Origin of the sequence: Mucilaginibacter limnophilus (genome assembly GCF_004005815.1) — a bacterium.
GTDB lineage: Bacteria > Bacteroidota > Bacteroidia > Sphingobacteriales > Sphingobacteriaceae > Mucilaginibacter > Mucilaginibacter limnophilus.
Map to the genome: position 1 here is coordinate 230,685 of NZ_SACK01000006.1, position 56,510 is coordinate 287,194.

The 56,510-nt window shown below is 42.0% G+C and carries 58 protein-coding genes (1 of these 58 only partly in view); 39 read left to right on the forward strand and 19 right to left on the reverse strand.

What is annotated here, in order from left to right; translation table 11 throughout:
• Positions 1-259, forward strand: partial view of a hypothetical protein gene (locus EOD41_RS14485; protein ID WP_127706155.1) — the 3' portion only. It extends 26 nt beyond the left edge of the window; only the last 259 of its 285 coding nucleotides appear in the window; its start codon lies beyond the left edge, outside the window; it ends in the stop codon at positions 257-259.
• A gap of 2 nt (positions 260-261) precedes the next feature.
• Here the strand turns inward: EOD41_RS14485 and purN are convergent, their stop codons facing one another.
• A complete protein-coding gene (gene purN, locus EOD41_RS14490) occupies positions 262-840 on the reverse strand; it encodes a phosphoribosylglycinamide formyltransferase (RefSeq protein WP_127706157.1) in 579 nt (192 codons plus the stop codon).
• A gap of 57 nt (positions 841-897) precedes the next feature.
• Complete coding sequence (locus EOD41_RS14495) at positions 898-1,389, reverse strand: DUF5004 domain-containing protein (protein ID WP_127706159.1); 492 nt, start codon at positions 1,387-1,389, stop codon at positions 898-900.
• A 132-nt stretch (positions 1,390-1,521) separates the two neighbouring features.
• Here EOD41_RS14495 and EOD41_RS14500 point away from each other — a divergent pair, with 132 nt between their 5' ends.
• Entirely contained in the window at positions 1,522-2,565 is a 1,044-nt protein-coding gene (locus EOD41_RS14500) for an NAD(P)-dependent alcohol dehydrogenase (RefSeq protein WP_127706161.1), read from the forward strand.
• A 65-nt stretch (positions 2,566-2,630) separates the two neighbouring features.
• Here EOD41_RS14500 and EOD41_RS14505 read toward each other — a convergent pair whose 3' ends face one another.
• Together EOD41_RS14505 and panB are read right to left on the reverse strand one after the other, a co-directional pair.
• Positions 2,631-3,329: an RluA family pseudouridine synthase gene (locus EOD41_RS14505; RefSeq protein ID WP_127706163.1), complete on the reverse strand. Its 699-nt coding sequence runs from the start codon at positions 3,327-3,329 to the stop codon at positions 2,631-2,633.
• A gap of 122 nt (positions 3,330-3,451) precedes the next feature.
• Positions 3,452-4,267 (reverse strand): 3-methyl-2-oxobutanoate hydroxymethyltransferase, encoded by an 816-nt coding sequence (panB, locus tag EOD41_RS14510; RefSeq protein WP_127706165.1) that lies wholly within the window; start codon positions 4,265-4,267, stop codon positions 3,452-3,454.
• A gap of 199 nt (positions 4,268-4,466) precedes the next feature.
• Here panB and carA point away from each other — a divergent pair, with 199 nt between their 5' ends.
• The 11 genes from carA (at position 4,467) to EOD41_RS14565 (ending at position 13,761) form a co-directional block, all read left to right on the forward strand.
• Complete coding sequence (carA, locus tag EOD41_RS14515) at positions 4,467-5,567, forward strand: glutamine-hydrolyzing carbamoyl-phosphate synthase small subunit (protein WP_127706167.1); 1,101 nt, start codon at positions 4,467-4,469, stop codon at positions 5,565-5,567.
• A gap of 195 nt (positions 5,568-5,762) precedes the next feature.
• Positions 5,763-6,038, forward strand: a complete 276-nt coding sequence (locus tag EOD41_RS14520; protein WP_164849941.1) for a hypothetical protein — start codon at positions 5,763-5,765, stop codon at positions 6,036-6,038.
• Positions 6,039-6,174: 136 nt separating this feature from the next.
• The gene (locus tag EOD41_RS14525; protein ID WP_127706171.1) at positions 6,175-6,387 is read left to right on the forward strand and encodes a hypervirulence associated TUDOR domain-containing protein; all 213 of its coding nucleotides are present in this window, start codon (positions 6,175-6,177) and stop codon (positions 6,385-6,387) included.
• Between the two features lie 107 nt (positions 6,388-6,494).
• On the forward strand, positions 6,495-7,259 hold the full coding sequence (locus EOD41_RS14530; protein WP_127706173.1) for an ABC transporter ATP-binding protein: 765 nt from the start codon (positions 6,495-6,497) through the stop codon (positions 7,257-7,259).
• 115 nt (positions 7,260-7,374) lie between these two features.
• Positions 7,375-8,469: an ABC transporter permease gene (locus tag EOD41_RS14535; RefSeq protein WP_127706175.1), complete on the forward strand. Its 1,095-nt coding sequence runs from the start codon at positions 7,375-7,377 to the stop codon at positions 8,467-8,469.
• An 87-nt stretch (positions 8,470-8,556) separates the two neighbouring features.
• The gene (locus EOD41_RS14540) at positions 8,557-9,300 is read left to right on the forward strand and encodes a DUF2490 domain-containing protein (RefSeq protein ID WP_127706177.1); all 744 of its coding nucleotides are present in this window, start codon (positions 8,557-8,559) and stop codon (positions 9,298-9,300) included.
• Positions 9,301-9,404: 104 nt separating this feature from the next.
• A complete protein-coding gene (gene eno, locus EOD41_RS14545) occupies positions 9,405-10,700 on the forward strand; it encodes a phosphopyruvate hydratase (protein ID WP_127706179.1) in 1,296 nt (431 codons plus the stop codon).
• Between the two features lie 83 nt (positions 10,701-10,783).
• Positions 10,784-11,191 (forward strand): hypothetical protein, encoded by a 408-nt coding sequence (locus tag EOD41_RS14550; RefSeq protein ID WP_127706181.1) that lies wholly within the window; start codon positions 10,784-10,786, stop codon positions 11,189-11,191.
• A gap of 22 nt (positions 11,192-11,213) precedes the next feature.
• The gene (locus EOD41_RS14555; RefSeq protein WP_127706183.1) at positions 11,214-11,657 is read left to right on the forward strand and encodes a WapI family immunity protein; all 444 of its coding nucleotides are present in this window, start codon (positions 11,214-11,216) and stop codon (positions 11,655-11,657) included.
• 271 nt (positions 11,658-11,928) lie between these two features.
• Positions 11,929-13,251 (forward strand): DEAD/DEAH box helicase, encoded by a 1,323-nt coding sequence (locus tag EOD41_RS14560; protein WP_127706185.1) that lies wholly within the window; start codon positions 11,929-11,931, stop codon positions 13,249-13,251.
• A 183-nt stretch (positions 13,252-13,434) separates the two neighbouring features.
• On the forward strand, positions 13,435-13,761 hold the full coding sequence (locus EOD41_RS14565) for an FtsB family cell division protein (protein ID WP_240663413.1): 327 nt from the start codon (positions 13,435-13,437) through the stop codon (positions 13,759-13,761).
• Between the two features lie 6 nt (positions 13,762-13,767).
• Here EOD41_RS14565 and EOD41_RS14570 read toward each other — a convergent pair whose 3' ends face one another.
• From EOD41_RS14570 to EOD41_RS14605, 8 genes are all read right to left on the reverse strand, one after another.
• Positions 13,768-14,433, reverse strand: a complete 666-nt coding sequence (locus EOD41_RS14570; RefSeq protein WP_127706187.1) for a DNA alkylation repair protein — start codon at positions 14,431-14,433, stop codon at positions 13,768-13,770.
• A 122-nt stretch (positions 14,434-14,555) separates the two neighbouring features.
• Positions 14,556-15,299, reverse strand: a complete 744-nt coding sequence (locus EOD41_RS14575; protein ID WP_127706189.1) for a LytR/AlgR family response regulator transcription factor — start codon at positions 15,297-15,299, stop codon at positions 14,556-14,558.
• A complete protein-coding gene (locus EOD41_RS14580; RefSeq protein ID WP_240663415.1) occupies positions 15,296-16,330 on the reverse strand; it encodes a sensor histidine kinase in 1,035 nt (344 codons plus the stop codon). Before EOD41_RS14580 ends, EOD41_RS14575 begins: the two co-directional genes overlap by 4 nt.
• Positions 16,331-16,334: 4 nt before the next feature.
• Positions 16,335-16,670 carry a DUF4288 domain-containing protein gene (locus tag EOD41_RS14585; RefSeq protein WP_127706191.1) on the reverse strand — a complete coding sequence of 112 codons (336 nt, stop codon included), beginning with the start codon at positions 16,668-16,670 and terminating at the stop codon, positions 16,335-16,337.
• A 40-nt stretch (positions 16,671-16,710) separates the two neighbouring features.
• The gene (locus EOD41_RS14590; RefSeq protein ID WP_164849942.1) at positions 16,711-17,547 is read right to left on the reverse strand and encodes a LiaF transmembrane domain-containing protein; all 837 of its coding nucleotides are present in this window, start codon (positions 17,545-17,547) and stop codon (positions 16,711-16,713) included.
• Between the two features lie 226 nt (positions 17,548-17,773).
• Positions 17,774-18,301 carry an outer membrane beta-barrel protein gene (locus tag EOD41_RS14595; protein ID WP_127706195.1) on the reverse strand — a complete coding sequence of 176 codons (528 nt, stop codon included), beginning with the start codon at positions 18,299-18,301 and terminating at the stop codon, positions 17,774-17,776.
• Positions 18,302-18,535: 234 nt separating this feature from the next.
• Positions 18,536-19,045, reverse strand: a complete 510-nt coding sequence (locus EOD41_RS14600; RefSeq protein WP_127706197.1) for a hypothetical protein — start codon at positions 19,043-19,045, stop codon at positions 18,536-18,538.
• Between the two features lies 1 nt (position 19,046).
• Positions 19,047-19,754 carry an ATP-binding cassette domain-containing protein gene (locus tag EOD41_RS14605; RefSeq protein WP_127706199.1) on the reverse strand — a complete coding sequence of 236 codons (708 nt, stop codon included), beginning with the start codon at positions 19,752-19,754 and terminating at the stop codon, positions 19,047-19,049.
• 401 nt (positions 19,755-20,155) lie between these two features.
• Between EOD41_RS14605 and EOD41_RS14610 the strand changes: the two genes are divergently transcribed.
• Complete coding sequence (locus EOD41_RS14610) at positions 20,156-21,634, forward strand: glycine--tRNA ligase (protein WP_127706201.1); 1,479 nt, start codon at positions 20,156-20,158, stop codon at positions 21,632-21,634.
• Between the two features lie 268 nt (positions 21,635-21,902).
• On the opposite strand, the gene EOD41_RS14615 is transcribed toward EOD41_RS14610, so the two are convergent.
• From EOD41_RS14615 to EOD41_RS14635, 5 genes are all read right to left on the reverse strand, one after another.
• Positions 21,903-22,484, reverse strand: coding sequence for a TetR/AcrR family transcriptional regulator (locus EOD41_RS14615; protein ID WP_127706203.1), 582 nt, complete (start codon positions 22,482-22,484; stop codon positions 21,903-21,905).
• Between the two features lie 94 nt (positions 22,485-22,578).
• On the reverse strand, positions 22,579-23,328 hold the full coding sequence (locus EOD41_RS14620; RefSeq protein WP_127706205.1) for an SDR family NAD(P)-dependent oxidoreductase: 750 nt from the start codon (positions 23,326-23,328) through the stop codon (positions 22,579-22,581).
• A gap of 194 nt (positions 23,329-23,522) precedes the next feature.
• Complete coding sequence (locus EOD41_RS14625; RefSeq protein WP_127706207.1) at positions 23,523-24,581, reverse strand: agmatine deiminase family protein; 1,059 nt, start codon at positions 24,579-24,581, stop codon at positions 23,523-23,525.
• Between the two features lie 5 nt (positions 24,582-24,586).
• Positions 24,587-24,940, reverse strand: a complete 354-nt coding sequence (locus tag EOD41_RS14630; protein ID WP_127706209.1) for a four helix bundle protein — start codon at positions 24,938-24,940, stop codon at positions 24,587-24,589.
• 39 nt (positions 24,941-24,979) lie between these two features.
• A complete protein-coding gene (locus tag EOD41_RS14635) occupies positions 24,980-25,849 on the reverse strand; it encodes a carbon-nitrogen hydrolase (RefSeq protein WP_127706211.1) in 870 nt (289 codons plus the stop codon).
• Positions 25,850-26,017: 168 nt separating this feature from the next.
• On the opposite strand from EOD41_RS14635, the gene EOD41_RS14640 reads away from it, so the two are divergent.
• The 3 genes from EOD41_RS14640 to EOD41_RS14650 all read left to right on the forward strand — a co-directional run bounded on the left by EOD41_RS14640 (position 26,018) and on the right by EOD41_RS14650 (position 28,284).
• Positions 26,018-26,965 (forward strand): lysylphosphatidylglycerol synthase transmembrane domain-containing protein, encoded by a 948-nt coding sequence (locus EOD41_RS14640; RefSeq protein ID WP_127706213.1) that lies wholly within the window; start codon positions 26,018-26,020, stop codon positions 26,963-26,965.
• Between the two features lie 9 nt (positions 26,966-26,974).
• Entirely contained in the window at positions 26,975-27,679 is a 705-nt protein-coding gene (locus EOD41_RS14645) for an SDR family NAD(P)-dependent oxidoreductase (protein WP_127706215.1), read from the forward strand.
• A 134-nt stretch (positions 27,680-27,813) separates the two neighbouring features.
• Positions 27,814-28,284, forward strand: a complete 471-nt coding sequence (locus EOD41_RS14650; RefSeq protein ID WP_205780567.1) for a hypothetical protein — start codon at positions 27,814-27,816, stop codon at positions 28,282-28,284.
• A gap of 7 nt (positions 28,285-28,291) precedes the next feature.
• On the opposite strand, the gene EOD41_RS14655 is transcribed toward EOD41_RS14650, so the two are convergent.
• Positions 28,292-29,494, reverse strand: a complete 1,203-nt coding sequence (locus tag EOD41_RS14655; protein ID WP_127706219.1) for a cation:proton antiporter domain-containing protein — start codon at positions 29,492-29,494, stop codon at positions 28,292-28,294.
• 161 nt (positions 29,495-29,655) lie between these two features.
• Here EOD41_RS14655 and namA point away from each other — a divergent pair, with 161 nt between their 5' ends.
• The 12 genes from namA to EOD41_RS14715 all read left to right on the forward strand — a co-directional run bounded on the left by namA (position 29,656) and on the right by EOD41_RS14715 (position 43,839).
• The gene (gene namA, locus EOD41_RS14660) at positions 29,656-30,726 is read left to right on the forward strand and encodes an NADPH dehydrogenase NamA (protein WP_127706221.1); all 1,071 of its coding nucleotides are present in this window, start codon (positions 29,656-29,658) and stop codon (positions 30,724-30,726) included.
• 89 nt (positions 30,727-30,815) lie between these two features.
• Positions 30,816-31,235 (forward strand): OsmC family peroxiredoxin, encoded by a 420-nt coding sequence (locus EOD41_RS14665; RefSeq protein ID WP_127706223.1) that lies wholly within the window; start codon positions 30,816-30,818, stop codon positions 31,233-31,235.
• A gap of 122 nt (positions 31,236-31,357) precedes the next feature.
• Positions 31,358-31,945: a DUF4230 domain-containing protein gene (locus tag EOD41_RS14670; RefSeq protein WP_240663417.1), complete on the forward strand. Its 588-nt coding sequence runs from the start codon at positions 31,358-31,360 to the stop codon at positions 31,943-31,945.
• A 39-nt stretch (positions 31,946-31,984) separates the two neighbouring features.
• Entirely contained in the window at positions 31,985-33,487 is a 1,503-nt protein-coding gene (locus EOD41_RS14675) for a YfcC family protein (protein ID WP_127706225.1), read from the forward strand.
• A gap of 172 nt (positions 33,488-33,659) precedes the next feature.
• Positions 33,660-35,003 carry a M16 family metallopeptidase gene (locus EOD41_RS14680; protein ID WP_127706227.1) on the forward strand — a complete coding sequence of 448 codons (1,344 nt, stop codon included), beginning with the start codon at positions 33,660-33,662 and terminating at the stop codon, positions 35,001-35,003.
• Between the two features lie 17 nt (positions 35,004-35,020).
• Positions 35,021-36,355, forward strand: coding sequence for a M16 family metallopeptidase (locus tag EOD41_RS14685; RefSeq protein ID WP_127706229.1), 1,335 nt, complete (start codon positions 35,021-35,023; stop codon positions 36,353-36,355).
• A gap of 105 nt (positions 36,356-36,460) precedes the next feature.
• Entirely contained in the window at positions 36,461-38,857 is a 2,397-nt protein-coding gene (gene gldG, locus EOD41_RS14690) for a gliding motility-associated ABC transporter substrate-binding protein GldG (protein WP_127706231.1), read from the forward strand.
• A 39-nt stretch (positions 38,858-38,896) separates the two neighbouring features.
• Positions 38,897-40,021: a DNA polymerase III subunit beta gene (dnaN, locus tag EOD41_RS14695; protein WP_127706233.1), complete on the forward strand. Its 1,125-nt coding sequence runs from the start codon at positions 38,897-38,899 to the stop codon at positions 40,019-40,021.
• A gap of 143 nt (positions 40,022-40,164) precedes the next feature.
• On the forward strand, positions 40,165-41,673 hold the full coding sequence (locus EOD41_RS14700; protein ID WP_127706235.1) for a family 43 glycosylhydrolase: 1,509 nt from the start codon (positions 40,165-40,167) through the stop codon (positions 41,671-41,673).
• A 67-nt stretch (positions 41,674-41,740) separates the two neighbouring features.
• Entirely contained in the window at positions 41,741-42,412 is a 672-nt protein-coding gene (locus EOD41_RS14705; RefSeq protein WP_127706237.1) for a DUF4397 domain-containing protein, read from the forward strand.
• Positions 42,413-42,417: 5 nt separating this feature from the next.
• Positions 42,418-43,140 carry a DUF4397 domain-containing protein gene (locus tag EOD41_RS14710; RefSeq protein WP_127706239.1) on the forward strand — a complete coding sequence of 241 codons (723 nt, stop codon included), beginning with the start codon at positions 42,418-42,420 and terminating at the stop codon, positions 43,138-43,140.
• Positions 43,141-43,176: 36 nt separating this feature from the next.
• Positions 43,177-43,839 (forward strand): DedA family protein, encoded by a 663-nt coding sequence (locus EOD41_RS14715; protein ID WP_127706241.1) that lies wholly within the window; start codon positions 43,177-43,179, stop codon positions 43,837-43,839.
• 1 nt (position 43,840) lies between these two features.
• On the opposite strand, the gene EOD41_RS14720 is transcribed toward EOD41_RS14715, so the two are convergent.
• Positions 43,841-44,743 (reverse strand): zinc dependent phospholipase C family protein, encoded by a 903-nt coding sequence (locus EOD41_RS14720; RefSeq protein WP_240663419.1) that lies wholly within the window; start codon positions 44,741-44,743, stop codon positions 43,841-43,843.
• A gap of 131 nt (positions 44,744-44,874) precedes the next feature.
• Here EOD41_RS14720 and rpsT point away from each other — a divergent pair, with 131 nt between their 5' ends.
• The 10 genes from rpsT (at position 44,875) to EOD41_RS14770 (ending at position 56,368) form a co-directional block, all read left to right on the forward strand.
• Positions 44,875-45,129 carry a 30S ribosomal protein S20 gene (gene rpsT, locus EOD41_RS14725; RefSeq protein ID WP_078346819.1) on the forward strand — a complete coding sequence of 85 codons (255 nt, stop codon included), beginning with the start codon at positions 44,875-44,877 and terminating at the stop codon, positions 45,127-45,129.
• Between the two features lie 176 nt (positions 45,130-45,305).
• A complete protein-coding gene (gene radC, locus EOD41_RS14730; protein ID WP_127706243.1) occupies positions 45,306-46,004 on the forward strand; it encodes a RadC family protein in 699 nt (232 codons plus the stop codon).
• 71 nt (positions 46,005-46,075) lie between these two features.
• Positions 46,076-46,309 (forward strand): hypothetical protein, encoded by a 234-nt coding sequence (locus EOD41_RS14735; protein WP_127706245.1) that lies wholly within the window; start codon positions 46,076-46,078, stop codon positions 46,307-46,309.
• A gap of 141 nt (positions 46,310-46,450) precedes the next feature.
• A complete protein-coding gene (gene pheT / locus EOD41_RS14740) occupies positions 46,451-48,850 on the forward strand; it encodes a phenylalanine--tRNA ligase subunit beta (RefSeq protein ID WP_127706248.1) in 2,400 nt (799 codons plus the stop codon).
• A gap of 77 nt (positions 48,851-48,927) precedes the next feature.
• On the forward strand, positions 48,928-49,218 hold the full coding sequence (locus EOD41_RS14745) for a hypothetical protein (protein ID WP_127706250.1): 291 nt from the start codon (positions 48,928-48,930) through the stop codon (positions 49,216-49,218).
• 22 nt (positions 49,219-49,240) lie between these two features.
• Positions 49,241-49,531 carry a cell division protein ZapA gene (locus EOD41_RS14750; protein WP_127706252.1) on the forward strand — a complete coding sequence of 97 codons (291 nt, stop codon included), beginning with the start codon at positions 49,241-49,243 and terminating at the stop codon, positions 49,529-49,531.
• A 224-nt stretch (positions 49,532-49,755) separates the two neighbouring features.
• Positions 49,756-51,318: a ribonuclease Y gene (rny, locus tag EOD41_RS14755; protein ID WP_127706254.1), complete on the forward strand. Its 1,563-nt coding sequence runs from the start codon at positions 49,756-49,758 to the stop codon at positions 51,316-51,318.
• Positions 51,319-51,369: 51 nt separating this feature from the next.
• A complete protein-coding gene (locus EOD41_RS14760; protein WP_127706256.1) occupies positions 51,370-51,903 on the forward strand; it encodes a DUF962 domain-containing protein in 534 nt (177 codons plus the stop codon).
• A 104-nt stretch (positions 51,904-52,007) separates the two neighbouring features.
• Entirely contained in the window at positions 52,008-54,791 is a 2,784-nt protein-coding gene (locus EOD41_RS14765; protein ID WP_127706258.1) for a TonB-dependent receptor, read from the forward strand.
• 113 nt (positions 54,792-54,904) lie between these two features.
• Positions 54,905-56,368, forward strand: coding sequence for a hypothetical protein (locus EOD41_RS14770; RefSeq protein WP_127706260.1), 1,464 nt, complete (start codon positions 54,905-54,907; stop codon positions 56,366-56,368).
• Positions 56,369-56,510: the final 142 nt, after the last annotated feature.

Consider the following 56,510-nt stretch of genomic DNA (forward strand, 5'->3'; position numbering starts at 1 on the left):
ACTTGCCGTTATTGATTTAGCCGCCGCGTTTGTCGAATCACAAAATACTCCGGGTAGTGGTAACAGATATGCTTTACGTTTTAAGAAAGCAATAAAAGACCTGGCGATAAGAGATGTGCAATATCCGATATGTAATCATCCTCATTTTGCAAAATTGCAATATTCATGCAGCCATTTCAACTCTTGGGTAATTGCTTTTAGAATTGAAAATGATAAGTTGATTGTGCATGAGATAGTGCTTGCATCATTATTGATATGATCTTAGCTCTTCATCTTCTTTAACAAATTCTCAACCACTCTTGGAAAGTGGTGATGCTCCAGTTGCTGGCCTTTGAACTTTATCATTTCGAGAGTATCACCGGGTTCAATTTTAAAGCGCGACTGGTGGATGATCTCACCTTCATCGAAATTTTCGTCTACAAAGTGTATGGTAATGCCCGATTCTTCTTCTTTATCGGCAAGTATCGCCTTGTGCACATTGTCGCCATACATACCTTTACCGCCGTATTTTGGGAGCAGGGCAGGGTGCAGGTTGATGATCTTATTAGGAAATGCCCTAAGCAGCGATTGTGGCACCAGCCATAAAAAGCCGGCGAGCACTATAAGGTCGATATTCAGATTTTTTAGAAGGCGGATAACATCTTCTGTCTCGTAAAATTCTTTACGTGTAAATATGTGCGACGGTATTTCAAAATTATCGGCACGTTGTAAAACGTAGGCCTGTGGGTTATTGGTAAGTATTATGGCAACTTCGGCATCGTTATGGCGTTTAAAATGCTCCATTATTTTCTGAGCATTTGAGCCTGATCCGGAAGCGAAAATGGCTATTCGTTTTTTCAATGTAGCAAACCGGTTTTTATAATCACTTCAAATATAATCTTTTACTCTAAAATGCAATTATTTGTTTCGTTGCTTAACAAAACCATATTGTACAATGCGCCTGCGCTGATTTGCCGGATAATTTGTTTGCAGGTCGCCGGTTTGCAGCACCATCGAATATTGGCCCAGCGTAACAATTTTTGTATTCGTAAATGGTTGTATGCTTTCTGTTTCCGAAGTATCGCAAGCTATATCTGATAGTAAAAATAACTTGTCTTTTGAAAGCGACCATTTGCCGGTAGTAGTTTGTTCCAGGCAACTGTAATTACTATACGTGCAGGTTTTGTCCGCATTAAACTTAAACAGTTGCTTAAAGTCGCAATCCCGGTATAGGGTGTCGGTTTTACCTTTAGTGTCGCCTACATAGTTAAAAACCTGTAATGATGCCAGCTCCCATGTGCCGCTGCTGACTAAAGCGTCTATGGTACTGAGTTCATCTTTTTTGCAGGAGTTGTATAGCGAAATAACAGCTAATCCTATAATTAAAAATAATATGTTCCTGCGCTTCATTAGTTTTTTGCCAAAAATATAAAATCCCCTGTGTTTTTGTAACGATTGAATTAGTAACGTAAATATGGCTTTTGAATTACTTTTAGCAAAACATGGTGCAATTACTTTTGTTGAAAAATTAAACCACCATTTATGTTAGCAACTAAAGGTTATGCCGCCTTAAAGGCAAGTGATGATTTGAAACCATTTACGTTTGAACGTAAAGAAGTTGGCCCGAATGACATACAAATAGAAATTTTATACTGCGGTGTTTGCCATTCAGACATTCACCAGGTGCGTGATGAATGGGGCGGATCGATATTTCCGATGGTACCCGGACACGAAGTTGTAGGAAAGATTGTAAAAGTAGGCGATGCAGTAACTCAATTTAAAGTAGGTGAAACTGCAGGTATCGGTTGTTTTGTTGACTCGTGCCGCACATGCCCAAGCTGCCGGGCGGGTGAAGAGCAATATTGTGATAACCATATATCATTCACATACAACGGTACCTATAAAGACGGAACGCCTACTTACGGCGGTTACTCAAACCAAATAGTGGTTGATGAGCAGTATGCTTTGCATGTTTCTGATAAACTACCGCTTGAAGCTGTGGCACCGTTGCTTTGTGCAGGTATTACCACTTATTCGCCGTTGAAAACCTGGAATGTTAAACAGGGAGATAAAGTAGGAGTAGTGGGCCTTGGCGGATTAGGGCACATGGCGGTTAAATTTGCCGCTTCAATGGGCGCTGATGTTACTGTGTTAAGTACATCGCCATCAAAAAAAGAAGACGCTGAAAAACTGGGTGCACACCATTTTGTGGTTACCCGTGACGAAGAACAAGTAAAAAGTGTTGCCGGCTCGTTCAATCTGATCATCAATACAATCTCCGCGCAGCATGAGTATGACTTTTACCTGCAGATGCTTAAGCTTGACGGTACAATGGTGCTTGTTGGTATTCCACCCGAAGCGCCGCAGGTATCCGCATTTAACCTGATAAACAAACGTCGCCGTCTTGCCGGATCAATGATAGGCGGTATTCGTGAAACGCAGGAAATGCTTGATTACTGTGCCGAACATAATATTGTATCTGATGTGGAAGTAATCAATATCGATTACATCAACGAAGCTTATGACCGCATGATGAAAAATGATGTGCGTTACCGTTTCGTGATCGATATGGCAAGCTTGAAATAGTCGGTAAATAATTACTGTTTAAAACAAAAAACGATGGGTTTCAACCATCGCTTTTTGTTTTATGACTAATCCATTAAATGCGCGAACTTTTCCCAAAAGCCATCTTTTGGTAGGGGTGCTTTAATCTCTACTGGCTCATTTTTTACGGGGTGAATAAATTGAAGTTTGCGTGCATGCAGGCTGATGCTTTTGCGCAGGCTACCTCGCGGATAGCCATATTTGTTATCGCCAACTATAGGTGAATTTAATGTAGATAGCTGTACGCGTATTTGATGCGGGCGTCCTGTAACCGGATTAACTTCTATTAAGTAATACCCATTTGCTTCGCCAACCGTACGGTAATGCAATTCAGACCGCAGGCTACCCTGCACCTCATGCCCATGAGCTTTGGTAACATTTTTCTGAGGATTTTTTACCAGCCAGTGTACCAGGTCGCCGTAAGGGGGGGCAGGTTTATTACGTACAACGGCATAATAGGTTTTACGTATCTGCCGTGTTTTAAAAAGCTGATTCATCCTGTCGAGCGCCTTGCTGGTTTTAGCAAACAGGATTACGCCGCTAACAGGCCGGTCCAGCCTGTGTACCACACCTAAAAAGGCACCGTTAGGTTTATTATATTTTGCAGCAATATATTTCTTAACTTTTTCGTCAAGCGGTTCGTCGCCGGTTTCATCAACCTGTACAATATCGCCTGCGCGTTTGTTAACCGCAATCAGGTGATTGTCCTCGTATAATATATCGTTATCGGTAATAGGTAAACTCATTTTTGATTTCGAATTTCGAATGTTCGATTTCGAATTAATAACAATGGATTGCTTGATTTGGTTGATTAAGTGAATGGTGAAATTTTTGAGATCTCAATCAACCACTCACCATTCACTACTCACTAATATTGTTCTTTATCGCTTGGGAAACTGCCCGACTTGACATCGCTGGTATAGTTCTTTATTGCGTCGCTCATCACGTCATATAGGTTGGCATACTGGCGTAAAAAGCGTGGTTTAAAACCTTTGTTTATACCCAGCATATCGTGTATTACCAATACCTGTCCGTCGCAATACTGCCCGGCGCCAATGCCAATAGTAGGTATGCTCAGACTTTGGCTAACTTCCTGGCCTAACTGAGCCGGTATTTTCTCAAGTACAACAGCAAAGCAACCAAGCTCCTGCAGTTTCAAAGCATCATTACGCAGCTTTTGCGCTTCAGCGTCTTCTTTTGCTCTTACGGTATATGTGCCAAATTTATATATGGATTGCGGTGTAAGCCCTAAGTGTCCCATAACCGGGATGCCGGCTGTTAAAATTCTGCTTACCGATTCGGCTATTTCAATACCACCTTCCAGCTTCACCGCGTGTGCTCCCGATTCTTTCATAATACGGATTGCCGACGCCAGGGCTTCCTTTGAATTTCCCTGGTACGAGCCAAAAGGCAGGTCAACTACTACAAGCGCCCGTTTGGCTGCCCGCACTACCGACGATGCGTGGTAGATCATCTGGTCGAGCGTGATAGGCAAGGTGGTTTCATGACCGGCCATTACATTTGATGCCGAATCGCCAACCAGTATCACATCAACACCGGCATCATCAACAATGCTGGCTATTGAAAAATCATAAGCGGTAAGCATGGCTATCTTGTGCCCGGCGTTTTTAAGTTCCTGCAGGGTGCGGGTAGTAACCCGTTTTATTTCTTTGTTAACCGACATGTGGCTGCGGATTTATTTGTTAGACAAAGGTAGAAACTACCTGTATAAATAATGTGTAAATTTTATTAGTATAAAACATTAAGTTTTTGTACTTTTGCACCCGTGAAAATAGAAGTGAATTACTTCCATATTTCTACCTCTTGTAACGGCCTGCCACACCAGGCAAACCGGCTAATTAAATCATTCAATTTATTTTATAATGACCAGTTACACTAAATTACCTGCGGTATTATTATTGGCTGACGGCACAGTTTTTCATGGCAAAGCAGCGGGAAAAATTGGAACCACCACCGGCGAAATTTGTTTTAATACCGGCATGACCGGTTACCAGGAAATATTTACCGATCCGTCATACTTCGGGCAGATCATGGTGACCACTAACGCCCACATAGGTAACTATGGCATCAGTAACGAAGAAGTTGAATCGGGAAAGATACAGATAGCAGGGTTGGTTTGTAAAAATTACAACATCGCTTACAGCCGCAAGCAAGCCGATGGTTCAATACAGGATTACTTCCAGGAGCAAAACATTGTAGGTATATCAGATATTGACACCCGCCAGCTGGTGCGTCACATTCGTGACAAGGGTGCCATGAACGCCATTATATCTTCAGAGATACTTGATGTTGAAGAACTGAAAAGAAAACTGGCTGAAGTACCATCAATGGACGGGCTGGAACTTTCATCGCAGGTATCAACTACCGAAACCTATACTTTTGGTAATGAGGATGCACCATACCGTGTAGCGGTGCTTGATTTAGGTGTAAAGAAAAACATCCTGCGCAACTTTGCCGACCGTGATGTATATGCAAAGGTTTATCCGGCTAAGACAACTTTTGAAGAAATGGAGAAAGATTTTGCGCCGACCGGTTATTTCATTTCAAACGGTCCCGGCGACCCATCGGCAATGCCTTATGCTGTTGAAACTGTAAAAGAAATTTTAAATGCGGATAAGCCAATGTTCGGCATATGCCTTGGTCACCAGTTATTGGCATTGGCTAATGATATCCCGACTAAAAAAATGTTTAATGGTCACCGCGGTTTAAATCACCCGGTAAAAAATATTATTAAAGATCATTGCGAGGTAACCTCGCAAAACCACGGTTTTGGTGTAGTGCAGGAAGCAGTAAGGGCATCTGATAAAGTTGAAATTACCCACGTAAACCTTAACGACCAGTCGATTGAAGGTATCCGTGTAAAAGATAAAAAAGCATTCTCGGTACAATACCACCCTGAATCGTCACCTGGTCCGCACGATTCAAGGTATCTGTTTGATGACTTTATTGATCTGATGAAATAGGTTGGTCATTGGTTAATAGTCATTAGTCACTGTCATTGAAAATATTAAAAAGCGATAGGTTGAAAATCTATCGCTTTTTTTATTAAAAAATATGTAAATATTCAGTTTTATTGTTTTATGATTTTGATGATTTTCATGCTTTGCGCTTTGATTTTGCTGTTATTTTTTAGTGTCGGTATGCATTATTTTAACCAGATGATTTATACCAAGCGTATTAAAAAACAATTAGCAGATTTAAATTATCAGTTTGTTTCATTTAAATCTATTAAAAGACCGTCGCATGATAATGATGACATTGATGAGATGATATGGGGGACTTTTATAATGGATTATGGTGTAAACACAGGCTCAACGCTATTTAAAGAAGTAACGTATTTGGATAAAGCGAAACATACTCAAAAATGCACCGCAGTTATTGTAAAATTTCTATTTATCATCACCTCAGTAAAATTAGACATTGCTGCAAATTAAAATTGATACACAATAACTTAAGCCTATTCCTTAAAATTGTTACTCTCCCCGTGTTGGTGCCCTCACCAAACAACCACTCGATATACCTTTTCTTAAACCTATAGCCATACTAACTGTTAATCAATAAACTACTATTATGAAAAAGGGCGATACCGTACACTGGAACTGGGGCAAAGGCGAGGCAGAAGGTAAAATTGAGAAAGAGCACAAAGAACCGGTAAAGAAAACCATTAAAGGCTCAACCGTTAAACGCAATGCCAGTAAAGACAAGCCTGCTTACGAAATTAAACAGGGGAATGGCAATAAGGTGCTTAAATCAAAAGGCGAACTTAAAAAAGGCGGGAAGTAGTATATGCACCTCCCTTTCATTTTAAGAGGCTTGGGGTTAGCTGTAAAATTTTTGTCATTCACTCAAAATGTTATGGTTATTTAAATAAACTGTACCATTTTTACAGAATGGAAAAAAAGCCGGTTATTACTGTAAAGAACCTGGTTAAAAACTATGGCGACTTTGCCGCCGTACGTGATGTAAGTTTTGAGGTTTATGAGGGAGAAATATTCGGATTACTTGGTCCGAATGGTGCGGGCAAAACTACTACACTTGAAATAATTGAAACGCTTCGCGAAAAAACTTCAGGCGAGATCATCGTTGACGGCTTTTCAGTTGATACCAATGCCGACAGTATTAAGCAACGCATAGGCGTGCAACTTCAGGCCGCAGGTTATTATCCAAATCTTAACCTGTCGGAATTGATCGACCTTTTTTCAGGCTTATATGGTATCACCAAAAAGCCAATGGAAATGCTGGGAAAAGTTGCCCTAACAGATAAAGCCAAAGCCAAATACAAACAGCTTTCCGGCGGGCAAAAACAACGCTTCTCTATCGCTACTACATTAATAAATAATCCACGTATAATCTTTCTTGACGAACCTACCACCGGCCTCGATCCGCAGGCGCGACGTAACCTTTGGAATTTGATACGGGAAATACGTGACGCCGGTACCACTGTCGTTATTACTACGCATTACATGGACGAAGCCGAAGTACTTTGCGATCGTGTGGCCTTTATCGATGGTGGTAAAGTGATAGGTATTGATACACCTGATAATTTTATTGATAAGCTGGTTGAATCGGGCTTCGAACGGCCAAAGCAGGTTAAGGCCGCTAACCTTGAGGATGTTTTTATAAACATGACAGGCAAGGAGTGGAGAGAAAGTTAAGATAAGTTTTAGTCGGAAAGTCTGAAAAGTCAGGAAAGTCCGAAAGACGAATTAATATAGTATAAGATAAAGAACTTCCGGACTTGCGGTCTTTACCGACTTTCGGACTAACACAATGAGAAAGTACAGTAACACACGCGCCACTTTGGCTATTGCTACGGCAAGTTTAAAATCAATATTACGCAGCCCTTCGGCAGTGATATTCAGCTTAGCGTTCCCGCTGATATTTATATTGGTGTTCGGCTTTATTGGTGGTGGCGGCGTTAAGGTTGAAGTGGGTTTAGGCAAAGGCAGCGATACCACTAACATCGTTTACCAGGAGTTAAAAGGTGTAAATGTAGTTAAGTTGTTGCCTGATCTATCTGAAGAAACATTAAAAAAGAATCTTGAAAAAGGTAGCCTGGATGCAGTGCTTACAATCAGCAAAAATCCAAACGGTAAACCACCTTATATTGTTGATGTTAAATACACCAAAGCATCGCTCGAAAAAGGAAACATCCTGAAAGCCGTACTAAATAACATCTTCTATATAGTAAATACCAAAGGCGCTAACGCTCCGCCTCCTGTTGCCGAGTTGCGCGAAGCTACCGTACATGGCCGCGAGTACAAGACTATCGATTTTATACTGCCCGGGCAGTTGGGGTTCTCGTTGCTAAGTACAGGTGTGTTTGGTACTGCGTTCGTGTTTTTAAGTCTGCGGATAACCTTGGTAATCAAGCGTTTTTTTGCTACACCCGTTAAGCGTGCCAGCATTGTAATAGGCGAAGCCATAGCGCGTATTACTTTTTCCTTAATAGGCGCGCTGTTTATCATATTGGTTGGCCATTTCTTTTTCGGTTTTACACTGATACATGGCTTTGTAACGGTAATCAATATGCTCATATTATCCGTTATCGGCCTCATTGTTTTTATGGGATTTGGGTTTACAGTATCAGGCATCGCTAAAAACGAAAGTTCAGTACCACCAATAGCCAACATCATCACGCTCCCCCAATTTCTTTTATCCGGAACATTTTTCTCTATCGAAGCGTTCCCTAAATGGCTGCAGCCTATTAGCCGGGCATTACCGCTAACTTATTTGAATGACGCTATGCGTAAAGTGGCATTTGAAGGAGCGGGGTTATTTGATGTAACCCATCAATTATTAGTGCTTGCTATATGGGGTGTAATTATCTATACCGTGGCTGTTAAGGCATTTAAGTGGGAATAGATTGTTAACATTAAAATAATATTAGTAATCATATAATTAACATTTGCATAACATTAACGTAATAGATTTGCTGAAATCATTACAAGCATGTTAGGTAAACGTTTATTTAGTGTTATATGTCTGTTGATATTAATTGTTTGTTCAAGTAATGTTAGGGCGCAAAATGGTAAAACAGGTACCTGGGGAATAGTTACAGTAACATTACCCGGAGACAGCACCCACCGTTGGGGCGGATATATAGAGTTGCAAACCCGTACCAACACTTTTTTCAATCAGGCATTTTATTATGAAGTAAAAGGTGGTATCAGCTATGATATTGCTAAAAACTATACAGCGCTTATTGGTACCGGGCGGTATGTTACCTATGACTATAATGAACTTGACGAACCGCCAACGGTTTTAGAAACCCGCTTGTGGGAGCAGATGACCGTTAACCAACTGCTCGATCGTATTAAAATTGAACACCGTTATCGTATTGAGCAACGCTTTTTTGACCACACGCCATACCGTAATCGTTTCAGGTACAGGCTTAACCTGGCTATTCCTATTAATCATCGCAAAGTAGAACCAAAAACATATTATGCCGCTGTTTTTGACGAGATATTCCTGAATAATAAAGCGCCGCATTTTGAACGTAACCGTCTTTATGTGGGTATGGGTTACCAGTTTAATAAGTCGTTAAGCTTACAATTGGGTTGGATGCAGCAATATAACTACTCGCTTAACTCGGCAAGCACCGGCGGTAAAAACAACCTTGCTATAAATGTGCAATACCGCTTTAACCGCAAAAACACTAAGCCTAAAGAGCATATTCCGGGTATGCAGGATTAAATAATAGTGAATCAGGTTAAATTATTGTTATTAATGCCGGTTTTTTATTGCGATTTTTTAACTTAGCGCCGAAAAAATAAGTCACAAACGCTGATAAAATCACTATGAGTATAATTATTGATGTTCATGCCCGCCAGATACTCGACTCGCGCGGTAATCCTACAATTGAGGTTGATGTTTTAACAGAAAATGGCGCTTTAGGTCGTGCCGCTGTACCTTCTGGTGCCTCAACCGGTGCCTACGAAGCTGTTGAGCTTAGGGATGGTGATAAAGGAACTTACCTTGGTAAAGGCGTACTGAAAGCCGTTGCCAACGTAAACGAGAAAATTGCTCCTGAATTAAAAGGTGTTGATGTGTTTGAGCAAAACGCTATCGACGCTATAATGATAAAATTAGACGGTACCGAAAACAAAGGTAACCTGGGTGCTAACGCCATTTTAGGCGTATCGCTTGCGGTTGCTAAAGCTGCTGCTCAAGAGAGCCGCCAGCCTTTGTACCGTTACATTGGTGGTGTTAATGCTAACACGCTGCCAATCCCGATGATGAACATTGTAAACGGTGGTTCGCACTCTGATGCGCCTATCGCTTTCCAGGAGTTCATGATCATGCCTATCGGCGCTTCTTCATTCTCTGAAGCTTTGCGTTGGGGGGCTGAGGTGTTCCATAACCTGAAAAAGATATTACACGATCGTGGTCTTTCAACCGCTGTGGGTGACGAAGGTGGTTTTGCGCCAACTTTTGAAGGTACTGAAGATGGTGTTGAAACCATTATCAAAGCTATTGAAGCAGCAGGCTACAAAGCCGGTGAGCAGATTTATCTTGCTTTTGATTGCGCCGCTTCTGAGTTCTACAAAGACGGTAAATACGACTACACTAAATTTGAAGGCGAAAAAGGTGCTATCCGTACCAGCGCCGAGCAAGTTGAATACCTGGCTTCGTTAACCGAAAAATATCCTATCGTTTCTATTGAGGACGGTATGGCCGAAGATGATTGGGATGGCTGGAAACTGCTTACCGAAAGAATTGGCGACCGTGTACAATTAGTAGGTGACGATTTGTTTGTAACCAATGTAAAACGTTTACAACAAGGTATTGATAACGATACTGCCAACTCTATCCTGGTAAAAGTTAACCAGATAGGTTCGTTAACCGAAACTATCAACGCGGTATCATTAGCACAAAACAATGGCTATACTTCGGTAATGAGCCACCGTTCGGGCGAAACTGAAGATGTTACTATTGCCGATCTTGCTGTGGCCCTTAACTGTGGTCAAATCAAAACCGGTTCAGCCTCACGTTCAGACAGGATTGCAAAATACAACCAGTTACTTCGTATCGAAGAAGAACTTGGCGAATCAGCGCGCTTCATAGGTAAAGACTTCAAATTTTTGAAGAAGTAATTTCAAGAATTGATTCGAATTTTTACGAATAGTAAAAGCCGGCTTTATGCCGGCTTTTTTGGTTAGGCAGTTAATTGAATTATATGAATAAGTTATTTCTGATAATATTAGTATTATTTTGTTCGTGTAATGAAAGTGAAAAAGTAGTAGTTACATCACCCTCTAAAAAATATTTACTTGTAGCTAATGTGAATGATAAGAAAGAGGATAAGAAAAAATACGGTTGTGTTTTACTTAAACTGTATGATACACATGGTAAAGTTTTAGACAGTTTGCAAACCGGTGCTTCAGTATTCCAGACATGGGCTGCGGGATGGCATGATATAAATGATACAATCGTTTTATGTAGTAGTGATATTGGGACATATGCATATGCAGTAACTGCTAAAGGTAAGTTGAATGAAATTTCAGTAACGCTTGAAAGCCCTTTAATAGCTATTGGAGACACTGTTTTTAAGCGAACATACGGGTATGTATTGGGAAAAGATTAAACCTTTAATTAGCCCAACTATAATGGAATTTGAATTAAAAGGAGATAACGCTTTATTAAAAGTTGAGATACAAGATGTATATGGTTATCCTAATGTAACCAGTCATTTTGGAGGATATGATGCCCGATTATCTGTTAAGATCAATATCGATGGATTTCAGGTATTAGGTGACATATATTCATCAACAGGTGAAATATATAAATTATATCAACAATTATTTGCTTGCAATATATCTTTAAAAGGAAGCGTCCATTTTGAAAATTATGAGCACAATTTAGAATTTAATGCGGTTTATGGCATTAATGGAAAAGTTAAGGTCAATGGAGAGTTTGAAAAACATGATGAGTTTAGGAATGTTTTGCAATTTGAATTTGAGACCGATCAGTCATACATCTCTTCAACATTATTGCAACTGAAAAGAATTGTTGAGAAGTATGGGGATAATAAAGGTGTAATAAAAGAATGACTATAATTACATCTGCCCCAAATATGCAAACGCGCTAAATCGCTTATCACCCGCACCAACAGTTCAATTAAAATTCAAATACGCCCTCCAAATCGCAGTAGCAAGAGGCGTATAGGTTTAATATTGTGTTGGCTATAATATACGTCGGCTGTAGTGTTTAAATATCATCCCGATAATTAATTGTATCTTTGCACAAATAATAATTATCCGCCAGCTTACAATACCGGCTAAAGTCGGGGTACTACTTCGAAGTAAGCAATAAACACATTAGATGTCATTTGAAAATTTAAAACTTATAGAGCCTATTTTAAAGGCACTTAAAACGGAAGGCTATACACAGCCAACACCTATACAGGCGCAAGCCATTCCCATTATATTACAGCAGCGCGACCTTTTAGGATGCGCCCAAACAGGCACAGGTAAAACAGCTGCGTTTGCCATACCTACGTTACAGCTTTTGCATAACGACAGGCAAAACCACAAAGAACAAAAAACCATAAAGGCGCTGGTGCTTACACCAACCCGCGAACTTGCCATACAAATTGACGAAAGCTTTGCCGCATACGGTAAACATACCGGCTTAAAACACGCGGTTATCTTCGGTGGAGTATCGCAAAACCCGCAGGTTGATAAACTTCGTCGTGGCGTTGACATACTGGTTGCAACGCCCGGTCGCTTACTTGATTTGATGCAGCAGCGATTAATTCACCTCGATCATGTTAAAATTTTAATACTGGACGAGGCCGACCGTATGCTCGATATGGGTTTTGTTAACGATGTTAAAAAGATTATCGCAAAAGTTCCGCAGAAAAGGCAAACATTGTTCTTTTCGGCCACCATGCCAAAAGAGATACAACACCTTGCCGACAGCATTTTATACAAGCCTGAAAGGGTAGAAGTAACCCCAGTGTCGTCAACAGCTGATACCATACAGCAGGAAATATTCTTTGTTGCTAAGGGCGATAAAAAGCAATTGCTTAACCATATTTTAAAAGATAAGGACATTGCCACTGTACTTGTATTTACCCGCACCAAACACGGTGCCGATAAGGTAGTAAAGGACCTTAATCGTGCGGGGATTACCGCCGAAGCCATTCACGGCAATAAATCGCAAAATGCAAGACAGCGTGCGTTAACCAATTTCAAAGCACGTACAACACGTGTGCTGGTAGCAACCGATATTGCCGCCCGTGGTATTGATATTGACGAGCTAACGCACGTAATAAACTACGAACTGCCAAACGTTCCGGAAACCTACGTACACCGTATAGGCCGTACAGGCAGGGCAGGGGCAAGTGGTATAGCCATGTCGTTTTGCGATGAAGAAGAAAAAGAGTTTCTGAAAGATATCCATAAGTTGATAGGCAAAACCATACCGGTAAACGAAGCACACCCCTATCCATTACCGCAATTAACCTCTCAGCAAAAAATACTTAATAACTTAAAGAAAGATCCGCAGGTAAGAAATTTCAAGTCTTCATCAGAACGCCGTAATGAGAATAAACGTCGTGACAACCGAAATAGGGGAAAGAAGCATGGAAAAGGTGGCCCAAGCGGTATGAGTGGGAGCAAACCCGGCGCAAAGCGAGGGTGATAATATAATGTCATTTCGACGAGGAACGAGGAGAAATCTTCTGTAACATGCAATTTATTTTTTCAATCGCAGAAGATTTCTCCCTACGGTCGAAATGACATCTTTGAAAATTATTTTATCTTCTTTCATGTTGATAAGTTAATAACCATATTTGCAGCCCTCAAAACTTTTAAATAGCTTTAAATGAAATTTAAAAAGCCTGCTGATATGAAGCGCCTTATTGCCCTGTTCAGTAATAAATTCTTTTTGGTTACAGCTGCATTTGTGGTGTGGATGATCTTTTTTGATAAAAACGACCTGCTGTCGAGGTACGAATATCACCAGCAACTGCAAAAGCTAAAACACGAGCGGGATTTTTACCAGGCCGAAACCGACAAGGTGACCAAAGATCTTGACGAACTTTCATCTGACCCTAAACAATTAGAAAAATTTGCCCGTGAAAAATACCTCATGAAGAAAGATAATGAGGATGTTTACATGGTGGTGAAAGAAAAGCCAAAAGACGAGTAGTAGCGATTAATTTTTCACTTTCCTGTTTTCCAGTTCCCTTAATGCGTCGGCAGCTATCCATTTGGCGGCCTTGTGTGGTTGTTGCGCTATGCGCCGGGCTGTTTCAATTGCAATTTGCTGTAGCGTTGAATTGCGCTTGCCTATTTGCCGTAATGCCCAGTTAACGGCTTTCTTTACAAAGTTACGTTCGTCATAAGCCTCGCGCTCTATCACATCAAGAAAAGGTAGGAAAAGCATATTGTCAGCCTTTTTATTATGAACTGCGGCACAGGCCATCAGCACAAAAGAAGTTCGTTTTATAAATTCTTCAGGATGTGTGCTGTATTCAATTATTTTATCAGCTGCGTAGGAAGTATGCTGAAAAAGATTGCTGCATGTTTGGTCGCATAAATCCCACGAGTAGATGTCCTTCGTCCAACTGTCAAATTGTTCTTCAGTAACCTGCTTCGGGTCATCAATCATTGAAGCCAGCAGGCGTGCTTCATGTATTCCGGTTTTCCAAAGTGCAAGCGCAAGTTCATGGTTCTTTTTATGAAGTTTTGCAAGAGTTCGCAGTTGAGGAATATTCACTCCTATAGCTCTTGAAGCATCGATGCCAAAACGCGCCATACCTTCCTTATGCGTAGGGTTAGATAGTTGTTTTAACTGATCAATTACTTCGGTGAGTTGCATATCCTAAACAACTAACTGTCATTTCGACGAGGTACGAGGAGAAATCTTTTTCGACATGCTTTCAGAGTGTCGCTTTTAGAAGATTTCTCCCTTCAGTCGAAATGACAGTAAAAAATAATAAATTATATCCCTAACACCTGCTTCAGCTTCACATACCCGGTTTTACTTACCGGAATTTTAGCACCTGACTTTAATATGGCAAGGTGTGAATCCTTCTCATAGGGATCAATACGGGTGATCTCGCTTATTGCAAGCATATACGAACGATGCACACGTACGAACTGCTTCGGATCGAGCGTTTGCTCAAAGTAGCTCATGGTTTTATTTTTCAGAAAAGCGCCCTCGGGGGTTACAACGCTTACGTAATCATCATCAGCCTGCAGGTATTCAACATCCCGTACCGGGATAATTTTAACCTTTGTGCCGGTTTTTACTACTATACGCTCGTTTTGCGTGGCTGATTGTACATCTTCTAACAGCTTCTCAGTCTTTACCGCCGGTTTGGTTTCAGCAGATAGGGCTAAAAATTTTTCTACAGCCTTGTTAAAACGGTCTTTACTGAAAGGCTTAAGCAAGTAATCAATAGCATGCGCTTCAAAAGCTTTTATGGCATATTCATCAAACGCGGTAGTGAAAATCACTGATGGCGGCTGGTCGACCAGTTCAAGCATTTCAAAGCCGGTAATTTTAGGCATTTGCACATCCAGAAATATCAGGTCGGGTTTGTGTTGTTGTATAGCTTTTAGTCCTTCAAAGCCGTCGCCGCATTCTTGTATCAGTTCTATCTGATCTTTGAAATCAAGCAAATATTCCATTACAACCATGCGGGCCAAAGGCTCGTCATCAATTATCAGTGCGCGTTTCATACCTGGGGTACTTTAATTATGGTTGTAAATATATTATCATTTGCATGAGTTTCCATCAAATCGTTACGTGCAAATAATAAATACAACCTGCGCTGTACCCCGCGAAGGCCAAATCCGGTGCCTTGTTTAGGGCGTGATGTTTCCGGATCGTAAGGGTTTTGTACCATTAGTACAAGATATCCATTGTCAATTTCACCGCGGATGCTGATGGTTACTTCGCCCGTAGTATCATACAAGCCAAACTTTATGGCGTTCTCAACTATGGGCTGCAGCAGCATGGCCGGCATAATAGCGGTACCACAGTTTTTGTCGCAACTGATCTCGGTTTGCAGGCGGTGGCCAAAACGTACCTTTTCTATCTCGAGATAAAGATTCAAGTGCTCAAGTTCTTCGCTTAAAGTTATCCGTTGCTGATCGTCCTTGCGCAAAGTGCCGCGAAGAAAATCAGACAGCTGGTGTATCATTTTTCGCGCCTGGTCAGGCTTGAAGCCAATCAGGGCATTTATCGAATTTAAACTATTAAACAGGAAATGGGGTTGTAGTTGCTGGCGCAGATTGTAAAGCTCGGCATCACGGGCGAGGCTTTCAGCCTCATTACGGCGCTGCTCGGTTTCTTTCTGATCGAGTTGAGAGAAATATATTGCGCTAAGCATGGCCATCCAGCCTATAGCTAAAAAGCTGGTGAAAAATCTGATAACAAGTGATTGCTGCAGAAAATTGACATATACCTGCCCCGGTTTAAGCAGCGGAAGCAAATAACGGCAGCCGGCGGTACATATAACGGCTAAAGCAACACACCATATAAACAGGTTGATGTAGCTGCCTTTGCCCGGCTGGTAATAACGCAGGTTATTGTTAATAAGCCAGCATGCGCCGGTTAACAATACCGAGCTTGCAACACCATCAATGGTGGACATATACCAATCAAAGCCGAAGCTGTGCACAACATAGGTTTGCAGCGCGGCCCATGCCACGCCGCAAACCGCGAACGCAAGGTATAATCGTGATAATGCTGCTTTTGGAATAGCCAAAGCTTTAGTTTTTAATGGTTAACAGTGCTGAACGGTGGTGTGCCCATGCAATATACAGATCGGCATCAGGCGCTTCATGTATCTGGTAATGCAGTTCCGTACCATCGGTAAGGCTGTTTATAGGGTTGATCTCGGTAACATCAACAAACTGCCATTTTACCATTTGTTTTTGGGCATTGCTAAAGCTGTCCTGTAGCTCGGCGCCTATACGGTTAGCTTTTTCAAATGCTGTTTGCTCGGTATCGGCATTTATAAGCCTTAATTGCTCGTCAAACTGGGCAGGATGATTGCCATCGCCGCTTATTATCCTGAATATAAGTTTTGTTACGTACCAGTTCATTGTAGTTGAATTAATAGTTGTTGTTATTTTATGATGGATTTCAATAGCTGCGTATGTCAATACCGGCAAAAATGGATACACCTTTTATAACCAGTACTTTCTCGTTGTTTATGGTAGTGGTGTGCCTCATGCGTTTATCGTCAACCCCGGCAAATATTGATGATACATCAGAGATAACATGCCAGTGCGGCGGGATAATCAGCTTGGTACCCCCAAACACCTGTGTTATTTCCAGTATTACTTGTCCTTGTATATCGGCTTTTGTAAAGTCGATCTCGCTTCCACCGAAGATGTTCACTATTTCACCGCCTTTAAAACTTTTTGATACGATAATACGGTCGACACCGCCGAAAATGGCCACAGCGTCCAGGTAATCATCATTATAAGGATGGCGTGTGCTGCTTTGTGCTGGTTCATTTATTATAACAGGCTCATCTTCGTTTTTAACAGTATAGTCAACCACGGGGGCTTGTACAGGAGCGGTAAAATCTACCGGTTGCTTTTTTGATCCCTGTTCGAACTTACGCCATTTTTCCTGATCATATTTATTATTTCGGCGCAGTATCATCCACATACCGAAGGCGATAAATACGCCCGGCCAAATCAGTTTGTTGGCGTCATGACCGACAGCTTCCTGAATTAGAAATGCCACACCAAGCAGCACCAGGACAAACCATGCCGATTTTTGAAAATTACTTTTAGCGCCTATATATATGCCCGGGATGATCAGCCACATTGGCCAGCTGAACAGCCAACCCGGAAAAAAGAAGAGATCGAGCTGGCGCAGCAGCAAAACACCGCCAACTACCAGTAAAATACCCCCGGCAATCACTTTACCATTCTGAGGGTCTTTTTTATAATTTATATTGTTGTTCATGTTATATTCTTCTGAAGTATGATGCATCAAAACTAATATAACATTTGAGGTACGCCAACATAAAACTGGCGGCAGGTTGAAAGTACTCGGTAAGCGGGTGTTTTTTAGCGGTGAAAACTCCGGGAGATAACAACCTGTATAATTTACTTTTTAAATGAAGATCTGTAAAAACAAAAAAGCCCCGGAGAAATCTCCGGAGCCAACTTAAAGGATGAATAGTTTTTAGTTAGAATTTATAAGCTATACGCAAACCAAGCTGGCTTATTGTACCGTCGTTTGACCAGGCTTCGTAACGTAAGCCGGTTTCTAAACCGTTACCAAAAGAATAGCCTACACCGGGCGCATAAGTGAATGCAGTACCACCACCTTCTTCAGTTGAAAAAGTTGCACCTAATTGTGCTTCACCAAAAAAGCCTTCGTTAAAACTGCCGTTGAAATAATATTTTGCGCCTGCTTTAACGGGTATGAAACCAATACCAGACTTGCTTTCACCTGACTCTTCTAAAGCGTCTTTAACTTCACCTTTATACATTAGGTTAGTGTAACCTGCTGATAATGATACCGAAAATTGTTCGGCAACCGGAAGTTCGTATTTTAAAGATCCGCCGATAGCGAAGTTGAAAGCATCACCGGCATCACCTAAAGGTAAGCCTGCTTCAACCCCAACGCTAAATTTTCCCGGTTCTGAAGTTTGGGCCAGTGCACCATACGCGGTGCCACTTAATACTACTAATGCTAATAGAAATTTTTTCATGATAAATTGTAAATAATTAATAAGTTGATTTTTCGGACGCAACTATGCATAGCTATCCAGTCTGCAATTAATTGTTAATTAATTATTAGTCAGTATGTTATGACATAGTGTACTTCCAACAATATAGACGTAGCATAGCAGGGTAAACGCTACAATGTCAATTCATTTAAATTGAAAGTTTCAGTTAACTTCCTGTAAACGTGTTGGATATATTTGAAAAATATTTCAGGGGTGTTACCAGCCAAACCTGTACGCAACCCGTATGCCGGTTTGTTTCAGGTTATTCGACCAGCGTTCGTAACGCAAACTAAAATCAATACTTTGGTTATCGCTTTTTAAGGGGATAAGAAATCCCGGGCCGATGCTGAACGCCGACAAGGTTTTTTTGGCGTAATTGGTTTCTAACACAGCGCCGCCCTCTGCCTCGGCATAAACACCCCGGCTAAGGTAAACCTTTGCGCCGCCCTTTAGAGGGACATAGCCTGCTGCATCCGGAAATCGGTCGCCTCCGCCTATTAACGCGCTTTTATAATAAAAACTGGTATATCCGGCGGTAATGGTTAAACTTACGGGAGAAGCGATAGGTACTTCGGCCTTGCCCGAACCACCAAATCCAATATTATAAATACTTTGTGAAGGTATACCAAGCTCAAGCCCCACACTGAAAGCTTTATTTAATGATACGCTTTGCGCCTGAACCTTTAATGCCGCAAATACAAGCAGTACAAGTAATATTTTTTTCATGCTATCTATTGGTCAAACTGATAAAAATGTTCTCAAGCGAACTACTGTTGTTTTTTTCGCGCAATCCTGTTAGCGTTTCGTCGGCTACAATTTTGCCTTTATTGATGATGATCACATTATCACACACGGCTTCCACTTCCTGCATAATGTGAGTGCTTAATACAATTGTTTTGCTTTTGCCAAGTTCGGTAATCAATTGGCGAATACCTATCAGTTGATTTGGGTCGAGGCCCGAGGTGGGTTCGTCCAATATCAACACATCAGGGTTGTGGAGTATGGCCTGCGCCAGTCCGACACGTTGTTTGTAACCTTTCGAAAGTTGGCCAATTTTTTTATGCTGCTCGGGGCCAAGGCCGGTTTGTTCAATTACTTCGGCAATACGTTTTTCTGGTTGATGCAATTTGTGTATTCCTGCCACAAAGCCAAGCGACTCTTTTACATACATATCCTGGTAAAGTGAATTGCTTTCGGGCAGATAGCCTATATGGCGGCGCACATCAAGCGGCTGCTTTACTACATCAAACCCGCAAACCGTGGCCGTACCCGATGTTTGGGGAATAAAGCAGGTAAGTATCTTCATGGTTGTCGACTTACCCGCGCCGTTCGGCCCTAAAAAGCCCAATACTCCGGGTTTAGCGGTAAATGAAATTTCATCAACTGCCTTTTGTGTGCCGTAAACTTTGGTAAGGGTAGAAACTGAGATACTCATATGGCGGTAAATTTAGATGTTAGATGTGAGATATGAGACGTGAGATTTGGAAAATTTCGAATTTCGGATGTTCAATTTCGAATTTAGATTTGATTAGTGAGTCGTCATTGAACAACACGCGTAAGGGATAAAAGCGGATTCCGGCCTGTGGCTAAAGCCTGAAGGCGTATGAGCGGATAGCCCGGTCCGAAGGGATACGCCCATATATTTTTTAGTCCGGCAGTCCGCATAAGCCCAAAAGATCGCTTTATTAACAGCAGTTAACTTAATTATTTACATTTCCAGCTTTCGGAACTTTCCGACTTCCGGGCTTGTTCCACTTTTATACTCCCCAACTCATTCTACTTTTCTGACTTTCAGACTTCCCGACTTTCACACTAAAAACTATCTTTGCCACTGATATGAGTAAAGCAACCGACGAACTTTTTAAGAACGTTATTTCACATGCCAAAGAGTATGGCTTTGTGTTCCCTTCAAGCGAGATATATGATGGCCTTAGCGCCGTCTATGATTATGGCCAAAATGGTTCGGAATTAAAGAATAATATTAAAACCTACTGGTGGAAAAGTATGGTGCAAATGCACGAGAATATTGTGGGTATTGATGCCGCCATATTTATGCACCCCACCACCTGGAAAGCCAGCGGGCACGTTGACGGCTTTAGTGATCCGATGATTGACAACAAGGATTCGAAAAAACGCTACCGGGCCGACCAGCTTCTGGAAGATCGCATAGCCAAATACGAAGCAGAGGGCAAAACCGAAAAAGCTGCGCAACTGCAGCAAGAAATGGATGATGCCCTGAAAGCCGAAAACCTGCCCCGCCTGAAAGAACTGATTATTGAACAGGAAATTGCCTGCCCGGTAAGCGGTACCCGCAACTGGACTGATGTAAGGCAGTTTAACCTGATGTTCAGCACACAAATGGGTGCTGTGGCTGATGACGCCGATGTAGTATACCTTCGCCCTGAAACCGCGCAGGGTATATTTGTGAATTACCTGAACGTGCAAAAATCGGGAAGGATGAAGATTCCTTTCGGTATTGCGCAAATTGGTAAGGCTTTCCGTAACGAGGTTATTGCCCGCCAGTTCATCATCCGGATGCGTGAGTTTGAGCAGATGGAGATGCAGTTTTTCGTACGCCCCGGTACGCAAAAAGAGTGGTTTAATAAGTGGAAAGAAACCCGCCTGAAATGGCACCTTGCCCTTGGTACTGCTCCTGAAAAATACCGTTACCATGAACATACCAAGCTGGCGCACTATGCCGATGCGGCTTATGACATCGAGTTTGAGTTTCCGTTTGGTTTTAAGGAAGTGGAAGGCATTCACAGCCGTACCGATTTCGATCTGAGCCAGCACCAGAAATTTTCTGGCAAAAAAATGCAGTATTTCGATCCTGAACTGGGTGAAGACGGCAAGCCTTATGGTAACTACATTCCGTACGTAATTGAAACCTCAATAGGTTTAGACCGTATGTTTTTGCTTACGCTGATAAACGCCTACGAGGAAGAAGACCTGAGTACCGAAGAGAAACAGGACAGCCGCACCGTTTTACGCCTGCATCCTGTACTGGCCCCGGTTAAAGCCGCTATTTTTCCGCTGACCAAAAAAGACGGTCTGCCTGAAAAAGCCCGCGAGATAATGGACAAGCTGAAACTTGATTTCAATATACAATACGAAGAGAAAGATGCTATTGGCAAACGTTACCGCCGCCAGGATGCTATTGGTACGCCTTTTTGTATCACGGTTGACCACCAGACATTGGAAGACAACACCGTAACCATACGCTATCGCGACACCATGACGCAGGAACGTGTACCTGCTGATGATTTGGAAAAGATTATTGGTGATAAGGTGAGCTGGAAGAATGTTTTAAAATAACAGCCCCTCAATCCCCTAAAGGGGAAGTAAAATATGAAAGCCGCTTCAGTTATTTTGAAGCGGCTTTTTTTATTTATGGAACGTGTGCTGACATTACCAACAAAGTGCGGACTTTTTACTCTTCTGTCATGCCGAATTCATTCGTCATCTCTCATGCAATTCCGCAAGCTTAACATGAGAGATGCTGAAACAAGTTCAGCATGACCGTTTGAATTACTTTAGCCCCTCGTCCTTTGCAGGTGTTGTCACCTGCAAAACTTACAAAGCCCTAATCCAGCAACAACATCGTCGTATTGATAATATCACTAAACAACTTCTTATCACCTGTCGAGCGGGCGGTTACTCTGATGCCTTTTATGGTGTTGAAAATGAAGCGGGCCAGCACTTTTGCGTCCTGCTTGTTGGTTATTTCGCCGCTTTGTTGGCCTTTGCTTATCACGCGGTAAAAAGCGTCTTCCATTTGCTGGTCGCCTTTGCACACTATGGCTTTTACCGTATCGTCGTGCGCGGCGCCTTCAACTTCGGCATTTACCATAAAGCAACCCTTTTTTTGTTCGTCGTTCAATAACGAACTCACGCTTAGCTCAAGCAGTTGTTTTATTACTTCTTTGGCTGGAGCCTTTTGGTTTAATAGTTCATTTATTTGGTTGCTGCCTTTTTCCTGGTAACGTTCAAGCGCTTTTATATATAAGGCATGTTTGTCACCAAAGGTATCATACAAGCTGGAGCGACTTATGCCCAAGGTATCTACCAAATCCTGCATCGACGTACCATTGTAACCCCTATGCCAAAACAGGCATACGGCTTTGTTTAATACTTCGTCTTCGTTAAAATCCTTGGTTCGTGCCATAGCAAAAAAAGCTTTACCCTTTTTATAGGGCAAAGCTATTGATTTTACCTTGTTTAACGATAATTTGTTAAATAAGGTATGTGTTGAATGCTAATTAGCGTACGCCGCCGCTGGCAATCAACGTTTCGCCGGTTAGCCAGCGTGAATCGTCTGAAGCCAGGAACACAGCGATTGGCGCAATGTCATCCGGCAAACCAATACGGCCAAGCGGCGTAGCTTTTACAGCTTCGTGGTGGAAATCGCTGCCAATAAATCCGGCTGATATGGCACCTTCAGTTTCAACCATACCCGGGTTAATAGAGTTTACACGTATGTTTTTAGGACCAAGCTCTTTTGATAATACTTGAGTGATGGAATCAACAGCGCCTTTGGTAGCTGTATAAATGGAACTTCCCGGAGGCGTAATACGTGTAACTGTTGAACTGATGTTAATGATGCTGCCGCCTTTTTCACCAAAGCCTTTAACGGCTGCCCTGCTGGCCAGTAATAAACCAAGCACATTAGTATTAAACTGATGATGGAATTCTTCTTCGGTTACATCATCAATAGGGGTAAATTTATATATACCGGCATTATTTACTAGTATATCAACTCCGCCGAACGCTTTTTGTGCTTCATCAAAAATACGCTCAACATCAGCGGCAACCGCAACACTGCCTTGTACGGCAATTGCTTTACCACCCTCAGCAGTAATAGCGTCTACAACTTTATCGGCTCCTTCTTTTGATGATGAATAGTTTACAACAACAGCGGCGCCTTCGGCAGCTAAACTTTTTGCTATACCTGCACCTATACCTTTTGAAGCGCCGGTTACTACGGCTACTTTATCAGCTAACTTTTTCATTTTTCGATTTAATTTTTAATTTTGGAACAATTGTTCCGCAAATATAAATCTAATTGGAATGAATATTCCAATTAGAAAGATAAGTTATAATCAAGATGACATTTGTATGGCTTTGACGGTCTGTTTTAGGCTGTTTCGCAACACAAAAGCCGGATAGGAAACTATCCGGCTTTAATCAATATCTTAAATAATAGCTAAACGCTTGGTTCTTGCTGGCTGAGGCAATGGAAACTGCCCAGTCCCCAGATAATATCGGTTGAATCAATACCTATTACTTTTCTGTCTGGAAAACATTGTTGCAGGATATCAAGCGCCTTATAGTCCTTATCGCAACGAAATGTTGGCACCACTACAGCGGCATTGCCTATGTAAAAGTTTGCATATGATGCCGGCAGGCGTTGGTCTTCATAAATCACCGGATCGGGCATTGGCAATTCAACTATGTTCAGTTGCTTGCCATTTAGCAGGCGCATCTTTTTCAACTCCTGAAGGTTTTCCTGTAAAATGTGATGATTCTCGTCGTTCTTATTTTCTTCAACAACGGTAACTACGGTATCTTCGTTTACAAAGCGGGTAATGTCGTCAATATGACCGTCGGTATCGTCACCTATAATACCATCGCCAAGCCAAAGCACCTGTTCAACACCGTAATAATTTAGCAGATATCCTTCAATTTGCTGCTGATTTAGATGCGGATTACGGTTTTTGTTCAACAAGCACGCGGTGGTTGTAAGCACGGTACCATTGCCATTAAAATCAACCGACCCACCTTCCATTACAATACCGGGATGGTAAACAGGCAATCCGAAGTGTTCAGCAATCTTTGTCGGAATAACATCATCCAGATCATACGGAGGATATTTATCGCCCCAGGCATTGTAGCCCCAGTCGATAATCACCTTTTGTTTGGTTTCCGGATTAATCAAAAATGCCGGACCATGGTCACGGCACCAGGCATCGTTTGTCGGGAACTCAAAAAACTCAACCTTGCTCAAATCAGTGCCAATGGCATTTAAATGTTCTTTGGCAAAAGCTTCCATCGCTTTGTCAGCTACGTTAATACGCACAAGTTCGCCGGCAGTAAGCTCTTTGATAAACTCGCTGTATTTGCGGTATATCATTTCAATTTTACCCGGCCACGAAGCTTCCTTATGAGGCCAGCTTAGCCATGTAGCTGTATGCGGCGCCCATTCGGCAGGGAAGGAAAATCCCGCCTTCGCGGGTGAGTCCATAGACCATAGTCCATTGTCCATAGTTCTTAACTTAATGTATTTCTTAGCGATGTAATCATTTTACATAAAGCTTCATATTCATCATAAAGCTTTTTAAAATCAACATCATTCAATATTTTTCTTTTCTGTGCAATAAATAAACAGGACACAACCTCAATAGCCGATCTTAAAGCATAGCCTAAAAAGTTCTTGAATACAGCGTTTGTTTGACCTGTACAACCTTCAGCAATGTTCAATACAACAGAATCAGCCGCACGTTTAATTTGAGCCGTTAATACAAATAACTCTTCCTTCGGAAAAGATTTCGTCAAAATGTCAATCTCATTGGTTAGTTCGAGCGCCTTTTGCCAAACTTGTAAATTTTCAAACTTAAAAGCCATATGTTTACTATGGTCTATAGACTATGGTCCACGGACTAATTAATCCTCGTCGATTAAACGTTTTGTTATTGGCTGATATGTTTCGATACGGCGATCACGCAGGAACGGCCAGTGACTGCGATAGTAATCAGATTTTGCAAGATCAAGCTCATGCACGGTAACCTCTTCGTCATCGTGCGAAGCTTGGTATAGCACACTGCCAAACGGGTTCGATACAAAAGAGCCGCCCCAGAATTTAAGTCCGGCTTCTTCACCAACCCTGTTCACGCTAACCACGTGCACACCGTTAGCTACCGCGTGCGAACGTTGTATGGTTTGCCATGCGTTGTATTGTTCGGTATTTGTGCCTGCATCCTGAGTGCTTGCCCACCCGATAGCGGTTGGATAGAACAAGATTTCGGCACCCATAAGCGCGGTAATACGAGCAGCTTCAGGATACCATTGATCCCAGCATATCAATACGCCTATGCAGCCAAACTTGGTTTTGAAAACCTTGTAGCCCAGGTCGCCGGGAGTGAAATAAAATTTTTCGTAAAAGCCCGGATCATCCGGAATGTGCATTTTGCGGTATTTGCCAAGGTAGCTGCCATCGGCATCCAAAACGGCAGTAGTATTATGATATACACCCTGCGCACGTTTTTCAAATAGTGAAGCAATGATAACCACATTCAATTCGGCAGCAACAGCCTGTAAAGCATCGGTTGAGGGGCCGGGGATACTTTCGGCCAGTTTGAAATTGTCGTAGTTTTCCTCATCACAAAAATATAATGAGGTAAAAAGCTCCTGCAAGCAAACTATTTGCGCGCCTTTGGCTGCTGCCACGCGTACTTTTGCAATTGCTTTATCTAAATTTTGCTGCTTATCGGCTACGCAGCTCATTTGCACAATACCAACTTTTACTTTGCTCATAATACCCGTTAAATTTCCGGCAAAAATAGCACTTTAATATTAACTGTAATGTCAGGAAATAGAATGGGTTATGGCTATGCTTAAAATTATTTTTTGACTTGAAGTGAGAATCTTTAACACAAAACTTCACGTATGTAAATAGGCTGATTTTGTTAGCTTTGCATCCGCATGTCAGAAATTGAAGATATTGTTGACGAAGGCACCGAACACAAAACCTGGAAAGGTAAGCTTTGGAGCGTTGTAAAAGTTATTCTTATTGTAGTGGTAACCGGCGGGTTGCTTTACTGGGTTTTCAGTAAGGTGCCTTTTGCTAAAATCACTTACCGTTTAACACACGCTAACCGCTTTCTGCTTGCAGCAGCCATTGGCAGTTATTTTGTTTCGATGCTGGTAGCCTCGTGGCGATTGCTTAGTTTCTTCAAGTCGATCAACCTCCGGCTCGACTGGCGCTTTAACCTGCGTCTTTATTTTGTCGGTCTATGCTACAACGTATTGCTTCCGGGTGGTATTGGCGGCGACGGCTACAAAGTTTACCTGCTGCACAAGCGGTATAAACTTCCTACAAAAAAAATGCTGCTGGCTATTTTGTTCGACAGGCTTAGCGGGTTGTGGGCAATCGGCTTGATTGTAGTTACACTTATTATACTTATACCGCAGATAGAGTTACACCTGGGTATCCCGCTTGGTATATTTACATTCGGTACTATTATTTATTATTTTGTAGCGATAAAGTTTTTTAAAGAGTATACCAATAATTTTTTTTCGGCGCATGCTAAAGCTGTTGGTGTACAGTCGCTTCAAGTGTTAACCATTGTGTTTTTACTGCTTGCGCAGGATTACCATGGCAAATTTGCACCGTACTTATTATCGTTCCTGATATCATCCCTTGCGGCTATTATACCATTCAGCTTAGGAGGTGGTGGAGTACGCGATGCCATTTTCATGAATCTTTCTAAACCGTTCAACCTTACTCAAGACATGGCGGTTTATCTGAGCTTTACATTTTATCTTATATCAATAGCCGTAGCATTACTGGGTGTATATTATGTTTTCCGCACCAGCCGTTTAGAGGAAGGCCTGCCAAGTATTGAAGAAAAGGACGAAAATCCTGCTTAATTTTACCGCATGAACATCATTATAACAGGTGCCAGCAGCGGCGTAGGCTTTGAGGCGGTAATTGATCTTTGCGTATCAGGCAAACATAAAGTGATTGCGCTTGCCCGCTCGCAGGATAAGTTGGAACGATTACTGCAAATATCAAAAGATCTTAACCCCGACTGCACCGTTTACGCCCTGGCTTTTGATCTGGTTTATGATGATCATAACGCCCTGCGTGAATTTATTGCCAGCCATTTTGATAACCGTGTAGATGTGCTTATTAACAATGCAGGTGTACTGATTAACAAGCCTTTTTTACAGCTTGGTGAGGCCGACTTTGTTGAAATGCTGCAAAGCAATTACCTGGCGCATGTGCGTATGATAAAAACGGTGGTTGACATTATGCCCGCCGGGGCACATATACTCAACATAGGCAGTATGGGCGGCTTCCAGGGAAGTGTTAAATTTCCCGGACTGGTGGCCTATTCGGCCAGTAAGGCCGCGTTACATACCTTAACCGAATGCCTGGCGCTTGAACTTGTCGAACAGCAGATCAAAGTAAACTGCCTTGCGCTTGGTTCGGCGCAAACAGAAATGCTTGAGAAAGCCTTCCCCGGTTACGAGTCGCCGGTTATGGCGTTTGAAATGGGTAAATACATTGCCGACTTCGCGTTAACAGGCCATAAATTTTTTAATGGGAAAGTGTTGCCGGTTGCCGTTACTACACCCTGATTTTTGCAACTGCTTAATAATTATTAAATTGGCAATTAGTAACTATCCACGTTATGTGCAAATATGCAATGGTAAAATACAAATCCCATTACGCCTGTTTTAACTGCTGCAAAACATTTAAACGTAGGCTTTGGGTGGATATCAAAAAGGGTGATGAAGCAGGGAAAGAAGCCAAATGCCCTGAGTGTGCTCAGTTGATGGCTAACATGGGCAAAGATTTTGAAGCGCCGAAAAAAGACAATCTGAAGGCTTGGGCGCATATTAAAAACCTGTATTCGGTTGGTGTAACTTTTCATTCTTGCGGATGTACCGGGCCTGGTTATATTCCACAGGATACAGAGCGGCTTATTGCTTACCTTCAGGAACTACATCAAGACTATCATAAACAATTAAACTTTTGGCGTGAGCGGCATGAACCTACCAACGAACGTGAAATTGCCCGTGACAAAAGCAAAAACTGGAACTATATCACACAAATTCCGGTAGACGCAAAATCTAAAAAAGGCTCGGTTGTAAACGAAGATGCCAAAAACTACTGGATAGGCAGGATAAAGGATGTAGAACAAAAGTTATTTCAAATTCAAAATACTGCTGGCAAGGTTTAATCGCTTCCTAAACATCATCAAACTCCTGTTTGGGTGGCGAAGCATATTTTCTGGTACCCAGCAGTCCTAAACTCATGATGATACTTGTTGACAGTATCACTACAAACAGCAGTCCGGTTCCTATTTGCGGTATTTTTAAGTTATCAGGAAGATTATAATAAAGCAGTACACTAATCAGTCCGCGTGGTATGATTACAAACTCGGGCATCAAATTGGTTTTTAAAGCAAGCTTGATATAAAGGAACCTTATCAGGTAAATTGCTACCAATATCATGGCTCCTGTAATCAATGTACCACCATCCTGTAGTTGATTTAAATTCATGGTAAAGCCGAAGATTACAAAGAAGAATGTCCGCATCAGGAAGGCGCTTTCTGCTGATAACTGAAGCAGTTGCTTTAATTCATGACCAAGCACCGGGTATAAAAAATTGCGCCTGAACCATAAAAAAGGTATCTGGGAAGCATTATTTAAAAACAAACCAAAAGCCAGCACCACAATAAGCGACGACAGGTGAAACTGCTGACCAATTGCATATACCAATATGATGATGGATATTATAAGGAAAAACTTCACATGATGCGTTATGTTCTTGATCAGGTAAAGCAGGAATAAACACGACACCAATGCAAATACCAATATCATTAACAGTTCAATACCTAATTGAGTAAAAGCTGTAAAATTGAAATGGCTGTTTCGTACGGTAAAGTTGAACAGGATAATGGTAAGAATGTCAGAAAACGACGACTCATAGATGATAAACTCTTTTTTATCTTTCGACAAGCCGGAAGCCGATGGAATAGCTATTGATGAACTTACCACGCAAAACGGAATGGCGTTTACCAAACTATGATACACATCCTGTCCGGTTATATAACAAAATAGCGCTGTTATTACAGCCGCCGTTATTAGCAGTGTAAAGAAAGCTGAAAGGAATGATTGCTTGATAACCGTATTCTTGTCGGGTGTGTATTTAAGCTCAAGGGCGCCTTCAAATACAATTAATATTAAGCCCAAGGTGCCTAAGGCTGGTAGTATCTTGGTAAAATCAAATGTGTGGATATTAAAATACACCACAGCTTGTTTAAGGCCGATACCCAAAAACAGCAGCAGCAATACCGACGGAAGCTTGGTACGCCCGGCAAGCAAATCGAACAGGTAAGAAAATATCACCAGTCCGCAAAGTATCATCAATATCGTGTATGTCGTCAAATCTCTGCTTTATGTGTTCATTTCAAATTTATCATTATAAAACTTAGTATCGCATTTCAGGTTTTAATATCATCTCAAAATCATAACAATTGCAAATGACAAAGCCATGAATATAAGTGTCGTGCCGACATTCATATTTGCCTCACAAAATATTTATACAAATGAGTCACCTGTTTTCACCAATAAAAATAAAAAGTGTTGAATTGCGCAACCGCATAACCGTATCGCCAATGTGCGAATACTCTGCCACCGATGGCTTTGCCAACAACTGGCATCTTGTACACTTAGGCAGCCGTGCTGTAGGCGGTGCGGGGCTTATCATTGCAGAGGCTACAGGTGTATCACCTGAGGGTCGTATTACTTACGGCGATTTAGGGATTTGGAAAGATGAGCACATCGAAAAACTGAAAGAGATAACAGATTTTATATATCAGCATGGCTCGGTAGCAGGTATACAACTGGCACATGCCGGCCGTAAAGCCAGTCATGATTTGCCATGGAATGGCGGCAAACAAATAACATCAGACGCTGAGAACGGCTGGAAAACCGTTGCGCCAAGCGCCATTCCTTTTTTACCGGGTACTGAAGAACCGGTTGAACTGGATAAAGCAGGCATCGAAAAAGTAAAGACTGACTTTAAAGCTGCTGCGGTTCGTGCCCTTGCTGCCGGATTTAAAGTAATAGAAATACACGGTGCCCATGGATACTTGATCCACGAGTTCCTGTCGCCGTTGAGCAACCAGCGTACCGATGAATACGGTGGCAGTTTTGAAAACCGTATTCGCTTGCTTACTGAAGTGGTTGAAACTGTAAAAGAAGTATGGCCTGCTGATTTGCCATTGTTTGTTCGTATATCGGCAACCGACTGGACAGAAGGCGGCTGGACTATTGTTGAATCGGTTAAATTGGCGCAGGTATTAAAAGATTTAGGCGTTGACCTGATAGATGCTTCGACAGGGGGCAATGTGCCATCTGCAAAAATTCCGCTTAAAGCTGGTTACCAGGTTGAATTCGCCGAAGCTATTAAACAACAAACAGGTATATTAACAGGCGCTGTTGGATTGATCACTACCGCACAACAGGCTGAAGAAATACTTACAGCGGGTCAAGCCGACCTGATCATCGTTGCCCGTGAGCTTTTACGCGATCCGCACTTCCCGCTGCGCGCCGCCCATGAACTTGGCGCCGAGATAAAATGGCCGGTGCAATATGAGCGTGCCAAGTGGCATTGAGATATAGTCCATAGATTTATTTTACTATGGACCATGGACTATGGACTATTTGACTAAATAAACTACATTTACATAAAATCACAATAACCATGAAACGTACAGCAACTGCCCATTGGGCCGGAACTTTAAAGGAAGGCAAAGGCGAGCTAACCACACAAAGCACAACGCTTAACCAAACACAGTATTCGTTTAAAACACGCTTTGAAACCGGCGTAGGCACCAACCCTGAAGAACTTATAGCCGCGGCACACGCCGGCTGCTTCACTATGGCTGTAGGTGCTGCACTTACTCAAGCGGGCTTTACCCCAGGCGATCTAACCACCGAGGCTATACTTGACCTTGATATGGCTGCCCTGAGCATCACCGGCATACACCTGGAATTAAAAGCTTCTGAAATAGAAGGTGTATCTGCAGATAAGTTTCAGAAAGTAGCTGAAGGCGCAAAAGCAAACTGTATTATTTCAAAAGTACTTAGCGTGCCTATTACTTTAAACGTTACTTACGCGTAATTTCTCAGATCCTTTTTAACAGAGTACATTAGTAAATATTATAAAAAGAGCAGCTAATCACTGCTCTTTTTTATTGCCTGCCAATTTAAACCTTCAGTACTTCCATTGGTTAATATATCGTTATGAGCAGTATCCGCAGCCGTTTATCATTAAGCCTTATCGCGTCGTTAGTTATTGTTGGCTTCCTTATTTTCATGTTCCTGTACATAAAACGTGAGTTTACTAACACACGTACAGAAGTAAGCCAGGTAGTGCTTGTGCAGAAAATAACCAGTATGGGCAAGCTGGAACTGGTTAAATATGCGGTAAAGGATATTGTTGAAAAGAAAGAAGTGCACACGATTTTGCCCGACGAGCGTGTACTATTTTTAGCCGTTGGCGAAGTAACTGCTTGCATTGATCTGACAAAAGTGAAGGAGCAGGATATCATCCAATCAAAAGATTCGGTTACCGTTACGTTGCCACAACCTGAAATATGCTATGCCAAGCTCGATCATCAGCAGTCGAAAGTGTATGATATTACCGGCGCCTGGTTCCCAAGCAATGCCCGTGATATGGTAGAGGAAGTTTATAAGATCGCCGAAAAGAAGATCCTTGATGGGAGTAAGGAAATGCACATTACCGACAAGGCCCGAGAGAACGCCCAGCTTATATTTAAACCGCTGCTTGAAAGTATTTCTGGCAAAACCGTTATACTGAAGTTCAGATAACAGTTCTAGCCTGAACGGGTATCTTTGTATATTCACGCCATGGCTAAGCTGAAAAAACTACCATCGCCCATTACTATACTGGTTATTGTAATACTTATTGCTGCTGCGGCTACCTGGCTGCTACCAGCAGGTGAGTATGATAAGCTGAGTTACAACGGTTCGGGTAGATTTATTGTGCAAACCACAACAGGCGAAAAAACACTGCCGTTTACACAGCGTACGCTTGATAGCTTGCATATCCGCATACCCTTGGCAAAATTCAGCAATGGCGATATCCGTAAGCCTGTGGCTATTCCCGGAGATTATCATACCGTACCATCCAACAAGCAGGGGCCTATAAATATTATTGAAGCGCCGATAAAAGGTTTGTATGATACTATTGATATCATTCTGTTCGTGCTATTTATAGGCGGATTTATGCATGTGTTCCAGCAAACCGGCGCAATGGAAGAGGGGATACGCAACCTGTCGTACCGCATGAAAGGGCGCGAAGCGTGGCTGATTATTATCATGACATTCCTTTTTTCGCTGGGCGGAGCCTCATTCGGTATGGCCGAGGAAGGATTGGTATTTTATCCAATAATGGCGCCTTTATTTTTAGCGGCAGGTTATGATCTATTAGTGCCGGCGGCGGTGATCTTTGGTGGAACTTCAATCGGTATCATTTCATCATTCTCGAACCCATTTGCTACCATTATTGCGTCGAACGCGGCCGGTGTTAATTGGGCTGAAGGTATTACCGAACGCCTGATTGTTTTTATTGTAGTTACCACACTGTTTACATGGTATGTGGTGCGCTACGCTCAAAAAGTAAAAAAGGATCCTTCAACCTCGCTTGTTTACCGTATAGACGGTATAGCCATATCCGCCTTAACAAATGATCAACATAGTACTCCTGTTAAGATGAGTAAAAAGAACAGCGCCTTGCTTGTACTTTTTATGGCGACGTTTCTGGTGATGATATACGGGGTGGTTTTCCAGGGTTGGTGGTTGCCCGAAATGTCGGCGCTGTTCCTGGTATCGGCCATTATTGTCGCGGTAATAACCTGTGTTAACGAAAGCGAGTTTATAATGCAATTTATAGAAGGGGCTAAAAGTCTGCTATCAGTAGCGTTCATTATCGGTGTTGCACGTGGCGTTGGCCTTATTCTGAATGACGGGCGTATCAGCGACAGTATTTTGCATTATTCAGCCGGACTTGTGGGTAATATGCCGCCATTGCTGTTTATCATTATTTTATTTCTGCTTTTTAATGTTTTCACGCTATTCATCAGCTCAACATCAGGTATGGCGGTATTAACCATGCCCATATTTGGCTCGCTGGCAGTTGTGGTCGGCGTGCCTGGTCGTGAGGTGGTAAATGCTTACCTGTTTGGTATTGGTATTATGACTTTTATTACGCCAACCGGATTGATTCTTCCTTCCTTAGCTATGGTAAACGTGAGCTACAAAACCTGGATCAGGTTCATCTGGCCATTTTTAATATTGATAAGCATAGTTTGCTGCTTATTTTTAATTGGCGGTGTATGGTTGTTCCGTTGACATTATTTTGATAAACATTCACCCCGAAAGGGGGAAATTTAGGGGGCAATTGCAAAAATGTGTTAAACAGATGTTATCTTTTAATTTATAGCAATATATTTAGGCATAAATTAATTTAACTGAAAATATTGTTATGACCTCAAAGTTTATCAAACATTTATCACTAAGTGTTATGGGGCTCCTGTTTACCCTGTGCACTGTTGCCCAGCCCAGGCTGCCTGAAGGCTACTTCTGGAAAAAGCTTCCAAACGGGCTGGAAGTAGTAGTAATTGAAAATAGCAAAGTTCCCCTGGCTACTATCGAGATTGCTGTAAAAAACGGCGCTTACACCGAAGGTCCTGAATATAGCGGTCTTTCGCACCTTTTTGAGCACATGTTTTTTAAAGCCAACAAAGATTATCCAAACCAGGAAGCTTTTATTAAACGTACGCAGCAGTTAGGCGCAATCTGGAACGGTACTACCAACGTTGAACGCGTAAACTACTATTTCACCTTTGACAGGGACAGTTTGAAAGCCGGCCTTAAATTTATGAACGCCGCTATCCGTTTTCCTATCTACCGTGTTGAAGATATGAAAAAAGAGCGCCCGGTAGTTGATGGTGAGTTCCAACGTGCCGAAAGCAGCCCTTACTTCCAGATTTGGTATGAATCGCAAAAGAAACTTTGGGGCGACCTGGTGACCCGCAAAAACCCTATTGGTGATCACGAAGTGATTAATACCGCCACTCCTGAGAAAATGATGGTGATTAAGGATAAATATTATTATCCAAACAACAGCTTGTTGACTATTTGTGGTGACGTTAAACACGATGCAGCATTTAAACTGGCCGAAGACATTTTTGGCGACTGGGCATCAAGCGGCTGGGATCCACATGTGAAGTATCCAATCCCGGCATTTAAGCCTCTTGAAAAAGATGAGTTCTTCGTAAAAGAATCATCAATAGCTAAAACCCCTTATATCATGTACAGCTGGCATGGCCCGTCGTACCAAACCGACTCGGCTGCAACTATTGCTGCAGACGTGTTTTCAACAATATTGGGTTTGAATGCGTCAAAACTTCAGCAGGCCCTGGTTGATAAAGGTTTAGCATCATCAGTTGATGTAAGTTATACAACCAACAAATATGTAGGCCCTATCGAGATCTTTATCGAACCTACCAGTGCTGATAAAATTAAAGCCTGCCACGAAGAGCTGATGAAACAAATAGCCATGTGGGACAGCCCCGACTACTACACCGATGAGCAGTTAACCGATGCTAAAGCGATATTACTGCGCAGCAGCGCCCGTCGGAAAGAAAAGCCATCGTCGCTGGCCAGCCAGTTAAGCTACCAGTGGTGCAGCACCTCATTAAATTATGGTACCGATCTGGACGATAACTATCAGAAAATAACCCGCGAGGATATCAAGAAATATATCGATAAATACATCATAGGTAAACCAAAGGTTGCAGGCGTTATTATATCGCCCGAGGCAAATAAACAAATTAACGCAGGTTCGTTTTTCGCTGCTAAATAACCTTTAATTTTATTACAATGAAGAAATACATATTTGCATTAATTGTTGCCGCGGCAGCATTAAATATACAGTCGGCATCGGCACAAACGGATGCTTACGAAATGATGGTGAACGGCGTAAAAGTAATTGTACAGCCAACCAAAAATGATATTGTTGAGATACAAACCGTAATTAAAGGCGGCGTACAAAATTACCCTGTTAACAAAGCCGGTATTGAATCACTTGCTATGTCGGCATTAACCGAGTGCGGTACCGAAAAGCATGACAAAAACAGCTTTAAAAATGCACTTGATAAAGTAAGCGCTCAGGTTTATGGCTACGCTTCGAAAGATTATGCGGTAGTACGTATGAACTGCCTTGCGGGAGATTTTGATGCCGTATGGCCTTTGTATGTTGAAGCGTTAACACAGCCAAAATTTGATGCTACTGAGTTTGCCCGTATAAAGAATGTTGCTATAGCACGTTTGCAATCGCAAAATTCGCAGCCTGATAACGCAATTGACAACTTTGCCGATAGTATAGCCTTTGCTGGTCGCGACTATGTGAAAGATCCATCGGGTACACCTGCCATATTAGCTAAACTTACGCCGGCTGAAACCAAAGCTTATTATAATTCGGTATTTACAAAATCGCACTTACTTATTGTAGTTGTAAGTAATTTAGACAAGTCTACTATCGAATCAAAAGTAAAAGGGTTACTTGGCGATGTTAAACAGGGCCAGCCGTTTGCTTTGAAAAAATCATTTTTCAGGGTTTACAAAAACTCTTTCAATGCTGAAACCAAAGCCTTGGCAACCAATTATGTTGAAGGTGTTACCAGCGGTCCACAGCCCGGCGCGAAAGATTTTGACGCCTTTATGGTGGCCATGCGCATATTTGCAAACCGCCATTTTGTTGACGTACGTACAAAAAACGGTCTTTCTTACGCGCCACAGGCCTGGTTTAGCGCAGGTGCTACCTCAACAGCAAGGGTTTCGGTAACAACTACTGATCCTAACAAATACATTGCCGTATTTGATAAGCTGGTTGATTCGATTAAAACCAAAGGTTTTGATGCCGAAGAAGTAGCAAACATGAAAATTACTTACCTGACAGGCTTCTACTATAAAAACGAAACCAACAGCGCGCAGGCATCATCAATAGTTTCGAACGAAGTATTGCACGGCAACTGGAAACGCTCATTAACCATGGTTGACGATGTGAAAAAGCTTACCCTTGCGCAAGTGAATAACGCTTTCCGTAATTACATTGGCAATACCGTGTGGGTATATCAGGGCGATCCTAAAAAAGTGACGCCTGTTTACTTCATCAACGGAACCTTGAAAAAAGGCGATAATCCGGTAAGTCACTAAACAATATATTTCATATTTAAAGAGCCCGGAGCTATCCGGGCTTTTTTTGTTTGGGCTTTGGGTGTGAAATTAATGTTGTAATTTCGGCTGCTTAGTAACCGCATAGTGTTTTCAGTATTTAAAAAAGAATTAACTGCCTACCTCAGTTCGCTAGTAGCCTATGTTACAATCGGCGTCTTCCTGCTTGTATTGGGGCTTTTTTTGTGGGTGTTTCCTGATAGCAGTATTTTAGAGTACGGTTATGCCGGACTGGAAAGTCTGTTTAATACCGCGCCCTACCTGTTCATGTTCCTGATACCGGCTATCACCATGCGTGCCATAGCCGAAGAACGCAAGGAAGGAACGCTGGAGCTGCTTTTAACCCGTCCGCTTACTTTATTTCAGATAGTATTTGGCAAATATCTTGCTTGTGTGCTATTAGTGTTATTCGCATTGGTACCTACACTGGTGTACTATTATTCGGTATATGATCTTGGTTTACCACAAGGCAATATTGATACAGGCGCAGTGATGGGTTCATATATAGGCTTGCTGTTATTAGGCGCAGCCTTTACTGCCATTGGTTTATTTGCATCGTCACTTACCAAAAACCAGATCATCGCTTTTACTATAGCGGTATTTTTAAGTTTCTTTTTTTATACCGGGTTCGATTCATTAAGTCAGTTGCTTTCGCTGCAAAATCTGGGACTTCAGGCTTTAGGTGTAACAGAGCACTATCAGTCGGTTAGTAGGGGAGTACTTGATACTCGCGATCTAATTTATTACCTGCTGTTGGCAGGGATATTTATCTGGCTGACCGTGTTTGTATTGATGCGCCAGCAACAAAAAGGTTTGCGCAGTACCAGAATGCTGGCTGTTATATCACTATTTATATTTGTTGGCATATTATCACAGTCTGCATTTACCCGGTTTGATTTTACTAAGGAGAAGCGTTATACGCTATCGGCCATTAGTCATACAATAATTGATAGTTTGCCCGAGCCTGTAAAAGTGACCGTTTTTTTAGAAGGAAGTAATTTTCCGGGTGGTTTCCGCAGGTTGCAAAGCGCTACGCGTGATATGCTGTTGGACATGCAATCGTACAGCCATGGCAAATTTGAGTTTGAATTTACTGATCCGCTTGAAGGATTATCGAACCAGGAGCAGGAAACAACGGTTCAAAACTTGCAGGACCGCGGCATCGAACCAACTAATCTTAGCGTAAAAACCGACGATGGCCTGTCGCAAAAGTTGATCTTCCCCGGGGCGATGGTAACATCGGGCGACAATGAAATAGCTGTTAAGTTACTGCAAACCCGTATCGGCCTGTCGCCTGATGAGGTACTGAATAACTCGGTGCAAAATCTTGAGTATGCGTTAACATCAGCCATAAAAAAAGTAACAGCCGGTGGCAAACCGCAGATAGGCTTTACCGAGGGACATAAAGAATTAACAGATACTCAATTACAGTATGCACGTTATGCTTTATCGGATGGGTATTTAGTAGGAAGAGTAAATCTTTCAACAATTCCCTTTGACAGTTTAAAGAAAATTCAACTAATTTTTATACCCAAACCTGACGCACCATTTACCGAAGCCGAAAAATTTAAGCTTGACCAATTCATTATGAACGGCGGTAATGTGGTTTGGACTATCGACCAGGTGAGTGCTGAGCTTGACAGCTTGCGAGGTAAGGGTGGTGAGCAGTTAGCTTTTCCAAAAAAGCTAAATCTTGATGATCAGTTATTCCGCTACGGTATCCGCATAAATTATGACCTGATTGCCGACATGAGTTGCTCGCAGATACCGGTGGCCGCCGGCAACCTAGGCGGGCAGGCACAGATACAGTTGGCGCCATGGCTGTTTTATCCCGTATATATCCCAACCTCAAAGCATCCGGTAGTAAAAAACCTTGATGGTATAAGCAGCCAGTTTGCCAGCACCATTGATACGCTTGCTGTAAAAGGTACTAACAAGGTTGTTTTACTTAGCACATCGCCATACAATAAAAAATTGACCACGCCGCACCTGCTTTCGTTGCAGGCGCTTGAGCAGGAGCCCGACCCACGCGAGTTTACAAATCAGCCAAAAATTACCGGGGTTTTACTTGAAGGAACTTTTAAGTCGGATTTTGCAAACCGCCCGGTTCCTGAAGGTTTGAATGAAAATATTGTTGCACTGCCGCAAAGCAAGCCTGCAAAAATGATAGTTTTCAGTGATGGCGACCTATTTAAAAACCAGGTAGCTACCGATGGTTCGCCATACCCGCTGGGGTACGATCATTACACACAGCAAACCTATGGAAACAAAAATTTGCTGCTTAACATCGCCGATTACATGGCCGGTGACCAGCGCCTCATAGCGCTTCGAAGCAAAGAGATACAATTGCGCCTGCTCGACCGCGCCCGACTGCGTAATGAAAAGCTTACCTGGCAAATAATTAATACGGTTGTACCTTTGTTATTGGTGTTGATATTTGCTATTTTTCAACATTATTTGCGCAGGCTGAAGTATGCCCGTTAAAATTTATACTTTTGATTTGATTAAACACTAAATAGGTCTATGCGATTTATCGTTTCTACATCAACATTGCTTAAACAGCTGCAGGCTGTTAGCGGTGCCCTAAGCAACAGCACAGTGTTGCCTATTCTGGAGAACTTTTTATTTGAAATAAAGGACGGTAATTTAACCATATCGGCAACTGACCTGCAAACCAGCATGACAACTTCGCTGGCGGTTGAAGCTAAAGAGAACGGCCGCATTGCCATTCCATCACGCATATTGCTTGATACGCTAAAATCATTACCTGAGCAGCCGGTGGCTTTTTCTGTTGACGATACTACTTTTGCTATTGAAATAAGCGCCGGCGACGGTAAGTATAAATTAAGCGGCGAAAACGGCGAAGATTTCCCTAAGATCCCGGTGGTGGAGAACGCGTCATCGGTTAATCTGCCTGCATCGGTACTTTCTGAAGCGATAAATAAAACCATCTTCGCGGTAAGTAATGATGAGCTGCGCCCTGCCATGACAGGTGTATTCACTCAACTATCAACTCAGCATTTAACTTTTGTATCAACCGACGCGCATAAACTGGTTCGCTACCGTCGTAAGGATGCAAAAGCAGCCGGTACGGCTTCTTTCATTTTGCCTAAAAAGGCCTTAACGTTATTAAAGTCTGCTTTACCTGCCGATGATGTAAACGTTTCGGTAGAGTATAACAGCACCAGCGCTTTCTTTAAATTTGGCAACATTAACCTTGTTTGCCGCCTGATAGATGAACGCTATCCTGATTATGAGGCTGTTATTCCGGTTAATAACCCGAATAAACTGCATATTGACCGTCTTGCATTTTTGGGCTCGCTTAGCCGTGTGGCTATTTACGCAAACAAAACCACCCACCAGGTAAGGTTAAAGATCAGCGGCAGCGAACTACATATCTCATCAGAAGATATCGACTTTGCTAACGAAGCTCACGAGCGCCTGAACTGCCAGTATGAAGGCGAGGATATTGAAATTGGCTTTAATGCACGCTTTTTGATAGAGATGCTTAAAAACCTGAGCAGCGAAGAAGTAGTGCTTGAAATGTCAACCCCTAACCGTGCGGGTTTGTTGCTACCACAAGGCGGCGATGAAAACGAAGATGTGCTGATGCTGGTTATGCCGGTGATGCTTAATAGCTATGCTTAAGTGTAAACTTAAATTATAAATCCAACTAAAAGTCTGCCCGAAAAGGCAGACTTTTTTGTTAGCATTGCAAAGCGTTTCTTGTTTGTAATTATTACTATTATTGCAACCGCTAAATAAACGATTTAGCATCATGATTACCAATTATGAAATACATTATCAAAAGCCTTGTTGTAATTGCACTATTAGGTTTTACCAATATTAAAGCAGCCAAAGCGCAATCAAATGCCCTAATAGCCGGTGACTTTGCTGATCCTTCTATCATCCGTGTACCCGGAAAAGGTTATTACGCGGTAGGTACTTCTTCAGAATGGGCGCCGCACTTTCCGGTTTATAAATCGAGCGACTTAAAGATCTGGAAACAGACCGGCTATGTTTTCGATAAAGCCCCGGAGTGGACATCGGGTTCATTTTGGGCGCCCGAATATTACTTCATGAACGGGCAGTATTATATTTATTATACAGCCAGAAGAAAATCAGACGGGGTATCATACATCGGTGTGGCTACATCAAAGTTCCCTGATAAGGGTTTTCAGGATCATGGCGTGATCATAAATCATGGTAAGGAAGCTATAGATGGTTTTGTATTTAACGATAACGGGCAGCTTTACATCACATTTAAGGCTTACGGACTTGAGAACAGGCCGATTGAGATATTAGGCTATAAGCTTTCGGCAGATGGTATGAAAGTAATAGGCGAACCTTTTTCACTGTTGAAGGATGATGAACGGCAGGGTATGGAAGGGCAAAGCATCCTGAAAAAGGATGGATTTTATTATTTATTTTATTCGGCTGGTAACTGTTGCGGTGGCGGATGCAGCTACAATGTACGTGTTGCACGGTCAAAAACATTTAAAGGCCCGTATGTAAAGTATGACAAAAACCCTTTGTTGCGAGCAGAGGGAGAATGGAAATGTACCGGGCATGGTACGTTTGTAAACACGCCCGAGGGTAAAACGTATTATCTGCATCACGCATATAGCAATACTAATGATGTATTTACGGGCAGGCAGGGCATGCTTGCTGAACTTACCTGGCCTGTTAAAGGCGGTTGGCCGGTGCTGAAAGGATCGGCTATCGAAAGTAACGACAATACAAATATTACCGATCAATTCAAGGCTGCCAAACCGGCGTTATACTGGCAATGGGACTTTCGTAATTCAACGCCTGTTATAAAGCAGGGTGGAGGTAAGCTTAGCTTGTCGGGTACAATTAAAGAAGGAAACACAACGGGTGTAGCGCTTACCGTAAGGCCGGTATCTGATAACTTTGAGGTAACCACAACAGTAACTAACAGCAATAGTGCATTAAAAGGCCTTGTATTTTATGGTGATGCCAAAGCAGCGGCAGGCATTGGTGTTGAAGGTAAAGAAGTGCAATTATGGATAGTGAAGGATAATAAAAGAGAGGTACTTGCTCAAAAGGCGCTTGATTCGGCTGCCCCGGTTGAATTAAAATTATCTATGCGGCCTGATAGAACCTGTAAAGTATTTTACAGGCAAGACAAAAATGACTGGAAAGAACTTGCAGCTGATAGAGGTTTGGATATAGGCTTCTTACCACAATGGGATAGGAGCCCAAGGATTGGATTACATTTCAAGGGAGAAACAGGAGCTGTGGCCGAGTTCTCATCATTCACCCTTACAAACAAATAGGTAACTACTTCAAATATTTGTTCTGCAATATAACAAACATCAAAAACAGCAGTTATATATTAGCACCATGAATCTTAAGGCACCCTTTGTAGTTTTTTTCCTGATAATGGCTACGCTTGTTGCATGCCAAAAGGATGATCTGCCGCCTCAAGTTTCCACTAACACTGCTCAGTTAAGCGTTATTAATCTTACCACCAGCCAGCTGAATTTTTTTCAAAACGGTAACAGGTTAAACAGAACGTCTACTATTTATGCATTAGGCGCTACCGATTATTTTGAAGTATTTGCAGGCGAACAGGTGTTTCAGTTTAAAAGAAACGGCAGTTCAGATGTGTTATTTAATGTAAATTTGACTTTGGATAGTTTAGGCAGCTACTCGTTATTTGCCGCGGGTTTAAGTCCTGACGATATGATACTTGCCAATGACGATAATATAACTATTGATACCGGTGATGTTTCCATGATAAGATTTGTTAATGCCTCGCCAGAACAAGGAAACTTTGATCTGTTATTAAATGATACATTAGCTTTCGGTAGCAGGGCGTATAAAACAATATCAGATTTTGTACCGGTTAGAAGTGGAGAAAGGATATTAAAAATAACCCGGTCGGGAACAGGGGATACGCTGATCAGAGATACAATTGAATTAACGAGAGGCCGTGCTTATACCATATTTTCGAAAGGATTAATAGGGCAAACCGGTGACGCAGGTTTTGGCTCGGGGCTAATTTTAAATTAGGAAAGGTGAAAAAAAATAACTCAATATCGGTAAATATCTTTTCAGTACTTGTAAGCTTATGGGGACTGCTGTTGCTATCGTCGTGCGGAAACAACGGCAACATTAACCCGGTTGAGGCCAAGATACAGTACCAGGTTTTAAACTTAAGCTACGATATCTTGCCTGTTAACCTGTATGTAAATTACCTTAAGCAAAACTCAAGCAGCATCAGATATCCAAGCGGATCGGGCTATATTGGGCTTACTACTATTGATACCCCTTTCCAGATACGTTCGGCACAAACAAATACTACCGTTAACCTGCTTAAGATTGACAGCACAAAGCTGAGCCGGGATACTAAATATACAGTATATATTGTAGGATCGCGGAAAGACAGTACGCTTGATTATATTTTTACTGTTGATACCAGCAGGGTGCCTGCTGTAGGTAAAGGTAAAGTACGCTTTGTAAACGCGGCGCCACAGGTAACCGGGGCCGACAGCCTTACTATAACCGCTAATGATGTTGTGGCTTTTTCAAAAAAATACAAAGGGGTAAGCGACTATATAGAGTTAACCTCCGGTATGTACAATTTTGTTATACACCCCAATAATAATTTGAACCAAACACTGGTTACATTACCAAACACCACCATTCAGGATGGCAGGTTGTATACCATATATACTTATGGCTTGGCTTTCAGGACTGATACAACCGCTTTTAACGCGCAAATTTTAAACAACCGTTAATCTTTTTATTATATTTTTGCGGCAAATAAAGCCAACGTGGAAATAATAAAAACCATTATCGATTTTATTCTGCATATTGATAAACACCTTGCAGAGATCACGCACGATTACCAAACCTGGACATACCTGATACTGTTCGTTATTATTTTTGCTGAAACCGGCTTTGTTGTAACACCCTTTCTTCCCGGTGATTCGCTGCTTTTTGCTGCGGGCGCCTTAATAGCGGGCGGCCAAACAGGCTTAAACATTTATGTCCTGACTTTATTACTTATAGCCGCGGCTTTTATAGGTAATACCGTCAATTATCTGCTGGGTAATTACCTCGGCCCAAAAGTATTCAAAGAAAATAACAAAATACTGAAGCTTGATTACTATCTGCAAACTAAAGCTTTTTTTGATAAGCATGGCGGCAAGGCGGTTATATTCAGCAGGTTTTTGCCGATTATACGTACTATAGCCCCTTTTGTGGCCGGTGTAGGCAGTATGCCTTTGGCGCGTTACAGCTGGTATAATATTGTAGGTGGTTTTGCGTGGGTAGTAAGCTTTTTGTTTTTAGGATATTTCTTTGGCAACATTCCGGTGGTGAAAGAAAATTTTACCATCGTGGTATTTGCTATTATCCTTTTTTCAATAGTTCCGCCGATATGGGCTGCCATCAAATCAAGAACAGCGAAAAAAACGCCGGGATCGGGCTTGTAAGTTAGCGGGTATCCCGTTTAATGATTGTTTTAGATATAAGTCTATTCAAATCAGGCTGTCCTGCATCAACCCAGGCGGAAAACCAGTAGCTGCCCGCGGCTATCATGGCCGAACGCATGCGCCGTTGTATCATTCCCTTAAGCATATTGTGATAAGCGCGGCAGTATTCAACAGAATATACTTTAACTTTTCGGTTGCCCCGCTTTTCAACAGAGTATTTCTTTGTTTCAGGAAAAGTTTTGTTAAGTATATGCTGTAAACGCAGCACGCTGTCGGCACTGCCGAATGATGAGCGGCATATCCTAAAAGCTTCGGTAAGCGGATTGTTAATGTATCTCGCCTTAGCCGGGAGCAATGTATAACTGCCGCCAAATAGCTCAGGCAATCGGCTTTCCCATAAAGCATGTATACCTTCCTGTCCGGTTAACTGTCCGTCGTGGTTTAGGGCTAAATGCAGGGGTACATGCGCATCGGCCACATAATGCGCCAGGTTAGCCGACGTGCGCAGGATTGATAAGGTATCATGTTCTTTAAACGCTTTTACCAGCCAGTAATAGTTTTGCTGTATAGTCCACGGCAAAATGCCGTGTTTCAGCATGGTGTCCCGGCCGTACCTTTTCTCAAAGTCTTTCCACTTGCGGGGAATCTTGTTAAACGGGTTTTTGCCGTACCTGTCGGCGTTGAAAAAGTGTCGCGGTATCTCGGTTGAATCAACATAGCGGCGTTTATCAGGCGTAATGGCATGCTCAACTATAAAGCCGATATTAGCTTTATAAAAGGCCGCCATTGGCTTAGGTAAGGTGTACACTGCCAGCCTGTTTATGCGGTAATGCGCAAAGTACCCCCATGACGAAAGGAAGGTGATAAGTACAAAGCCGGTGATAAGTGATAAAAGTTTACGCATACGTCAATCAATAATACAGAAATTGCCGTTAACAACGCGTTAAGTTTAATGTTGAAAAATTGCTTGTGTAATTAAAAATATACAACTATATTTGCACTCTTAAAAATTAGAAGAGTAACAAGCTATATACAATGGCAAATCATAAATCATCATTAAAAAGAATCCGTTCAAACGCTGCGAAGCGTCTGCGTAACAGGTACCAGGCTAAAACCACACGTAATGCTATCAAGAAATTAAGAGGCACAACTACCAAAGCTGATGCAACTCCGCTTTTAAGCAAAGTTATCTCTATGCTTGACCGCCTGGCTAAAAAGAATGTTATTCACAAAAACAAAGCTTCAAACAATAAATCAAAACTGACTAAGTTCGTTAACGGCTTATCATAAGGTTTATTTACCGATATTAAAAGGCGATGGGATTTTTCCTGTCGCCTTTTTTGCGTTGTACGTGAGCTGAATACATGTTATATCTTCTCGCACCTCGTCGAAATGACATAAAATTCTATTGTTTTTGTTTAGATAGGATTCTGCCAATTATAATATTCTGTAAATTCAGCTCCTGAATGGACAGATACGATAACAAAATCAGCATAAAGGCATGGGCCGAAGAAGACCGTCCGCGAGAGAAACTAAGCGGACAAGGGAGACGTTCGCTTACTGATGCTGAGCTGATAGCCATCCTGATAGGTTCGGGTAGCAGAGACGAGTCGGCTGTAGAGTTGAGCAAACGTATTCTGCACCGTTATGATAACGACCTGAACAAGTTGGGTAAAGCCACCATTGCCGATCTGTGCAAGTTTAAGGGAGTTGGCGAAGCAAAAGCCATATCAATTATCGCCGCGCTTGAGATTGGCCGCCGTCGGGCTGATACCGATATAAAAGTACTGGACGAAATTACCGCTAGCCGCGATGCTTATAACATTATGCGCAGGCACCTGGCCGACCTTAATCACGAAGAATTCTGGATAATTTTAATAAATCGGGCTAACAAGGTGATCACAAAGGAGTTGGTGAGTAAAGGCGGCCTCTCAGGTACTGTTGCCGATCCGAAGATCATTTTTCACATGGCACTGCAGCATCAAGCCAGCGCCATAATCCTTATACATAACCATCCATCGGGTAACTTAAAACCCAGCCAGCTTGATATCGAGCTAACTAAAAAGATAGCCAATGCCGGCCGCATGCTGGATATTAATGTGCTTGATCACCTTATAATTACTGATAGCGGCTTTTATAGCTTTGCTGATGAAGGTGTAATGTAATCAGAAGTCGTTCAAACAACTGCGCATGTTATGTCGTTGTTAGTAAAAGATCAAACAAAAACATTACTGCTATGATAACTCCAGATGAACAAGACGACCTGCTGCAGCCGGATGACCAGATTGGGCAAAACGACGAGCAGCCAAGCCAGCAAGACCTGCACTCTAATGGTTTTGACGATACTGTTGATGATTTTGGTGAGATAGATGAGTCGGACAGGGCAGACCAGGCCTATGATGCCGCCGAACCATCATATACGCTTAATCTCGATGATGACGACGACTCTTTTGATGAAGACGACGAATAAAAGCCTCACCCAACCCTCTCCTGAAGGAGAGGGCTTTTATATCATAGTCTCAACTATCTTTTCTCTCGTATAATTAAATCCGAAATCAGAAATCCGACTTCCGAAATCTTTATATCTTTGCCGATTATCATTCCGGCATAAATGAAGATATCATATAACTGGCTTAAACAATATATACAAACTGATAAATCGCCCGGGGAAATATCACAGATATTAACCGGTATTGGCCTTGAGGTGGAAAGCCTTGAAAAGGTACAGGCCGTTCCCGGCGGACTGGAAGGGCTGTTAATTGGCTATGTAAAAGAATGTGTTGATCACGCTAATTCTGATCACCTGCATGTTACCAAAGTCGATGTTGGCGGCGCAGAAGATCTGCAAATAGTATGCGGCGCGGCAAATGTTGCTGCCGGCCAAAAAGTTGTGGTCGCCACTGTTGGGGCCACACTTTATCCAACAGGCGGCGAGCCTTTCTCCATAAAAAAATCAAAAATTCGTGGTGAAGCATCTGAAGGGATGATTTGTGCCGAGGATGAAATAGGTTTAGGTGCCTCACATGAAGGTATTATGGTGCTTGATGCTGATGCCGTTGTTGGCACTCCCGCAAAAGACTACTTCAACCTTAATGACGATTGCCTGTACGAGATTGGTCTTACGCCCAACCGTGCCGATGCTGCTTCGCACCTCGGTACAGCGCGTGATATTGCGGCTTTCCTGAAAATCAATATTGTTAAACCGGATGTATCAGCCTTTAAAGTTGATGATACTTCGGGCACTGTTGAGGTTGTGGTTGAAAATACTGAAGCCGCGCCCCGTTACAGCGGTGTAAGCATAAGCGGCGTAGAGGTGAAAGAATCACCTGCATGGCTGAAAGAAAAGCTGGCTGTTATTGGTGTACGTCCAATAAACAATATTGTTGACGTTACTAACTATGTGCTGCATGATCTTGGTCAGCCGCTGCACGCTTTTGATGCCGATAGGATTGCCGGTAATAAAGTGATAGTAAAAACAGTTACTGAAGGCACTTCATTTAAAACCCTTGATGATGTTGAGCGTAAACTAAGCGCAAACGACCTGATGATATGCAGCGCCCAAGAACCGATGTGTATTGCGGGTGTGTTTGGTGGTATAGGTTCAGGCGTTACTGTCGAAACAAAGAACATTTTCCTGGAAAGCGCTTACTTTAATCCTGTTTGGGTACGTAAAACTGCTAAGCGTCACGGACTAAAGACAGATTCGTCGTTCAGGTTTGAGCGCGGTACCGACCCTAACAATACCGTTTATGCATTAAAGTGCGCCGCCTTGCTGATTCAGGAAGTTGCCGGAGGAAAGATAACATCCAATGTGATTGATATCTACCCTTCGCCGGTTGAACCGTTCGCTGTTGAGTTGTCATATAAAAATACCAACCGACTTATAGGTAAGAATATTCCCCACCAAGAAATAAAAGCTATAATTGAGGCGCTGGATATTGAAGTAGTGAGCGAAACAGCGGATGGTTTATCATTAAAAGTGCCGCCTTACCGCGTAGATGTTACCCGTGAGGTTGACGTTATTGAAGAGGTATTACGTATCTATGGATATAACAATATTAAAATACCGACACAAATAAGGGCATCACTGAATACTTCGCAACGCCCGGAGAGAGATACTGTACAAAACTTACTGTCAGACTTGCTAACTGCTAATGGTTTTAACGAGATATTATCAAACTCGCTTACCAAATCGGCATATTCGGAAGACCTTGACAGCGCAGTGAAAATATTGAATCCGTTGAGCAGCGATCTGGATGTTATGCGCCAGTCGTTATTGTATTCAGGTCTGGAGGCTATCGCCTACAACCAGAAACGTAAAAGCGCCGATTTAAAACTGTACGAGTTTGGCAAGGTTTACAGCATTGCCGAAGATAAATACAACGAGGTGCAGCGGTTTTCGGTATTTATTAGCGGTGCGGTGCAGGGCGAACAATGGAACGCTAAGCCAAAACAGGCTTCGTTCTATAACATAAAAGCTATCGTTGACGGCATTTTGCAAAAGCTTAACGTAAAAGACTTTACCGTAGCCGATGCAGAAGGCACCGAACTGTCTTATGGTTTGCAATACAACCGTGGCAATAAAACGCTTGTCAAGTTTGGCGCGGTAGCAGCAACTGCTCTTAAAAAGGCTGACGTTGACAAAGAAGTTTTTTATGCCGACTTTAACTTTGATACGCTGCTTACCATTGCCCGTAAAAACAAGATAGTATATAAAGAAGTATCTAAGTTTCCATCGGTAAGGCGCGACCTTTCTATGCTGGTAGATAAAGCGGTTACTTTTGAGCAGATAAAACAGATAGCACAAAAAACCGAGCGTAAGCTTTTGCAGGATGTAAATGTATTTGACGTGTATGAAGGCGACAAGCTTCCGGCAGGTAAAAAATCATACGCAGTAAGCTTTGTTTTACAGGATGCCGAAAAAACGTTGACTGACAAAGCCATTGATGCCATAATGCAGAAATTAATTTTTAACTTAGGCAAAGAAGCAGGAGCGGAAATAAGAAAGTAGGGATTGGTTAATCAGTGATTAGTGGGCAGAGTAACGTAACAACTCTCGGACCGCTAACCTCGAATTACTAAAAAAAAATGTCACAGTTAAGCGCACAATTAAACCAGGTACTTGATAAAACTGAAAGATTGATTGAATTATGCAGTGCTTTGCAGGAAGAAAACGACCTGATGAGGCTGGAAAATCAATCGCTTTCGGTGGCGTTAACTGCCAGTCGTGCCAAGACTGCCGAGGTAGAGGAGAAGCTTCGTGTACTGAAGTTAGCAAAGTCATTTTCAGACACAAACGAAAAAAGCCTTGACATTAAGCAAAAAATTAACGACTTTGTGCAAGAAATTGACAAGTGTATTGTATTGCTAAAAAAGTAGTACAAAATAGTGAATAGCTCAAATGGGAGAAATCTCAATAAAAATAAATATTGCTGACAGGGTTTACCCATTAAAGGTAAACATGGAGGAAGAGGAAATAATTAGGCGGGCAGCGAAATTGATTAACGACCGTATAAAAGAATATCAGGAAAATTATGCGGTTAGAGATAAGCAGGATCTGCTGTCAATGTGTGTATTGCATTATGCCACATCGTCGTTAAAAGCAGAGAAAAAAGTCACGGTAGAGGATACTGAAGTGGCTGAAAAGGTTTATCAGCTTGATCAATTGCTAACCGGTTTTTTCTCAAAGTAATAAACGTTCTTTACATAATTCCTGAGCGAATTAAGATATAACCGTGGTTAGATCTTGAGTTTCACTATTAAAAACTTAACGCTTCAATATCAGCGGGCAGTTGGAGGCATACGTTACTTCATTGTATTTAACGATAGCCCGGCCCAATAAAATCTGATGAGAGGTTTTTCAATACATGTCACTTAAGATTTAATTGCGGTTTTTTTTATTTATAAACTTAAAAAATGGATGTATTATATGTGATCATCGGCCTGCTGATTGGAGTAGGCATAGGTGTCGTTATAGGCAGGCTGCTGCTGCGCAAACTGTTTAAAGACCAGGAAATTTCAGCACAAAACAAAGTAAAAAAGATATTAAAAGATGCTGAAAATAATGCTGAGATATTAAAAAAGAACAAATTGCTTGAAGCCAAAGAGAAATTTTTGGTGATGAAAGCCGAGCACGAACAAGAGGTAAATAATCGTAACAACGGAATTCAACAGCGCGAAAACAGCATTAAGCAAAAAGAGCAATCGCTAAATCAGCGCCTTGAAAATGTTAACCGGAAAGAAACTGAGCTGGATAATACCCGCAAAAACCTTGAACGTCAAACTGAGATAGCTGTAAAAAAACAGGAAGAAGTTGACCAGCTTAAACATGAGCATGTTAAACAACTGGAAGCCATTGCAGGCCTTTCTGCAGAGGACGCAAAAAATCAGCTTATCGAGAATCTGAAAGAAGAAGCCCGTAGTAAAGCAATGGCTCATATAAAAGATATTGTTGACGAAGCCAAGCTTACCGCTACTAAAGAGGCCAAAAAGATAGTTATACAAACTATTCAGCGTACTGCTACCGAGGCAGCAATCGAAAACACCGTTTCGATATTCAATATTGAAAACGACGAGATAAAAGGTCGTATAATTGGTCGTGAGGGACGTAACATCCGGGCGCTTGAGGCTGCTACTGGTATCGAGATCATCGTTGATGATACTCCTGAAGCGATCATCCTTTCAGGGTTCGACCCGGTTAGGCGTGAAATTGCCCGTCTGGCTATGCACCGCCTGGTTACCGACGGCCGTATCCACCCGGCACGTATTGAAGAGGTGGTTGCCAAAACCAAAAAACAGATAGAAGAGGAGATAGTAGAAATAGGCGAGCGTACCGTTATTGATTTAGGTATTAACGGCCTGCATCCGGAATTGATTCGTATGGTAGGCCGTATGCGTTACCGCTCTTCGTACGGTCAAAACCTGTTGCAGCACTCACGCGAGGTAGCGAATTTCTGCGCTACTATGGCTGCAGAATTAGGCCTGAATGTAAAGCTGGCTAAACGCGCGGGCTTACTGCACGATATTGGTAAAGTGCCTGATGATAATCCTGAATTGCCGCACGCTATTTTAGGTATGCAGCTTGCCGAAAAATACAAGGAGCATCCTGAAGTGTGCAACGCCATTGGAGCTCACCACGACGAAATTGAAATGACCTCTATGCTGTCGCCAATTATTCAGGTTTGTGACGCGATATCGGGCGCACGTCCTGGCGCTCGCCGTGAGGTTGTAGAAAGCTATATCAAGCGCCTGAAAGAACTGGAAGACCTTGCATTGTCATACCCGGGCGTTGAAAAAACCTTTGCTATACAAGCCGGCCGTGAACTGCGCGTGGTAGTTGAAAGCGAAAAGATAAGCGATGCGCAGTCGGAAGTACTGGCAGCTGACATTTCAAACCGCATACAAACCGAAATGACCTATCCCGGTCAAATAAAAGTTACCGTGATACGCGAAACACGTTCGGTAGCATTTGCAAAATAATATTACAGCCCTTCTGTAAAAGGAAGGGCTTTCTTTTTCTTTCTCTGATAAGTGGCTAAGCAAAAACAACCTGTAAAAAGTCAGGCGACTGTAACTCCCCAGCGCGAAGTAGATAAGCTGTTTGCGCAATATGAAGCTGCGAACACGCATCCGGTAAACAAAATATTTCAATATATTTTTGTACCGCTTTTTAGCTTTGGGCTGTTTGCGCTTGTTTGGTCGCTGCCTTTTCCACACATCAATTTTCTGGGTAAATATAATGGGTATATTAATTGGGCTTCGTTCCTGCTTGCTATAGTAATCTATCTATATTACAGGTTGTCGCCGGTGTTGTCATATTTCATCCTGTTCACGCTGTTTGGCTTTAGTTATCTTATTATTAAGCTGGAGCAATTGCAAAAAGCAGGCGGCCCTGCACTATGGCAGGTGAGCCTCATCGTGTTTATAGTAGGGCTGCTGGGATATTTCGCTGCCACCATGTCTGAAGAAAATAAAGCTTCGCTCACTCAAAAACTCAAAAATCTCTTTATTGCTCCGCTATATTTCTGGCATTTGTTATGGCGTAAAGTATCTGTTAAATATTAGGCAGTTAATATTGGCTTAACATTTTGACAAACGTAAGGTAACAAGTTACTAATATTCGCCTAACATTGGGTTAATAGTTTTGCACTGAATTAAATTCAGATCAAGTGAAAAAACTATTCGCATTATTATCTGCAATAATTGTAATAACCTTATTTACAAACAATTTATTTGCACAAACCACCGGTAAAATTGCCGGTAAGGTGATCGATCAAAAAACAAACGAAACGTTAATTGGCGCCACTGTAATGATACAGGGCACCACAAAAGGTGTTGCAACCAATGTTGATGGCGATTATACCATCGCCGGCCTTGCTCCGGGAAGATATACACTGGAAGTAAAGTATGTGGGCTACCAAACCAAGGCAATATCTGATGTAGTTGTTAAAGCCAACGAGGTAACACCGCTTAGAATTACCCTTGCTGAAGCTGTATCACAACAACTGGGTGAAGTGGTTATTAAGGCAACTTACCGCCAGGCTTCCACAGCATCATTATATGCAATACAAAAAAACAATGCTTCAATCTCTGATGGTATATCATCAGAAACCATTAAGCGTTCACCGGACAGAAATACTGCTGATGTACTTAAACGTGTAAGCGGTGCTACTGTACAGGACAACAAATTTGTTGTTGTACGTGGTTTGAGTGACAGGTATAATATCGCCTTGCTTGATGGCGCCGTGCTTCCAAGCACCGAGATTAATACGAGGGCGTTCTCTTTCGACATTGTGCCTTCAGCGCTTATTGAAAATCTAACTATCACCAAAACTGCCACCCCTGATCTTCCGGGTGACTTTGCCGGCGGTGCGGTTAACATTATTACCAAGGATATTCCTGATCAAAACTTTATAACTGTAGGGATAGGCGGTGGTTATAATACTGCTTCGACTTTTAAAGATTTTAAAGGAGGCGCACGCACAGCTACTGATTATTTTGCTTTTGATAATGGCGACAAATACCTGTCATCAAAGTTCCCATCATTTGATGTGATACAAAGCGGCAGATTGACAGCTGAGCAAAATGCAATTGTTGCAAGGCGTATTCCGCTTGATTTACATACTTACAACAGTACAGCATTGCCAACACAAAACCATCAGTTTACCATTGGACGTGTAAAAGATTTTGAAAGCGGTAACAGGTTTGGCGCCATTGTAGGTTTAACTTACCGTAACTCACAAAATCTGATCAAGGACCTTAAGATTGATTATCTTGATTACCAAAACTATAATGATGATATAAGCAGATTTTCAACCAACGTAGGTGCGTTAGCAAACTTTGGTTATAGCTTTGGTAAAAATAAAATCACTTTTAAAAATATCTTCAACCGTTCTTTTGACGATCAGTATTTGGAAAGAACGGGTAGAAATATAGGACGTGGCAGTGATATCCAATACTACGCGTTTGACCTTCTTCAAAAACAACTGTTTAAAACCACTCTTGAAGGTAACCACCCTATAGGCGAAAAAGGTTCGAAAGTTAACTGGTCATTAAGCTACAGTAATGTATTAAATGATCAGCCGGATCAGCGTAAGGTAGGATATTCTAAAAACTTCAGCGATCCTGATGCAATCTACCAGGCCGATGTAACAACAGTAGGTAAGGATAACACTACCTTGTTTTCTAAATTGAATGAAAATGCTTATTCGGCTGCTGTAAATTACACACTGCCGCTAAAAATGTTCAGCCAAACTTCAACCTTCAAAGCCGGATTGAATAGTTTTTACCGCGACAGAAACTTCGATCTGCGCTTTATAGGTTTAAAGCTTAGAAATGGCTTAGAGAATGAAAGTTGGGTAAGAAGCCTTCAGGTAAGCCAGCTTTACAACAAAGCTTTGCTAAATGCTAATTATTACGAGGTTGAAGAACCTTTTGGCAATAATGACTCATATACTGCAAACTCATTTACCAACTCTGCTTATGCAATGCTTGATAATAAGATCGGCGAAAAATTGCGTGTAGTATGGGGTGTAAGGGCTGAGAAGTTCAATCTTGAGCTTAACCCCAAGTCGGAAACAATGAGAGATATTAAAAAAGATTATATCGACGTATTGCCTTCAGCTAACTTTACCTACAGTGTAACAGAAAAAACAAACCTTCGTGCTTCATACTATCGCACATTGGCTCGTCCTGAATTCAGGGAATTGGCTGAAACGCAGATATACGACTACGAGTTGCTACTGATCCGTCAAGGTAATCCTGACCTGAAACGCACGCAAATAGACAACTTTGATCTTCGTTATGAACTTTACCCATCAGCAGGACAGATTATATCTGTATCGGCTTTTTACAAAAACTTCAACAATGCTATTGAGGCGTACAACAACGATGTGACCTCTACCCGTATGATCACATACTTCAATCCGGAGAAAGCCTATTTATACGGCGCGGAGTTTGAGGTTCGCAAAAGTTTAGAGTTTATTAACCCGGCTGATTTTATGAAGAATACTACAATTTATGCTAACGTAGCAATCATAAAATCGAAAGTAGAAAATCCGTCAGACGGCAGCTTAAAATTCCAGGAGTCAGGAAGGCCGATGGTTGGGCAGGCACCGTATGTAGTTAACGCAGGCTTGCAGCATAGCTTTCTTGATAACAAATTAAACTTCAGCGCTTTGTATAATAAAGTTGGTCGCCGGTTATATCTGGCAGCGGGTGTTAACGTACCAAGCGTTTGGGAAGCGCCACGGGATGTAGTTGATCTTCAGTTAAGCACAAAACTGTTAAAAAACAAAGGTGAACTTAAGTTTAACGCAAACGACATACTTAACCAACGTTTCTCATACTATTTTGATGGTAACGGCAGCAAGAAGTACGATGCTGACGACGAAACGCTTAGAAGCTGGAGAATGGGTGCTAACTACTCATTTACTTTCACCTATACTTTCTAAGGTTAATTGAATATTAACTGATTGGGGTTATAATTCATATTTATTTAAAAATGGCATAACCATAAGTTTAACCTGGCTTTACACTTTTGGGGCATAGATTTAAAAACAAGAAAATGAAAAAAACTTTATTAATGGCTGCGTTTAGCGCGATTGTGTTGATAACGAGCTGCTCGAAAAAGGAGGATGACGGAGATATAGTAATCCCGCCACCAACTGAAGAAGAAGGCGACGTTGTACAAGTGAGTGGCGACATTACTGCAAGTACTAACTGGACAGCAGATAAAATTTACCTGTTAAAAGGCAACGTATTTGTGACCAATGGTGCTACCTTAAAAATTGCTGCAGGTACAATTATTAAAGGTGACAAGCCAACAAAAGGTGCCCTTATTATTACCCGCGGTGCTAAAATTGATGCACAAGGTACTTCTACTAACCCAATCGTTTTCACATCAAATGCTGCTGCCGGCGCTCGTGAAGAAGGTGACTGGGGCGGTGTTATCCTTTTGGGTAAAGCGCCAAACAACGGTGGTAACTCAGTGCCTATTGAAGGTATATCTGATGCTACTGATAAAGGTAAACACGGCGGTGACGATCCGCATGATAACTCAGGCATAATGAAATATGTACGTATTGAGTATGCTGGTATTGCTTTAAGCCCTGATAACGAGATAAACGGTTTAACTTTTGGTAGCGTTGGTGATGGTACTACTATTGATTACATCGAAGTTTACCGTTCTGGTGACGACGCTTACGAGTGGTTTGGCGGTACTGTTAACGCGAAACACTTATTAGCTATTGATACCTGGGATGACGATTTTGATACTGACAACGGTTTTTCAGGCCACGTTCAGTTTGGTTTAGCTCAGCGTTTAGCTGCTACTGCCGACGTATCCGGCTCAAACGGTTTCGAATCAGACAACAATGCTACCGGTACAAATGCAACTCCGCAAACATTAGCTGTTTTCTCAAACATGACTATCTTAGGTCCACGTGAGGTGTTAGAGAAAGGCCCAAGCATTAACGCGAGCTTTCAGCACGGTGCTCAAATCCGTCGTAACTCATCTATCAGTATTTTAAACTCTGTTATAGTAGGTTATACTGAAGGTGTGTTTTATGACGATGCATTGCCTGCTTCACCTGATGTTAACAATTCATCAAACAACCTGTTAGTTGACGGTACTTCAGTATTTGAAAACAACATCGTTGCATCATCAAACAGCAAAAGCAACCAAATCAAAGCATCAAGCCCTGCAGTATTGGCAACATTAACAACTTGGTTAATGGATAAAAATACTTTCAGTCCTGATCTGTTTGCAGCTGGTATTTATACTGATCCGTATAAATTCTCTCCTGATATTGCTCCTGCTGCCCGTGCCGGTGTACCTAACTTTGTTCAAATCAATGGTTCACCTGCTGCAACCGGTGCTGCATTCACCAACGCGAAATTAGGTGATGCTTTCTTTGATAAAACTGTTACTTTCAAAGGCGCTTTCGGTAGCGAAAACTGGGCTCAGGGTTGGGCTAATTTCAACCCACAAGCTTTAGCTTACACTACCCCTGGTTCTGTAACAAACTAATAAGAATTTTATTTTTGAGTAGTCCTGAAATAGGTTGACTATTTTTGATTGCACAACATTGATAAAAAAGCTCAAACATCCACTAAAGATGTTTGAGCTTTTTTGTTGTAAGATTTAAGTCTGATTTCTTTTTGCTGATGCA

Excerpts from the sequence above, each read along its gene's own strand:
- EOD41_RS14495 (WP_127706159.1), bottom strand. The coding sequence starts at position 1,389 with ATGAAGCGCAGGAACATATTATTTTTAATTATAGGATTAGCTGTTATT.
- EOD41_RS14500 (WP_127706161.1), top strand. The coding sequence starts at position 1,522 with ATGTTAGCAACTAAAGGTTATGCCGCCTTAAAGGCAAGTGATGATTTG.
- EOD41_RS14505 (WP_127706163.1), bottom strand. The coding sequence starts at position 3,329 with ATGAGTTTACCTATTACCGATAACGATATATTATACGAGGACAATCAC.
- panB (WP_127706165.1), bottom strand. The coding sequence starts at position 4,267 with ATGTCGGTTAACAAAGAAATAAAACGGGTTACTACCCGCACCCTGCAG.
- carA (WP_127706167.1), top strand. The coding sequence starts at position 4,467 with ATGACCAGTTACACTAAATTACCTGCGGTATTATTATTGGCTGACGGC.
- EOD41_RS14520 (WP_164849941.1), top strand. The coding sequence starts at position 5,763 with ATGATTTATACCAAGCGTATTAAAAAACAATTAGCAGATTTAAATTAT.
- EOD41_RS14525 (WP_127706171.1), top strand. The coding sequence starts at position 6,175 with ATGAAAAAGGGCGATACCGTACACTGGAACTGGGGCAAAGGCGAGGCA.
- EOD41_RS14530 (WP_127706173.1), top strand. The coding sequence starts at position 6,495 with ATGGAAAAAAAGCCGGTTATTACTGTAAAGAACCTGGTTAAAAACTAT.
- EOD41_RS14535 (WP_127706175.1), top strand. The coding sequence starts at position 7,375 with ATGAGAAAGTACAGTAACACACGCGCCACTTTGGCTATTGCTACGGCA.
- EOD41_RS14540 (WP_127706177.1), top strand. The coding sequence starts at position 8,557 with ATGTTAGGTAAACGTTTATTTAGTGTTATATGTCTGTTGATATTAATT.
- eno (WP_127706179.1), top strand. The coding sequence starts at position 9,405 with ATGAGTATAATTATTGATGTTCATGCCCGCCAGATACTCGACTCGCGC.
- EOD41_RS14550 (WP_127706181.1), top strand. The coding sequence starts at position 10,784 with ATGAATAAGTTATTTCTGATAATATTAGTATTATTTTGTTCGTGTAAT.
- EOD41_RS14555 (WP_127706183.1), top strand. The coding sequence starts at position 11,214 with ATGGAATTTGAATTAAAAGGAGATAACGCTTTATTAAAAGTTGAGATA.
- EOD41_RS14560 (WP_127706185.1), top strand. The coding sequence starts at position 11,929 with ATGTCATTTGAAAATTTAAAACTTATAGAGCCTATTTTAAAGGCACTT.
- EOD41_RS14565 (WP_240663413.1), top strand. The coding sequence starts at position 13,435 with ATGAAATTTAAAAAGCCTGCTGATATGAAGCGCCTTATTGCCCTGTTC.
- EOD41_RS14570 (WP_127706187.1), bottom strand. The coding sequence starts at position 14,433 with ATGCAACTCACCGAAGTAATTGATCAGTTAAAACAACTATCTAACCCT.
- EOD41_RS14575 (WP_127706189.1), bottom strand. The coding sequence starts at position 15,299 with ATGAAACGCGCACTGATAATTGATGACGAGCCTTTGGCCCGCATGGTT.
- EOD41_RS14585 (WP_127706191.1), bottom strand. The coding sequence starts at position 16,670 with ATGAACTGGTACGTAACAAAACTTATATTCAGGATAATAAGCGGCGAT.
- EOD41_RS14590 (WP_164849942.1), bottom strand. The coding sequence starts at position 17,547 with ATGAACAACAATATAAATTATAAAAAAGACCCTCAGAATGGTAAAGTG.
- EOD41_RS14595 (WP_127706195.1), bottom strand. The coding sequence starts at position 18,301 with ATGAAAAAATTTCTATTAGCATTAGTAGTATTAAGTGGCACCGCGTAT.
- EOD41_RS14600 (WP_127706197.1), bottom strand. The coding sequence starts at position 19,045 with ATGAAAAAAATATTACTTGTACTGCTTGTATTTGCGGCATTAAAGGTT.
- EOD41_RS14605 (WP_127706199.1), bottom strand. The coding sequence starts at position 19,754 with ATGAGTATCTCAGTTTCTACCCTTACCAAAGTTTACGGCACACAAAAG.
- EOD41_RS14610 (WP_127706201.1), top strand. The coding sequence starts at position 20,156 with ATGAGTAAAGCAACCGACGAACTTTTTAAGAACGTTATTTCACATGCC.
- EOD41_RS14615 (WP_127706203.1), bottom strand. The coding sequence starts at position 22,484 with ATGGCACGAACCAAGGATTTTAACGAAGACGAAGTATTAAACAAAGCC.
- EOD41_RS14620 (WP_127706205.1), bottom strand. The coding sequence starts at position 23,328 with ATGAAAAAGTTAGCTGATAAAGTAGCCGTAGTAACCGGCGCTTCAAAA.
- EOD41_RS14625 (WP_127706207.1), bottom strand. The coding sequence starts at position 24,581 with ATGGACAATGGACTATGGTCTATGGACTCACCCGCGAAGGCGGGATTT.
- EOD41_RS14630 (WP_127706209.1), bottom strand. The coding sequence starts at position 24,940 with ATGGCTTTTAAGTTTGAAAATTTACAAGTTTGGCAAAAGGCGCTCGAA.
- EOD41_RS14635 (WP_127706211.1), bottom strand. The coding sequence starts at position 25,849 with ATGAGCAAAGTAAAAGTTGGTATTGTGCAAATGAGCTGCGTAGCCGAT.
- EOD41_RS14640 (WP_127706213.1), top strand. The coding sequence starts at position 26,018 with ATGTCAGAAATTGAAGATATTGTTGACGAAGGCACCGAACACAAAACC.
- EOD41_RS14645 (WP_127706215.1), top strand. The coding sequence starts at position 26,975 with ATGAACATCATTATAACAGGTGCCAGCAGCGGCGTAGGCTTTGAGGCG.
- namA (WP_127706221.1), top strand. The coding sequence starts at position 29,656 with ATGAGTCACCTGTTTTCACCAATAAAAATAAAAAGTGTTGAATTGCGC.
- EOD41_RS14665 (WP_127706223.1), top strand. The coding sequence starts at position 30,816 with ATGAAACGTACAGCAACTGCCCATTGGGCCGGAACTTTAAAGGAAGGC.
- EOD41_RS14670 (WP_240663417.1), top strand. The coding sequence starts at position 31,358 with ATGAGCAGTATCCGCAGCCGTTTATCATTAAGCCTTATCGCGTCGTTA.
- EOD41_RS14675 (WP_127706225.1), top strand. The coding sequence starts at position 31,985 with ATGGCTAAGCTGAAAAAACTACCATCGCCCATTACTATACTGGTTATT.
- EOD41_RS14680 (WP_127706227.1), top strand. The coding sequence starts at position 33,660 with ATGGGGCTCCTGTTTACCCTGTGCACTGTTGCCCAGCCCAGGCTGCCT.
- EOD41_RS14685 (WP_127706229.1), top strand. The coding sequence starts at position 35,021 with ATGAAGAAATACATATTTGCATTAATTGTTGCCGCGGCAGCATTAAAT.
- dnaN (WP_127706233.1), top strand. The coding sequence starts at position 38,897 with ATGCGATTTATCGTTTCTACATCAACATTGCTTAAACAGCTGCAGGCT.
- EOD41_RS14700 (WP_127706235.1), top strand. The coding sequence starts at position 40,165 with ATGAAATACATTATCAAAAGCCTTGTTGTAATTGCACTATTAGGTTTT.
- EOD41_RS14705 (WP_127706237.1), top strand. The coding sequence starts at position 41,741 with ATGAATCTTAAGGCACCCTTTGTAGTTTTTTTCCTGATAATGGCTACG.
- EOD41_RS14720 (WP_240663419.1), bottom strand. The coding sequence starts at position 44,743 with ATGCGTAAACTTTTATCACTTATCACCGGCTTTGTACTTATCACCTTC.
- rpsT (WP_078346819.1), top strand. The coding sequence starts at position 44,875 with ATGGCAAATCATAAATCATCATTAAAAAGAATCCGTTCAAACGCTGCG.
- radC (WP_127706243.1), top strand. The coding sequence starts at position 45,306 with ATGGACAGATACGATAACAAAATCAGCATAAAGGCATGGGCCGAAGAA.
- EOD41_RS14735 (WP_127706245.1), top strand. The coding sequence starts at position 46,076 with ATGATAACTCCAGATGAACAAGACGACCTGCTGCAGCCGGATGACCAG.
- pheT (WP_127706248.1), top strand. The coding sequence starts at position 46,451 with ATGAAGATATCATATAACTGGCTTAAACAATATATACAAACTGATAAA.
- EOD41_RS14745 (WP_127706250.1), top strand. The coding sequence starts at position 48,928 with ATGTCACAGTTAAGCGCACAATTAAACCAGGTACTTGATAAAACTGAA.
- EOD41_RS14750 (WP_127706252.1), top strand. The coding sequence starts at position 49,241 with ATGGGAGAAATCTCAATAAAAATAAATATTGCTGACAGGGTTTACCCA.
- rny (WP_127706254.1), top strand. The coding sequence starts at position 49,756 with ATGGATGTATTATATGTGATCATCGGCCTGCTGATTGGAGTAGGCATA.
- EOD41_RS14770 (WP_127706260.1), top strand. The coding sequence starts at position 54,905 with ATGAAAAAAACTTTATTAATGGCTGCGTTTAGCGCGATTGTGTTGATA.